This is a genomic window from Catellatospora paridis (genome assembly GCF_009720365.1).
Classification (GTDB): Bacteria; Actinomycetota; Actinomycetes; order Mycobacteriales; family Micromonosporaceae; genus Catellatospora; species Catellatospora paridis.
In genome coordinates, this window is record NZ_ML769323.1 from 170,252 (window position 1) to 220,389 (window position 50,138).

Here is a 50,138-nt window from a genome sequence, read left to right on the forward strand (position 1 = left end):
ACTCTTTTTTTTTTTTGTTGTTCATGTGGTGGGGGCCGCGCGGTGGGGGGGGCCCCCCTCGCTGTGTGAGCCGTTCAGTTCTTCTTCTTTTTCTTCATCTTCGGCAGGTTCGCCGGCTTCTTGCCGAGGATGTTGTCGGACGGCGGCGTGAACTGCTGGACGTTCTTGCCCTTCAGTGAATCCTTCAGGGTGTACGCCACGGTCTCGATCGGCTTCCAGGCGTTGTAGTCGCCGGTGGCGTGGAACGGGTTGTCCGGGTCGGCCATGAACGCCGCCGCGGCCAGCTCCTTGGTGAACCCGACGAACCAGGCGGCCCGGGTGTCGTCGGTGGTGCCGGTCTTGCCCGCGACCGGGCGGTCGACCATGCCGTAGACGCCGGGGGCGGTGGACCAGCCGCCGCAGCCGCCCTTGGCCGCGCCGTACCCGGTGACGCAGCGCATCGCGTCGGTGGCGGCGCGGGCCACGTCCTTGCTGACCTCCTGCCGGCAGCGGGGCGTGGCGACCGGCACCTGCTTGCCCTTGACGTCCATCATCGCCGGGGTGCCGTCGGGCTTGATGATCCCGGTGACCGGCAGCGCCTCGCAGAACTTGCCGTCGGCCGCCATGGTGGCGTACGCGTTGGCCATCTCCAGCGGCGTGGTGTCCGCGACGCCGAGGGTGAACGAACCCCAGGTCTTGGACTTGCCCGCCGAGGCCTGCAGCTGGTCGATGTCGGTGCGCCACTTCAGGCCGAGCCGCTCGGCCATGCGGACCGCCTTGTCCGCGCCGACCTTCTGCTCCAGCTGCACGAAGTACGTGTTGACCGACTTGCCGAAGCCCGACCACATGGCGTGGTTGCCGGTCATCGAGCCGCTGGCGTTGGACGGGCACCAGTGCCCGCCGCCGCAGGAGCCGCGCTCGCCCCAGCCGGCGAAGTACTGCGACTTGTACCGGTGCGGCGCGTAGAACCAGGTGTTCATCTTCATGCCGGCGTCGAGCGCGGCGACCATCGTGAAGATCTTGAACGTCGAGCCGGCCTGGTAGCCGGGCAGGTTGCCGCCGCCGAGCAGCGGGTTCACCGTGTTCGGGTAGTTGCCCTTGACCTTGCCGTAGCGCTTGGGGTCGGTGTGCGCCCCGTTGCCGGCCTGGTCGAGCGAGTAGGTCCGGTTCACCGCCATCGCCTTGACCAGCCCGGTGCCGGGCTGCACGACGACCTCGCCCAGGGCGTACGCGCTGCCGATGGGCTGGCGCTTGGTGACGTGGTCCATCGCGATGTCCTGGACCTTCGGGTCCAGCGAAGTGGTGATCTTGTAGCCGCCGCGGCGCAGGTTGTCCTCGCGCTCGCCCGGGTTGGCCCCGAACGCCGGCTGCGACAGCCACCAGTTCTTGAACATGTCGCAGAAGAAGCCCCAGCTGTTGTTCTGCTTGGCGACCGCGATGCAGTCGTTCGGCGGCTCGGTGATCTTCAGCTTGATGGGTTCCTTCTTCGTCGTCGCCGCGACCTCGGGCGTGATGTAGCCGAGTTCGGCCATCCGGTCGATGACGTAGTTGCGCCGCTGGGTGGCCGCCGTCTGGTCGCTGCCTGCCGGGTCGTACGCGGTGGGCGCCTTGACGAGGCCGGCCAGGGTGGCCGACTCGGCCAGCGTCAGGTCCTTCGGCAGCTTGGAGAAGAAGATCTGCGCCGCGGCGAAGACGCCGTACGCGCGGTGCCCGAAGTAGGCCACGTTCAGGTAGCGCTCGAGGATGTCGGTCTTCGACATCTCCTTCTCCACCTTGATGGCCAGCCGGGCCTCACGGATCTTGCGCAGTGGGGTCTGCTCGGTCGCCGCCATGACCTCGCTGGGGGTCTGCGCGCCGTCGCGCAGCGCCATGCGCACGTACTGCATGGTCAGCGTCGACGCGCCCTGGGACACCTCACCCGCGGTGTGGTTGGCCACGAAGGCGCGCGCGATGCCCTTGGCGTCGACGCCGTTGTGCTCGTAGAAGCGCCCGTCCTCGCTGGCCACGATCGCCTTGCGGATGTTCTCCGAGACGTCGGCGATCGGCGAGTACTTTCGGTGTTCCTCGTAGAAGTTCGTGAGCAGCGTCTTGCCGTCCGACGCGTACACGTAACTGGTCTGCGCCGGCGGCAGGCTCTTGAGCTCGGCCGGCAGCGAGTCGTAGAAATCGGCGCCGGCCTTGAGCCCCAGGCCGCCCACCGCGGCGAGGGGGTAGGTGACCGCGGCGACGACGACGCCCGCGATCAGGCCCGAGCGCAGGATCGGCGCGAGACGTCCGGTGGCGGAAATTGCACCTTTTAGGCGGCTAAGCGGCTTCACCCTACAAAGGTAGGACAAACTACTCAGGAGATGGATTCAAAGCAGTAAAAGACGCGACGTTTTCTACCCCCGAGTCGGCATCGCGACAGCCGACGTGGTGAGCTGAGGTCGTGACGAGTGAGCTGTTGGGCTTAACGATCGAGGCGGTCCGTCCGCTCGACGCCGACGCGATGAACCTGGCCCGAGAACTGCAGGCCCGGCTGACCAAGCCCGCCGGCTCGCTGGGCGAGCTGGAGGAGCTGTCGGTGCGGCTGGCCGGGCTGGCCGCGGCCTGCCCGCCCCCGCTGCTGGAGCCCGCCCAGCTCGCCGTCTTCGCCGGAGACCACGGCGTGCACGCGCAGGGCGTGACCCCGTGGCCGCAGGAGGTCACCGCGCAGATGGTCGGCAACTTCCTGGCCGGCGGCGCCGCCGTGAACGCGCTGGCCCGGCAGACCGGCGTCACGGTGACCGTGGTCGACGTCGGCGTGGCCGCGGACCTGCCCCCGGCCGACGGACTGATCTCGGCCAAGGTGCGGGCCGGCACGCGGGACATGACCGTCGAGCCCGCGATGACCCGCGCCGAGGCGCAGGCCGCACTGGAAGTCGGCATCCAGACCGCGAACGCCATGATCGACGGCGGGGCTCGCGTGCTGCTCACCGGCGACATGGGCATCGGCAACACCACCGCGTCGGCGGCGCTGATCTCCGCGTTCACCGGCCGCGACCCCGGCGTGGTGACCGGCTACGGCACCGGCATCGACGCGCCCACCCACCTGCGCAAGGTCGAGGTGATCCGGCAGGCGCTGGCCCTGCACGGCCCGTCCTGGGGCGGCGAGGCGGCCACCGACCCGGTCGCGGTGCTGGCCGCGCTCGGCGGCCTGGAGCACGCCGGGCTGGTCGGCTTCATCCTCGGCGCGGCGTCGCGCCGGGTGCCGGTCATCCTCGACGGCGTGATCGCCACGGCCGCCGCACTGACCGCGTTCGCCATCGCGCCCAGCAGCCGGGACGCCATGATCGCGGGACACCGGTCGGTGGAGCCGGGCGCTAGCGTGGCACTGTCGCAGCTCGAGCTGAACCCGCTGCTCGACCTCGGCCTCAGGCTGGGCGAGGGCACCGGCGCGGTGCTGGCCTACCCGATCGTCGCCGGCTCGGTGCGGGTCCTGCACGAGATGGCGACATTCGACAGCGCCGGCGTCGCTTCTAAGGACGAACACCAACAGTGAGTGATCTGTACCCCTTGGCGCTGCGGCTGGACGGGCGGCCGGTGCTGGTCGTCGGCGGCGGCGCGGTGGCGACCCGGCGGGTTCCGGCGCTGCTGGCGGCCGGGGCCGACGTGCGCCTGGTCGCGCCGGAGCTGACCCCCGCGTTGCGCGGGCTGGCCGACGCGGGCCGGCTCACCTGGCTGGAACGGCCGTTCGCCGAGCAGGACCTGGACGGCGTGTGGCTGGTGCAGGTCGCGGTCGACGACCACGACGCCGCGGCGTCGGTCTCGGCCGCTGCGGAGCAGCGCCGCATCTTCTGCGTACGCGCCGACGACCGGCACGCCGCGAGCGCCTGGACCCCGGCCGTGGCGCGGCACGGCGCGGTGACCGTGGCCGTGCTCGCGGGTGGCTCGCCGCGGCGGGCGGTGGCGGTGCGCGACCGCATCGCGAACCTGCTGGCCACCGACGAGGCGACCGTGCCGGAGACGGTCAAGGGCACCGTGGCGCTGGTCGGCGGCGGCCCGGGCGACCCCGAGCTGATCACGGTCAAGGGCCGCCGTCTGCTGGCCGCCGCGGACGTGGTGGTCGCCGACCGGCTGGGGCCCGGCCTGCTGCTGGACGAGCTGCGCGCCGACGTGGAACTGGTCGACGTGGCGAAGCTGCCGTACGGGCCCGCCGCGCACCAGGAGGAGATCAACCGCATCCTGGTGGAACGGGCCAGGGCCGGGCTGTTCGTGGTACGCCTCAAGGGCGGCGACCCGTACGTCTTCGGCCGCGGCGGCGAAGAGGTGCTGGCCTGCGCCGAAGCGGGCGTGCCGGTGACCGTCGTGCCCGGCGTGACGAGCGCGATCTCGGTGCCCGCGGCGGCCGGGATCCCGGTGACGCACCGCCGGGTCGCGCACGAGTTCACCGTGGTCAGCGGCCACCTCGGCCCGGACCACCCGGACTCGCTGGTGGACTGGCAGGCGCTGGCCCGGCTGCGCGGCACCCTGGTCATCCTGATGGGCCTGAAGAACCTGCCCGCCATCGTGGCGACCCTGCTGGCCCACGGCCGCGACCCCGCGACCCCCGCCGCCGTGATCCAGGAGGGCACCACCGACCAGCAGAAATCCCTCCACGGCACCCTCGCCGACCTCCCCGACCTGGCCGGGCAGCTGAACCCGCCCGCCATCGTCGTGATCGGCCACGTCGCCGCCGTCCTGCCCCGCGGCGCGGCGGCTTGATCGCTGTTTCGTGTCGAAAGCTCTGGTCAAACCCCAGAACTTGACACGAAACGGCGATCTTCGCCGTGAGCGAGCGACGGCGAACGACAAAGGGCTCCACCGGAACGGTGGAGCCCTCCGTCTACTACGTCACCTGCCGAGCAGTTGCGCGCACCTGATCAGGCCGAGGTGGCTGTAGGCCTGCGGGTGGTTGCCGAGGCCGCGCTCCAGGTCCGGGTCGTACTGCTCGGGGAGCAGGCCGGTCGGGCCGGCCGTGGCCAGCATCTGGTCGAAGAGTTCCTCGGCGTCGGCCCGGCGGCCCGTGCGCAGGTAGGCCTCGATCAGCCACGCCGTGCAGATGTGGAAGCCGCCCTCCTTGCCGGGCATGCCGTCGTCCCACTTGTACCGGTAGACCACCGGCCCCGAGCGCAGCTCGGCCTCGACCGCGAGCACCGTGTCCAGGAAGCGCGGGTCGTCGTCGGCCAGCAGGCCGGACAGGCCGATCCACAGGCTGGAGGCGTCCATCTCGGGGAAGCCGTAGGCCACCGTGTACGCCTTGGTGCCCTCGTGCCAGCCCTGGTGCAGGACGTTCTCGGCGATCCGGTCCCGCAGCTCGACCCACTCGGGCCGCTCCTCGGTGGTGTGCCGCTCCAGCACCTGCAGCGCCCGGTCCACCGTCATCCAGGACATGACCTTGGAGTACACGTGGTGGCGTGGAGGCAGCCGGGCCTCCCAGATGCCGTGGTCGGGCTCGTGCCAGCGCTGCGCGCAGGCCTGCACCATGGCCTCCATGACCCGCCACTCCTCGTGGCGGATCTTGCCGCGCCGGTCCGCGACCGCCATCAGCACGTCCGCGACCGGGCCGAACACGTCCAGCTGCAGCTGCTTGTTGGCGGCGTTGCCGACGCGCACCGGCCGGGAGCCGGCGTAGCCGGGCAGGCTCTCGATCACGGCCTCCGGGCCGAGCTCGTAGCCGTCCACGGTGTAGAGCGGGTGCAGCCGCTCCGGGTGCCCGCCGGTGCGGTCGACGACCCCGTCGACCCAGCGCAGGAACGCCTCGGCCTCGGTCAGCGAGCCGAGTTCGACCAGTGCTTTGACGGTCATCGCGCCGTCGCGCAGCCAGACGAAGCGGTAGTCCCAGTTGCGGATGCCGCCCAGCGTCTCCGGCAGCGAGGTGGTCGCCGCGGCGATGACGCCGCCGCCCTCGAAGTGGCACAGGCCGCGCAGCGTGAGCGCGCTGCGCATGACCACCTCCTTCTCGACCGAGGGCAGTTCCAGGGAGTTGGCCCACTCCCGCCACGGCTGCTCGACCAGCTCCAGCCGCTCGCCCGCGCTCAGCGGGTGCGCGGTCAGGTTGTGGCTGCGCATGCGCATCTCGAGCAGCGCCTCGCCGTTCATCTTCGACAGGTCGATGACCGCGCGGGCGGTGTCGTGCCCGCCGTCGTCGACCACGTCCCACTCCACGCCGGGGGAGTACAGGCACAGGTGCTCGCTGGTGCCCAGCACGAGCAGCCCGTCGGTGAGCGGCTGCAGCTGCACCGGCACCTGCCCGAACTCGGGCCGGGGGGCGTACTCGACGCGGACCACGGTGTTGCCGGTGAGGCGGCGCATCAGGCTGTCGCCTTCGAGCCAGTCCGTCACGGTCAGCCCGGACCAGCGGGTCTCCACGGTCATCGTGCCGGGGCGGTAGCGCTGGCCGAGCGGGTGTCCGCCGCGCTGCGGGGCGACCGTGAAGTGGCCGGCGGGTGCGCCGCCGAGCAGGTCGGCGAAGATCGCCGCGCTGTCCGGGCGCGGGTGGCACAGCCAGCTCACCCGGGCGTCCGGGCTGATCAGCGCGACGGTGCGGCCGTCGGCCAGCATCGAGTGGCGCTCGATCGGCACCGCCCGCTCGCCGAACAGCCAGTGCCGCCGGGTGTCCAGCAGCAGCGCCAGGATGCGCACCGCCTGCAGCGGGTCGTGCACCCGGAAGGACGCGGCGGTCTCGCCCGGGCCCACCTTGACGCCGATGTCCTTGCCCGACAGCTGCCGGAAGGCGTTCTCGTCGGTGACGTCGTCGCCCATGAACAGCACCGCGCCCGCGGACACCTGCCGGCGCAGCTCGTCGATCGCGGTGCCCTTGTGCGAGGCCAGCACCGACAGCTCGACGACCTCCTTGCCCTCGGTGGTGTGCACGCCGGGCCAGGAGGCCGGGCCGCACCGGACGGCGTCGGTCACCGCGCTGGCCACCGCCCGGGAGGCGGTGCGCAGGTGCACGGCGACGCTGGCGGGCTTGTTCTCCAGGCGTACGCCCGGGTGCTCGGCGGCGATGCGCTCCAGCTCGGTCTGCAGCCGGCTGCGCAGCTCGACCAGGTCGGAGGCGAGCCGCTGGACGAAGCCGATGTCGAACTCGGAGCCGTGGCTGCCGACGAGGTGCACCTCGCTGGGCAGCCGGGACAGGGCCGCCAGATCACGCAGCGCCCGTCCGGAGACCACCGCGACGGTGGTCTGCGGGAGCGTGGCCAGCGATCGCAACGCTGCGACCGCCTCCGGGATCGGGGCGGCCGCGGACGGGTCCTCCACGATCGGGGCCAGGGTGCCGTCGTAGTCGCACGCGACGAGCAGGTGCGGCACGCGGGCCAGCTGCGCCAGTGCGGAGCGCAGTTCGGGGTCGAAGCCGTCGCGGTCGAGATCGACGGTCATGCCCAGGGTCATGGTATTGCTCCCAGTTCGGTCAGGAAGTCTGACGCCCAGCGCGCCACGTCGTGGCGGCGCAGGTGCCGCTGCATCACGCTCATCCGGCGCCGGGCCTCGTGCTCGTCGACGGTGACCGCGCGCATGAGTGCGTCCTTGACCGCGTCCAGATCGTGGGGGTTGCACAGGAACGCCTGCCGCAGCTCTCCGGCCGCGCCCGCGAACTCGCTCAACACGAGTGCGCCACCATGCTCCAAGCGTGCCGCCACGTACTCCTTGGCCACCAGGTTCATACCGTCCCGCAACGGGGTCACCATCATGACGTCGGCCGCGCAGTAGAGCGCGGCCAACTCACTGCGACTGTACGACTGGTGCAGGTAATGCACCGCAGGCACGCCGACGCGGCCGAAATCCCCGTTGATCCGGCCCACCTCGCGCTCGACCTTGATGCGAAGTGCCTGGTAGTGCTCGACCCGTTCCCGGCTCGGCGTCGCGACCTGCACCATCACCGATTCCGGCACGGACAGCCGTCCCGCGGCCAGGAGCTCGCGATATGCCTTCAGGCGGTGCTCGATGCCCTTGGTGTAGTCGAGCCGGTCCACGCCCAGAATAACCGTTTTGGGGTCACCCAGCTCGGCCCGGATCTGCACCGCCCGCTCCCGGACAAGTGGGTTGTCCGCGAGACGCTGCATCTCGCCCACGTCGATCGAGATCGGGAAGGCGTCCGCCTTGACCTGTCGGCCCTCATATTCGATCACGTTGCCGTGGTACGGCGTGCCGAGCAGGTGCCGGGCCAGGCGGATGAAGTTCTGCGCGGCCAGCCGCTGCTGGAAGCCGACCAGGTCGGCCCCGAGCAGCCCGCGCAGCACCTCGGCGCGCTGCGGCAGCTGCATGAACAGCTCGATCGGCGGAAAAGGGATGTGCAGGAAGAAGCCGATCTTGAGGTCGGGGCGCAGCTCCCGGAGCATCGCTGGCACCAGCTGGAGCTGGTAGTCCTGCACCCAGACGGTGGCCCCCTGGGCGGCGACCTCCGCGGCCGCCTCCGCGTAGCGCCGGTTGACCACCCGGTAGGCCTCCCGCCAGCGGCGGCGGAACACGGGCGGCTCGACGTTGTCGTGGTAGAGCGGCCAGATGGTGGCGTTGGACTGGCCCTCGTAGTACCGCTCAAGATCTTCTTCGGAGAGCGGCACCGGCCGCAGGTTGATGCCGTCCAGCTCGAACGGGTCCGGGGCGTCGCCGGGTGAGCCCGACCAGCCGATCCACGTGCCGTGGCGCTCGACGAGCACCGGGTGCAGGGCGGTCACCAGACCGCCGGGGCTGCGCCGCCATCGGCGGCGCGAATCGCCGGAGCCGGTCACGCGGCCGCCCGGGGTGTCCGTGGTCACTTCGTCCACGGGCAGCCGGTTGGCGACGACGACGAACGGGCTGCGATCGACCATCGCTGCCTCTCCTCCGATCGGTGGATCGTGGGCCATCCTCTGAGACTACTGAAGTCCCCGGAAAGGTGGATCAACGGCGCGGCACGCGTAGGCGATACGTGTAGATCATCCCAGCGGGGCGCTTTGATCACAACCCGATGCGTGATGCCCGCGCCGTGCCCGGCCAAACCCCATGTCCGATGCCGTCCGATCGGCGCACCTCCCGGGCGGGCGAGCCACCTCACACGGCCCCATGTCCCAGGCCGCGGGGCCACCTGGGAGTATTGACACGAAGACTGTCTGAAGGGGGTTGGCCCGACCGTGGCCCAGTTCATATACACGCTCGAGAAGGCACGCAAGGCGCACGGCGACAAGGTTGTGCTCGACAACGTCACGCTCAACTTCCTGCCGGGTGCCAAGATCGGCGTGGTCGGCCCGAACGGCGCGGGTAAGTCGAGCCTTCTGCGGATCATGTCCGGCCAGGACATCCCCAGCAACGGCGAGGCCCGGCTCATGCCCGGCTACACCGTCGGCATGGTGGCTCAGGAGCCCCGGCTGGACGAGTCGCTGACCGTGCTGCAGAACATCGAGCTCGCCGTCGCCGACACCAAGGCCAAGCTCGCGCGCTTCAACGAGATCGCCGAGCTGATGGCGACCGACTACTCCGACGAGCTCATGGACGAGATGGGGCGCCTCCAGGAGGTGCTTGACCACAGTGACGCGTGGGACCTCGACTCCAAGCTCGAGCAGGCCATGGACGCGCTGCGCTGCCCGGAGCCCGACCTGCCGGTCGGCCCGCTGTCCGGTGGCGAGAAGCGCCGCGTGGCGCTGTGCAAGGTGCTGCTGGAGCAGCCCGACCTGCTGCTGCTCGACGAGCCCACCAACCACCTGGACGCCGAGAGCGTGCTCTGGCTGGAGCAGCACCTGGCGAAGTACCCCGGCACGGTGATCGCGATCACCCACGACCGGTACTTCCTGGACAACGTGGCCCAGTGGATCCTGGAGCTCGACCGCGGGCGCGCCTACCCCTACGAGGGCAACTACTCCACCTACCTGGAGAAGAAGGCCGCGCGTCTGTCGATCGAGGGCCGCAAGGACGCCAAGATGCGCAAGCGGCTGTCCGAGGAGCTGGAGTGGGTGCGCTCCAACGCCAAGGCGCGCCAGACCAAGTCCCGGGCCCGTCTGGACCGGTACGAGGAGATGGCGTCCGAGGCCGAGAAGACCCGCAAGCTGGACTTCGAGGAGATCCAGATCCCGCCGGGCCCGCGCCTGGGCAGCACGGTGATCGAGGCCAAGGACCTGGTCAAGGGCTTCGGCGAGCGGGTGCTCATCGAGAACCTGTCGTTCTCGCTGCCGCGCAACGGCATCGTCGGCATCATCGGCCCGAACGGCGTCGGCAAGACCACGCTGTTCAAGACCATCGTGGGGCTGGAGAAGCCGGACGACGGCGCGGTCAAGGTCGGCGAGACGGTGACCCTGTCCTACGTCGACCAGAACCGGGCCGGCCTGGACAGCTCGCAGACCGTGTGGGAGGTCGTCTCCGACGGCCTGGACTACCTGATGGTCGGCAAGGTCGAGATGCCGTCCCGGGCGTACGTGGCCGCGTTCGGCTTCAAGGGCCCGGACCAGCAGAAGCCGGTCAACGTGCTGTCCGGCGGTGAGCGCAACCGCCTCAACCTGGCGCTGACGCTCAAGATCGGCGGCAACGTGCTGCTGCTCGACGAGCCCACCAACGACCTGGACGTGGAGACGCTCTCCAGCCTGGAGAACGCGCTGCTGGAGTTCCCCGGCTGCGCCGTGGTCATCTCCCACGACCGGATGTTCCTCGACCGCGTGTCCACCCACATCCTGGCGTGGGAGGGCACCGACGAGAACGAGTCGAAGTGGTTCTGGTTCGAGGGCAACTTCGAGTCGTACGAGAAGAACAAGATCGAGCGCCTGGGTGTCGAGGCCGCCCGCCCGCACCGGGTCACCCACCGCAGGCTGACGCGCGACTGATCCGGATCTGACGATCCACCGGCCTGCCGGTCGTGCGAGCGACCGGCAGGCCGAACGATCAAGGCGAGTGGGAGAACCATGAGATTCACCTACCACTGCGCGCTGCGGTGGTCCGATCTTGACGCGTACGGCCACGTCAACAACGCGCGCTTCCTCACCCTGTACGAGGAGGCCCGGGTCGCGATGATGTTCGTCGGCGCGCGGGAGGCCGGGGTGACCTCCTTCGAGGAGGGCATCGTGGTGTCCCGGCACGAGGTGGACTACCTGCGCCCGGTCGACTACGGCGACCCGGTGCGCATCGAACTGTGGATCGAAGACCTCAAACCGTCCCGGTTCACCGTCTGCTACGAGCTGTTCGACGGCGACCTGCTGGCCAGCCGGGCCCGTTCCGTGCTGGTGCCGTACGACCTGGACAGGCAGCGGCCGCGCCGGATGAGCGAGGCCGAGCAGAGTTTCCTGAAGCCATGGCTGTCGACCTGACCGAGCGCGCCGACGCGGCGGTGTTCCTGCGCCGGCTGCTGCGGCTGGACCCGGCGACCCTGGTGCGGCTGTGCCCGGCGGGGCCGGGCCGGGTGGCGCTGTGGGCGTCGCTGCCCTGGGGCGTGCTGGTCACCCGCACCGTCGCCGGCAGCGTCGACCGCGACCGGGTGGCCGCGGCGTCGGCACTGCTGGAAGGCGCCGCGGACCCGCCGGTGCTGGACGACCGGTGGCGCGGCGCACTGCCCCCGGCGACCGCCCGGGCGGTCGAGCGGCTGCCCGCGGCGGTGGTCGGCGACGTGGCCGCGGCCGCCGCGCAGGCGCTGCGCGACGTCGGGACCACCGGCCTGAAGGGCCGTGCGGTCGGGCAGCGGGTGCTGCGCGACGCGCTCCTGGACCACGTCGTGGTGAGCGGAACGTCCGATGTGGACGGCGTGGCGTTCGCCGTGCCGCAGCGACTCGTGCAAGGCTTGGTGCGGATGGGCTTCCTCGGGGCCGAGGACGTGACCGTGGTCACCGCGGGCACGTGGACCGGACTCGCCGGTTCCTTTGGCACTGCTTGGTTCCGGACGCCCGTGCTGTCCGTACGGCCGATTGCCAGTCGGTCGATCGGCTGATCGGACATCGTCTGTTCAGCCCGGGACCGCCGGTAAGGGGATGACGAAAGACGGCTGTCCGGGTAGCCTCCTCGCCGGGGATGGAACTGAGGGTAGGCAAGCAATCTCCCTCAGCATTGATCTGTCGGCTTCAGGCTACGGTCGGACAGGAGCATGGGCATGGCGTGGTTTTCGTGGCAACGCTTGCGGGTGGGTCAGTCGACGGCGGGGACGGCGCGCTCGCGCACGGTCCCGCAACAGCGCAGCCTCTTCGAGGTGCCGGACGACCTGTCCATGATGGACAGCCTGCCACCGGCGCCGACGACCCTGGCGCCGGCCGAGACACCACAGGTCAACCTGCGCCGCATCGCCGCCACCCTCGACCTGCTCGACATCCGCTACCTCTCCGACGGCGAGGAGAGCCTGCTGGCCCTCTGGGAGCGGCACGCGCTGCTGTTCGCGGTCGAGGGGCCCGACGACGAGATCCTGGTGATCCGGGCCCGCCCGCACGCCACCGTGCCGCCGGAGCTGGCCGACCTCGCCTACCGCGCGGTCAACGAGTGGAACCACACCCGCCGCTTCGCCAAGGCATACGTGGGAGACCCCACCGAGCGCGGCCAGCTGCCGATCTACGCCGAGTGGCAGGTGCCCCTGCGCTCCGGCGTGCACGACGCGCTGCTGATGGAGCTGCTCGACTGCGCCGCCTCGGTCTCCACCACCTTCGTGGACTGGATGCACAGCGACGGCGGCCTGCTGCTCTGAAGACGTCTCTCCGCCGCCGCAGGGCATTCTGACGGCGACAGCCGCCTGTCCGGGTCTCGTACACCCGGGCAGGCGGCTGATCTGTCTGTGTCATGCGGAGCCCTCTCCGCATGACACAGACGGGCTCCGGTCGGAGCCGCGTCAGTCCGTGCGGGGGAACAGGCCTATCCGGCCGTGGTACTCCCGGCCGAGCTCGTCGGTGTCCGAGCCCACCAGCAGGCCCAGCGGCGTGGTGGCGAACGCGCGCACGCCGACGCCGCGGGTCCGGGTCGGGTTCCAGGCAAGGGCCATTCCGGTGACCGGGTTGATCGCGGCGACGCCGGGGCGCTCCACCGCACCCGGTCCGGCCGACTCCATGCCGTAGGGGTTGTCCAGCCAGCGCTGGTGCCCGCCGACGTAGACGGCGCCGCCGACGATCTCGACGGCGTACAGCGAGTCGCCCCCGGTGTGGTTGACCCAGGTGGGACGGACCCTGCCGGTGGCGTAGGTCTCGAACCGGGCGGCGGTGTCACAGTTGATCTCGTAGCCGCTGAGCCGGCCGGTCGTCACGATGACGAAGTACTCGCCGTCGGGGGAGAAGTCGGCCGCGCGCATGTAGGTGTCGAAGCCCTCCCGGCACAGCGGGACGTACGCGTCGGTCGACCAGTTGGCGGCCTTCGACGGGTTGCCGGTGAGGTCGAACATCGCCGCCTGCACCCGGCGGGCCGAGCCGACCCGGGTGAACGCGCCGATCGCCAGCAGCCGGTCGCCGGACGGCGAGATCGCGATGTCCTCGACCTTCACCCGGCCGATCTCCGGGGCGTCCAGCCGTGCGTCGAACGCCGGGTCCACCTCGCCGGTGAGCGTGTCGAGCCGGGCCAGGCCGCGCCGCTGCACGTCGTTGACCTCGGTGAACGAGCCGCCGAGATAGAGCCACCGGCCGGAGACGGACAGGCCGCGCACGTCGCCCCAGTTGATCGAGGCATCGAAGCCCTCGACCAGCTCGCCGGTGGCCAGGTCGAGCCGGGCGAGCCCGCGCTGGTCCTGCTCGTCGATCTCCTCGAACGAACCGCCGACGAACACCGAGTTGTCCGGGCCGGGGCTCAGCGAGTAGACCATGCCGTCCACGGCCGGCGCGAAGTCGAGCACGGCGCCGGTGTGCAGGTCGAAGGCGAACAGGTGCTCGCGCTCGTACTCCTGCGTGCCGAGGTTGTCGCTCACCATGGTGAAGTCCCCGCCGACCACCACGACCTCGCCGACCACCGCCAGCGCGTGCACCTCACCGTCGAGGATGTGCGGCGTCCAGTCGGCGGGATCCTCGGCCACGGTGCGTACGGCGCGCGGTTCCAGGTTCTCGGCCGGGGCCTGCGGTTGAGCAGCCCACACGGCGGCGGGCAGGGCCATCGCGGCCAGGGCGGCGAGCGATACCACGCGATGGCGCATCAGGACGTCTCCTCGTAAATCAGGGCATTACTCCCCTGGTTAACGAGGCGACCGAAAGGAAGGGCACCCGTCTCGACCGCTCAGTCGAGAAGGGTGCCCAAGGTCACTCGGGGACTGCTCAGTGGCCGGCGTTGACCATGCTGAGCTATTGCTTCATGGCCTAATGCTCCGCATTAACCATGAAGAAGGCCGCCCGCTCCAGGTAGTCCCACAGCATCTTGTCCAGCTCGGGGCTCAGTTCGAGGGTGTCGACGGCGTGGCGCATGTGGCGCAGCCAGGCGTCGCGCTCCACGGTGCCGATGACGAAGGGGGCGTGGCGCATCCGCAGCCGTGGGTGCCCGCGCTCCTGCGAGTAGGTGTTCGGGCCGCCCCAGTACTGGATCAGGAAGAGGCGCAGCCGCTCGTTGGCCGGACCGAGGTCTTCCTCCGGATACATCGGGCGCATCACCGGGTCGGTGGCGACCCCGGCGTAGAACTCGTCCACGAGCAGTCGGAAGGCGTCCTCACCGCCGAGCAGCTCGAAGTAGTTCGGAGTCGGCAGGGCGGTCGACGCGGGGGCGGCGGGCTGGTCACTCACCAGCCCTAGGCTACCCGGCGACCGGAGCCTCATTGAGCCGCCGGGCGCGCTCGATGGCCGCGGTGAACCGCTCGTGCGGCGGCCACGCGCTGAGCGCCACCAGCACCAGCACCACACCGGCCACGCTCCACAGGCCGATGACCTGGTGCAGCGGCCAGTGGTTGGCCAGCAAGCCGGTGATCAGCACCGCGCCGCCCTGCATGATCTGCACGCCGCCCTGCATCACGCCGAAGGCGCGGGCCCGGTAGACGTTCGGCAGTGCCTGCACGAACAGCGCGTTGATGGTGGGCAGCATGCCCGCCAGGCAGAAGCCGCAGGCCGCCGCCATCAGGCATACCGCGGCCAGCGACGGGTTGAGCAGCGCCGGCACCAGCATGATCGGGGTGAGCAGGGCCAGCGGCCGGATCAGCGACCGGCGCACGTGCGGCGCCATGAACCGGCCGACCACGATGCCGCCCAGCACGTAACCGGCCGGGTTGGCGAGCATGATCATGCCCTGCGCGAAGCCGCGCCCGGGGTCTTCGCCCGGCGCCAGGTGGTGTGCCCAGACGGCGGCGAGGCCCTCCGGCACGATCGCGAACAGGGTCACGCTGAACACGAGCACGGCGATGGCACGCAGCGCGGGGATCCCGAAGACCACCCGGAAGCCCTCGGCGGTCTCCCGGACCAGGTTGCGCCGTGCGCTCGAGCTCGCCACCGCAGGCCGGTGCCGCACCACCAGGGTGAGCAGCAGCGCCGAGACGGCGAAGGTGCCGGCGTCGAGCAGCAGGGACATGCGCGGGTTCAGGGCGGCCAGCACGCCGCCGGCGAGGTAGCCGCCGATCTGGGCGGCCTGGCCGGCGCTGATGTTCAGTGATATCCCCACCACGAGGCGGTCGCCGGTGAGGATGGCCGGATACAGCGCCGAGCGGGCGGCCTCGTAGGGCGGGTTGCCCAGGGCGGTGAGGAAGAGCAGGCCGATCAGGACCGGGACCGGCAGCCCGGGCACCGCGACCAGCGCGATGAGCACCATCCGGGCCAGATCACTGACGATCATGACCGAGCGGTACGGGTACCGCTCGGCGACCGCGGCCAGCATCGGCCCGAGCAGCACCCACGGCGCGAAGCTGATCGCGAAGGTGGCCGCGGCCATGCCGGCCGACTGCGTCTGCTCGTAGACCAGCGTGGTGACCGCGGCCTTGGCCAGGTAGTCGCCGATCCAGGACAGCACGCTGGCACCGAGCATGCCCCGGTACTCGCGGATGGCGAGCACCTCACCGAAGGTCGCGCGGTGCTCGGGTTGCGAGCCGGGCGGTTCGTTCGGTGGGGGTGTGTTGGTGCGAGCGGGGTGGTGCACCACCGGATGGTCCTCCATCGATCACGACATTGGTGTCGAGGACCGCCATCCTGTCGCAGAGTCACGTCGAATGACCGTCCCAGAAGGGATGTCGTCGGTTGATTCTGCCCGATCGGTGGATAAAGCGCTAGCCTCTACGGCTGATGCCACGCCGTCCGGTCAGACGGCGGGCGACCCCTCGGGGGGCACCGACGCCCGCAGCGCGCGGGACGCCTGCATCTGCGCCGCGATCCCCGAGGCCTCGAGCGCCTCGGTGAGCCGGCGGCGCATCTCCCGCTGCAGGTCCCACTGCCGGTCGGCGGAGGTCTTGCATACGGTGCGGATCACCGCGCCGTCCACGCTGATGTTCTCGACACCCAGCACCTGCGGCGGATCCACGAAATCGGCGGACCACTCGGGATCGTGCGCGAAGGCGTCGACCGCCTCGCGCAGCACCGAGGTCGCCTCCTCCACGCCGACGAAGCCGATCGGCACGTCGATCATGACGGTGGCCCAGCCCTGGCTCTTGTTGCCGATGCGGATGATCTCACCGTTGCGCACGTACCAGATGACGCCACGGGCGTCGCGGATGGTGACGGTGCGCAGACCGACCGACTCGACCACGCCGACCGCCTCGCCGGTGTCGATCACGTCGCCCACCCCGTACTGATCCTCCAGCAGCATGAACAGGCCCGCTATCAGGTCCTTGACCAGCGACTGCGCGCCGAAGCCCAGGGCCACGCCGGCGATGCCGAGGCTCGCGATGAGCGGCGCGACGTCGATGGAGAACTCGCTGAGCACGATCAGGAAGGCGACCGAGAACACCGCCACGGTGACCATGCTCTTGAGCACCGAGCCGATGGCCTCGGCGCGCTGGCGGCGGCGCTCGGGGAAGGCCGTCCCGGCATTGAGCACCGAGACGGGCACCTTTTCCCGGATCGGCCGCAGCATCGTCGGCACCTTGCCCTGCGCGGTGCGGGCCACGATTTTGTTGATCGTGTGGTTCAGCAGCGCGCGGGCGATCATCGCCACGAGAATGATGACGACGATGCGCAGCGGCTTGATGAGGATGTAGTAGCCGCCGTCGGCCAGCCACTGCGAGTCGGAGAAGTTGTAGACGCCCTTGCAGATGGGATCCGCCAGGCACGCGGTGGAGGGCGTCTCCGAGGGGCTGGGGGCGAGAAGGCTCAACGGCATGGCTTACTGGTTACCTCATCGGTCGGTCCGGCGTGCGGGCGGCCTGCAGGGGATTTTCCTCGCATATGCCAATGAGCAGGGCATAGCGCGGCTGAGAATTCATGAGACCGCCGCAAATTGTAGGTGCATTCACCAGATCAATCGGGGACGATGGTCACAATGACGCGATGACGTGACTGGCCGCCGGAGGGTGAGACCGATGCCTGACATACGACGTACAGCCGCTTCCGCCGCGTTGCTCCTCAACGCGACCTATGAACCGCTGTGTGTCGTGTCCGTGCGCCGGGCCGCCATTCTCATTCTCTCGGGCAAGGCCGTCTGCGTCGCCGACGGCGACGGGGTGCTGCACAGTTCCCGCCACCGGGTGCCCGTCCCGCTGGTCGCCAAGCTCACCCGATACGTGCGGGTGCCGTACCGCTCCCAGGTCGGCCTGTCCCGACGCGCGATATTCGCGCGCGACGGCGGGCGCTGCGTCTACTGCCAGGGGCCGGCCGAGACGATCGACCACGTGCACCCGCGATCCAAGGGCGGGCAGCACGCCTGGGACAACGTGGTCGCCGCCTGCGCGCGCTGCAACCACCACAAGGGCGACAAGACGCTGGCCGATCTCGGCTGGCGTCTTCCCATGAAGCCGACGGTGCCGCACGGCGCGATCTGGCGGGTGCTCGGCCACCGCACTCCGGACCCGCGCTGGGCGCAGTGGCTGGAGACGGCGGCCTGAGGCTCACGCCTTGTGCGCGCTGACCAGGCTCGCGAACACCACGATGTTGTCGGCGTAGCCCAGCTCGCCGCCCACCCAGCGCCCCCCGCAGGTGATCAGCCGTAGCCCGGGCCGGGTGTAGTCGTGGTAGATCCGGTCAACGGGCAGGCTCTGCTTGCTGAACCGCTCGACCGTGTTGACCTCGAACACGGTGACCTTGTTGTCCCGGCGCGTGATCTCGATCTTCGCGCCGGGCTTCAGCTCGTCGAGGCGGTGGAAGACGCCCGGCTTGTCCTTGGTGTCCACGTGCCCGACGATGATGGCCGGTCCGTACTGGCCGGGGGAGGGCCCGTCGTCGAACCAGCCGGCCTCGTTGCGCAGCAGCAGCGACGGTGTGTCGATCGCGCCGCGCTCGTCCAGGCCCACGCCGTGGATGTACGCCTTGACCTTGATCGTGGGGATCTGGATCCGCAGCGGGCGGCTCGGACCGAGCACCGGGAACTCGCCTGGCGGAGCCTTACCCGGCCCGCGGAACAGCTCGGCGAACGAGTAGCCGTTGGCCTTGCCCAGCCCGATGCCGACACTGAACATCCCGAACAGGAGCAGCACCGCGGCCAGCGGGCCGCGCAGACGGCGCAGCACGGCGTCAGGCGGGGGTCAGCGGGCTGCGCCCGCGCCGTCGCGACAGCAGCAGCACGCCCAGGCCCAGACCCATCGCCGTGGCGCCCGCGCCGATCAGTGTCGCGCCGCCGTCCCCGGCCAGGCCGCCGCCGCCCGTGTTCGGGCCGTGCTGCGGGCTGTCGTGGTTGACCACCCACAGTGTGGTGGTGGCGGTCTGCCGGCTCGGACAGGTCAGCTTCACGTTGTAGCCGCCGGCCTTCTTGTGCTCGGGCACCGTGGCCGCAGCGATCAGATACACGTTGACCGGCTCCACGGTGACCGTGCCGAACGCCTCGGAGTGCACCTTCGCGTTGTTCAGCGCGTCGCCGCAGCTGGCGCGGATGGCCACCTGGAAGCCGGCCTGGATGGTGCTCGGGTTGACCTCGACGAAGACACCCTCGGCGTGCGCGGGCGCCGGCGCGGTGAGCGCCGCGACGACCAGCGCCACGGCACCGGCCGCCACCCGGAGAGCAGACCGCATGTTTCCCCCAAATCACTCATCACCACCGGATCGCCCCGGGCTATAGCAAATCCTCTCACCTCGTGATAACCCACCACGCCGAGAAACATGAAAAAAGGCCCGAACCGGACGTCACCTCCGGTGCAACTCTTAAAGACTCGCTGCCTCCAGGGCCTTCCGATAGCGCGTCTCTTAAGAGTTGCGGCAGGTGGGGTGGGGTCAGGGGGTCGGGGGTGGGGTGAGGGGGCGCCAGGCGAGGGGGGTGGAGAGGATGAGGGTGCTGGACGGGCGGCCGTGGGGCGCGAGGCGGTCGATGAGGGCCTCGAAGGCGTCCATGGAGGTCGCGGCGACCTTGAGGACGCTGCACGCGTCGCCGGTGATGCGGTGGATCTCCAGGATCTCCGGCCACTCCGGCACGGCCGGATCACGCAGCACACAACCCGCGCCGTAGCAGGACATCTGGATCAGCGCGACGACCGGCCGACCGGCCGCGGTCAGGTCCACGTGGGCCCGGTAACCGACGATCACGCCGGATTCCTCCAGCCGCCGCACCCGCTCGGCGACCGCCGGCGGGGACAGGTGCACCCGCCGGGACAGCTCGCTGAAAGACAGCCGGGCGTCCTCCTGCAGCTCGCGCAGCAGCGCCCAATCCATGTCGTCCACGACCCGCTTTCCCTTCGTAAACGAAACGCCCCGACCCCAGTATGAACGTTAAGCGAATCGCCCCGAGCGCCGTTGATTCGGCATTCCGTCGGGAGGCCTCACGGAGACATCATGACGTTGACCAGAGCACCCGGAGGAACGCGTGACCGCTCCATCGACGACGACCGCCGCCGTACGCCCCGCGACCGCGGCCGAGCGCGCCGAGCGCGCCGAAGCCAACGGCGGTGAGCCGACCCTGGAGTTCGCCCAGCGCACGCCGTACGACGCGTACGTGCACGCGAGCACTCTGCACACGCTGCAGCAGACGCTGAGCAAGGACCCGGGCGAGATGTCCTTCCTCATGATCAGCCAGGTGATGGAGCTGTACTTCGGGCTGGTCCGCTTCGAGCTGCGCGAGACCCAGCGCCTGCTGGCCGAGGACGACGTGTACGGCGCGCTCGCCCCGCTGCGGCGTACCGCGCTGCACCTGGACGGGCTCAACGCCGCCTGGAACGCGCTGCACTGGATGACGCCCGCCGACTTCAACCGCTTCCGCAACCTGCTCGGCGAGGGCTCGGGCTTCCAGTCGGCGATGTACCGTCACCTGGAGTTCCTGCTCGGGCTGAAGACCGCGTCGCTGGTCCGCCCGTTCCAGCGCCAGGACGAGGTCTACCACGACCTGCTCGCCACGCTGCACGGCACGAGCGTGTGGGACGACGTGATCGCGCTGCTCGCCCGCCAGGGCTTCGACCTGCCCGCCGATCTGCTTACCCGCGACTTCGCGACCGAGCACGAGGCCCACCCGGCCGTCGAGGCGGCCTGGGTCCGGATCTACGGTGACGAGAGTCCCGACAACCACCTGCGCCTGCTCGGCGAGGCGCTGACCGACGTCGCCGAGCGCTTCGACGACTGGCGCTACAAGCACCTCAAGGCCGTGGCCCGCACCATGGGCGCGAAGGTCGGCAGCGGCGGCTCCAACGGCTATGCCTGGCTCCAGCGCAGCATGTCCCGCACCGTCTTCCCCGAACTCTGGACCGCCCGCACCGCCATGTAAGCGCTGATCATGAACTTATGGCACGGGTCGACGGCGTGTTCGTGCCATAACCTCATGATCAGGACATCTATCGAGACACAGCGAGAGCGGTATGACGTTCACTGAGGAAGACGCCCGGCGTCGGGATCTGGCCGATCCCGGCCACCGTGACCTGTTCCGGGTTCCGCCGGCCGAAGGCGGGGGGTACGAGGAGACCGCCTACATGGCGGGGAACTCGCTCGGGTTGCAGCCCCGGGCCACCCGGGACGAGCTGCTGGGCGATCTCGACGCCTGGGCGCAGCTCGGGGTGGAGGGCCACCTGGAGGCCGCCCGGCCGTGGCTGCCCTACCACGAGCTGCTGACCGAGCAGGCCGCGCGCCTGGTCGGGGCGCTGCCCGCGGAGACCGTCGTGATGAACTCGCTGACGGTCAACCTGCACCTGCTGATGGTGTCGTTCTACCGCCCGGCGGGCGCCCGCACCCGCATCGTGATCGAGGACGCGGCGTTCCCGTCCGACAGCTACGCGGTGCGCAGCCAGGCCCGCTTCCACGGCCTGGACCCCGACACCACCGTGGTACGCCTGCGCCCGCGCGCCGGGGAGGACACCCTGCGCACCGAGGACGTGCTGGCGTTCCTGCGCGACGAGGGCGACACGGTCGCCCTCGTCATGCTCGGCGGGGTCAACTTCCTCACCGGTGAGCTGATGGACCTCCCGGCGATCACCGCGGCGGGCCGGGCCGCGGGCGCGGTCGTCGGCTGGGACCTCGCGCACGCGGCGGGCAACGTGCCGCTGCGCCTGCACGAGTGGGACGTCGACTTCGCGGCCTGGTGCTCCTACAAGTACCTCAACTCCGGCCCCGGCGCGCTCGGTGGCGTATTCGTGCACGAGCGCCACCTCGGCGACCCGGACCTGCCCCGCTTCGAGGGCTGGTGGAGCACCGAGGCGTCGACCCGGTTCGAGATGACGCCGACCTCGCGGCCGCCGGCCACGGTCGAGGCGTGGCAGATCTCCAACCCGCCGATCTTCGCGATGGGTCCGGTGCGCACCTCGCTCGACCTGTTCGACAAGGTCGGCATGGACACGCTGCGCGAGCGCAGCCTGCGGCTGACCGGATACCTGGAGGGCCTGCTCGACGAGGTGCTGCCGGGACGGCCGTTGCAGCAGGTCACGCCGCGTGACCCGGAGCGGCGTGGCTGCCAGCTGTCCGTGCGTACCACCGGCATGGGCGCGAACGAGCTGGCCCGGCGGCTGCGCCACGAGTACGGCGTGATCGCCGACGCGCGCCAGCCCGACATCGTGCGCTTCGCGCCGGTGCCGCTGTACTCGACCTATCACGACTGCTGGCGGGTCGCTCAGGCGCTCGCCGCGATCTTCCCGACCGGCGCGCAGCGCGCGGCGGCGACGCCGGAGGAGGGGCGATGACCACCGAGCCGAGGACCGGCGAGTCCGGGACCGCCGCGAAGAACGTCGCCGTGGTCGGCGCGGGCCTGGCGGGCAGCCTGCTGGCCTGCTACCTGGCCCGCCGGGGCTACACCGTCACGATGTACGAGCGCCGCCCCGACCCGCGTACCGGCAAGGTCGAGCGCGGCCGTTCGATCAACCTGGCGCTGTCCGAGCGCGGCCTGGACGCGCTGCGCCGCATCGACCTGGACCGCTCGGTCATGGCCGACGCGCTGCCGATGCGCGGCCGGATGATCCACCCCGTCGAGGGCGAGCCGGGCTTCCAGCCCTACAGCAGCGACGGCGAGCGAGCGATCAACTCGATCAGCCGCGGCGCGCTGAACAACGCCCTGCTGGAGGCGGCCACCGTGCGGCCGAACGTGGCCGCGCACTTCGACCACCGCCTGGTCGGGCTGGACCCGAAGACCGGCGAGATGCGCTTCGACACCCCGCACGGCGTGGTCGAGGCGCAGGCCGACGTGGTCATCGGCACCGACGGCTTCAGCTCGGCGGTGCGCGGCCAGCTGCTCGCGCACACCGGTCTGACCGAGAGCCTGGACTTCCTGGAGCACGGCTACAAGGAGCTGACCATCCCGGCCCGCGACGGCGAGTTCGCGATGGACCCGGGCGCGCTGCACATCTGGCCGCGCGGCGCGTCGATGATGATCGCGCTGCCGAACCCGGACCGCTCCTTCACCTGCACCCTGTTCTGGCCGACCGGGGGCACCAACGCGTTCGCGTCGCTGAGCAGCCCGGCCGCGATCGAGCAGCACTTCGCGCAGGTGTACCCGGACGTCATCGAGCTGGCCCCGAACCTGGTCGACGACTACCTGCACAACCCGGTGGGCGTGCTGGGCACGGTGCGGTGCAGCCCGTGGCACGCGTACGGCCGGGTGGGCCTGCTCGGCGACGCCGCGCACGCCATCGTGCCGTTCTACGGCCAGGGCGCGAACTGCGCCTTCGAGGACGTGGTCGAGCTCGACCGCATCCTCGACGAGACCGGCGACGACTGGGACCGGGCGCTGCCCGAGTTCGAGGCGCGCCGCCGGGAGAACACCGAGGCGATCGCGCAGATGGCCCTGGAGAACTTCGTGGAGATGCGGGACAAGGTCGCCTCCCCGGTGTTCCAGGCGCAGAAGAAGGTCGAGCACGCGCTGGAGCGGGCGCTGCCCGGCCGGTACGTGTCACGCTACGAGCTGGTGTCGTTCTCGACCACGCCGTACGCCCAGGTGCAGCAGCGGGTGCGCCGCCAGCAGCGGCTGCTCGCCGCGGCGGCGGGCGCGGCGGTGCTGGCCGTGGGCGCGCTGGCCGCGTTCGCCTTCCGGAAGGGCACGGGAGCATGAACTGGGACCCCATCCTGATGACCGGCCGCCCGGCGGGTGAGCCGGGACTGCTGCGCAACTTCGTCGGCGGGGAGTTCGTCGCGACGGGCAAGACGTTCGCGAAGGTGTCCCCGGTGACCGGCGAGAAGGTCTTCGACGTGGCCGAGGCGGACGCGTCGACCGTGGACGCGGCGGTCAGTGCCGCCCGCAAGGCCCTGCACGGGCCGTGGGGGCGGATGAGCGAGGGCGAGCGCGCGGCGGTGCTGCGCCGGGTCGCCGACGAGCTGGAGCGACGCTTCGACGACCTGGTCACGGCCGAGGTCGCAGACACCGGCAAGAGCATCTCGCAGGCGCGTACCCTCGACATCCCGCGCGGCGCGGCCAACTTCCGGGCCTTCGCCGACATCGTGGCGACCGCGCCCACCGAGTCGTTCATGACCACGACGGCGGCCGGCGGCCGCGCGCTGAACTACGCGGTGCGCAAGCCGGTCGGCGTGGTCGCGATCATCGTGCCCTGGAACCTGCCGCTGCTGCTGCTCACCTGGAAGCTCGCCCCGGCTCTGGCCTGCGGCAACGCGGTGATCGTGAAGCCGTCGGAGGAGACCCCGTCCTCGGCGACGCTGCTGGCCGAGGTGATGGCCGCCGCCGGTGTGCCCGAGGGCGTGTTCAACCTGGTCCACGGCTTCGGCCCGGACTCGGCGGGGGAGTTCCTGACGAAGCACCCCGGCGTCGACGCGATCACGTTCACCGGCGAGTCGGCGACCGGCAGCGCGATCATGCGCGCGGCGGCCGACGGGGTGAAGGCGGTCTCGTTCGAGCTGGGCGGCAAGAACGCCGGGCTGGTCTTCCCGGACGCCGACCTCGACGCGGCGGTGGCCGGCTCGGTGCGGTCCAGCTTCACCAACGGCGGCCAGGTCTGCCTGTGCACCGAGCGGCTGTACGTGCACCGCTCGATCTTCGACGAGTTCGCCGACCGGCTCGCCAAGCAGGCCTCCGAGCTGGCCTTCGGCTGGCCGCACGAGGCCGCGACGGTGAACATGCCGCTGATCTCCCGGCAGCACCGGGACAAAGTGCTCGGCTACTACGACCTGGCCCGCGCCGAGGGCGCGACCGTGCTGGCCGGCGGCGGCGTGCCGAGCTTCGGCGACGCCCGCGACGGCGGCGCGTACGTGCAGCCGACCGTGCTGACCGGGCTGGCCCAGGACGCGCGGGTCAACCGCGAGGAGATCTTCGGACCGGTGTGCAGCCTCCTGCCGTTCGACGACGAGGACGAGGCGTACGCGCTGGCCAACGACAGCGTCTACGGCCTGGCGAGCACGGTGTGGACGCGGGACGTGGGCCGGGCGCACCGGGCCGGGTCGCGCCTGGACGCCGGGCTGGTCTGGGTGAACACCTGGTTCCTGCGCGACCTGCGCACCCCGTTCGGCGGGGTGAAGGCCTCCGGGGTGGGCCGCGAGGGCGGCGTGCACTCGCTGGCCTTCTACTCGGAACTGACCAACGTCTGCGTGGACCTGTCGTGAGCGACGTCGCCACGACACGAGAGGTGAGCATGACCAAGGAGATCGTCGACGAGGCCGTGCGGCTGCTGCGCGAGGCGCAGGAGACCCGCACCCCGATCGCGCCGCTGCGCGAGCGGCTGCTGCCGGTCGGGGACGTGGCCTCGGCGTACGCGGTGCAGCGGGCGATGACCGAGCAGGCCGTCGCGGCCGGGCGGCGCATCGTCGGCGCGAAGATCGGCCTGACCAACCCGGCGGTGCAGCGGCAGCTCGGCGTCGACCAGCCCGACTTCGGGGTGCTGTTCGCCGACATGGCCGCCTTCGACGGGGCCGAGGTCGACGTGACCCGCATCCTGCAGCCCAAGGTCGAGGCGGAGGTCGCCTTCGTGCTGGGCCGGGACCTGCCGTACGACCAGGTCACCGTGGCCGATGTGGTCCGCGCGACCGACCACCTGCTGCCCGCCATCGAGATCGTCGGCTCGCGCATCGCGAACTGGGACATCTCCATCGTGGACACGGTCGCCGACAACGCCTCCAGCGCCATGTTCGTCCTCGGCAACCGCCCAGTGCCGCTGCAGGACGTGGACCTGCGCCTGTGCGGCATGGTCCTGGAGCACGAGGGCGAGCCGGTCTCCGTCGGCGCGGGCGCGGCCTGCCTCGGCAACCCCCTGCACGCCGTCGCCTGGCTCGCCCAGACCATGGCCGCCGCCGGCACCCCGCTGCGCGCCGGCGACGTGATCCTCTCGGGCGCCCTCGGGCCCATGGTCCCGGTGACACCGGGCGCCGCCTACGAGGCGCGCATCTCGGGCCTCGGCTCGGTGCGCACCCGTTTCTCCGGCACGGCAGGCTGACCGACATGGCTCCTTCAGCTCCCCTCCGGGCGGCGCACGCGGCGCGGCTCGGCGTGGCAGACCAGTCGATCATGAAGTTGTGGTCACGACACGCCGCCGACCCGTGCCATAAGTTCATGATCAACCAGGAAGAGCGGTGGGTGCGGTGAAGGCCGGAGTGGCGGTGATCGGGTCGGGGAACATCGGGACCGACCTGATGATCAAGGTGTTGCGGTTGTCGGAGTCGCTGCGGATGGTGGCGATGGTGGGGATCGATCCGGAGTCGGACGGGCTGGCGCGGGCAGCGCGGCTCGGGGTGGCGACCACCGCCGAAGGTGTGGACGGGCTGGTGGCGATGGCGGAGTTCGCCGAGGTGGAGGTCGTGTTCGACGCCACGTCGGCGGGGGCGCACCGGCGCAACGACGAGGTGCTGCGTAAGCACGGCAAGATCGTGATCGATCTGACCCCGGCCGCGATCGGGCCGTACGTCGTGCCGACGGTCAACCTGGACGAGCACCTGGACCAGTCCAACGTCAACATGGTGACCTGCGGCGGGCAGGCGACGGTGCCGATCGTCGCGGCCGTGCACGCGGTGACGCCGGTGGCGTACGGCGAGATCGTCGCGTCCATCGCGTCGCGCTCGGCGGGTCCCGGCACCCGGGCCAACATCGACGAGTTCACCGAGACCACGGCCCGCGCCATCGAGGTCGTCGGCGGTGCGGCGCGTGGCAAGGCGATCATCGTGCTGAACCCGGCCGAGCCGCCGCTGCTCATGCGCGACACCGTGTACTGCCTGTGCGCGGACGCCGACGCCGACCGCGCCGCGATCGAGGCGTCGATCGAGGACATGGTCAAGCAGGTGCAGGGCTACGTGCCCGGCTACCGGCTCAAGCAGAAGGTGCAGTTCGACCGGGTGAGCGTGCCGATGCTGGCCGAACCGGCGCTGCAGGTGTCGGTGTTCCTGGAGGTCTCCGGGGCGGGGCACTACCTGCCCGAGTACGCCGGGAACCTGGACATCATGACCTCGGCGGCGCTGCGTACGGCCGAGCGCCTGGTCGAGATGCGCAAGACGGAGGTGGCGGCATGACGGAGATCTACGTACAGGACGTGACCCTGCGCGACGGCATGCACGCCATCGGGCACCGGTACACCGTCGACCAGGTGCGGCAGATCGCGGCGGCCCTGGACGCGGCCGGGGTGGCCGCGATCGAGGTGGCGCACGGCGACGGCCTGGCCGGTTCCAGCGTCAACTACGGCCACGGCGCGGCCACCGACGCCGAGTGGATCGCCGCGGCGGCCGAGGTGATGACCCGGTCGAAGCTGACCACGCTGCTGCTGCCCGGCATCGGCACCATCGCCGACCTGAAGGCCGCCCGCGACCTCGGGGTGACCAGCGTGCGCATCGCCACGCACTGCACCGAGGCCGACATCTCCGCCCAGCACATCGGCTGGGCGCGGGACAACGGCATGGACGTCGCCGGCTTCCTGATGATGTCCCACATGAACGACCCGGCGGGCCTGGCCGAGCAGGCCAAACTCATGGAGTCGTACGGCGCGCACTGCGTCTACGTCACCGACTCCGGCGGCCGCCTGCTCATGCGCGACGTCGCCGAGCGGGTCGACGCCTACCGGCAGGTGCTGGACGAGACCACCCAGGTCGGCATCCACGCCCACCACAATCTGTCGCTCGGCGTCGCCAACAGCGTGATCGCCGTCGAGCACGGTGACCGTCCCGGCGTGCCGGTGCGCGTCGACGCGAGCCTGGCCGGCATGGGCGCGGGCGCGGGCAACGCGCCGCTGGAGGTCTTCGTGGCCACCGCGGAACTGATGGGCTGGCAGCACGGCTGCGACGTGTTCGCGCTGATGGACGCCGCCGACGACATCGTGCGGCCGCTGCAGGACCGGCCGGTGCAGGTCGACCGGGAGACCCTGTCGCTGGGCTACGCGGGCGTCTACTCCAGCTTCCTGCGCCACGCCGAGCGCGCCTCGGCGAAGTACGGCGTGGACGTGCGCTCGATCCTGGTCGAGCTGGGACGCCGCCGCATGGTCGGCGGCCAGGAGGACATGATCGTCGACGTGGCCCTGGACCTGGTCCAGGCGGCGGAGGGAATCACGGGCGCCGCAGTCCTGTCGGCGACGAGCGAAGCGAGGAGCGGACAGTGAGCATCTCCGAGATGGCCGTGCTGCTGGACGACGCGGCGGTCGACGCCACCGCGATCCCGCAGCTCACGCTGGGCCACGAGCTGGACGTCGACGGGGCGTACGCGGTCCAGGAGGCGCTGATCGCGCGCCGCCTCGACCGGGGCGAGCGGCTGGTGGGCATCAAGATGGGGCTGACCAGCCGGGCCAAGATGGCGCAGGTCGGCGTACACGAGGTGATCTGGGGACGGCTCACCGACGCGATGGCCGTGCCCGACGGCGGGCAGTTGAGCCTCGACGGCTTCATCCATCCGCGGATCGAGCCGGAGATCGCGTTCCTGCTCGGCGAGCACGGCATCGCCGCGGTCGCCCCGGCCCTGGAGATCATCGACTCCCGCTACGCCGACTTCCAGTTCACGCACGCCGACGTCGTCGCCGACAACACCTCCGGCGCGGCGTTCGTGGTCGGCGCGTGGCAGCCCGTCCCGGCGGGTGTGGACAACCTCGGCGTGCTGCTGGAGGTCGACGGCAAGGTGGTCCAGGCGGGCTCGACCGCGGCCATTCTCGGCGACCCGCGCCGTGCGCTGACCGAGGGCCGCACCCTGACCGCCCGCTACGGCCTCACCCTGGAACCCGGCTGGGTCTTCCTGGCCGGCGCGGCCACCGCCGCCGTGCCGCTGACGCCCGGCGGGCACGTGCGCGCCGTCGTCGAGGGCATCGGCGCCGCCTCCCTGCGGGTGTCGCGATGAGCTCCGCCGGGGGCCGGTGCAGTTTCGGGGAAAGTGGCGGAATCGAGCCCGTGATTCGTGCGGTTTCCCCGAAACTGCCGCGTGAGGGTAGCGAGGGGCGGGCATGAGCGGGGCGAAGGTGGTGGCGGGCAAGGCGACGCCGCGCGGGCGGTTTCCGCATGTGAAGGTCGCGGGCGGGTTCGCGTTCGTCAGTGGCACGTCGAGCCGGCGTCCGGACAACACCATCGCGGGTGCGTCGGTGGATGAAATGGGCACGACCAGCCTCGACATCCGCGAGCAGACTCGCGCGGTGATCGAGAACATCGGCGACATCCTGCGCTCGGTCGGTGCCGACCTGACCGACCTGGTGCAGGTCACCACGTATCTGGTCAACATGAACGACTTCGGCGGGTACAACGAGGTGTACGGCGAGTTCTTCGACGCCACCGGACCCACCCGCACCACGGTCGCGGTGCACCAGTTGCCGCACCCGCACCTGCTGATCGAGATCCAGGCCGTCGCACTGCTGCCTGAAGGAGGACCGAAGTGACGGAGATTTCCGAGCCGGTGAGCTTCCCCGGCTGGATCGAGGACAACCAGCACCTGCTCAAGCCGCCGGTCGGCAACAAGCAGATGTTCCCCACGGGCGACGATTTCATCGTGATGGTCGTCGGCGGCCCGAACCAGCGCACGGACTTCCACGTGGACCCCTACGAGGAGTTCTTCTACCAGATCAAGGGCACCCTGCGGATCAACCTGATGACGCCGGACGGCCCGCAGACCATCACCGTGCCCGAGGGGCACATGTGGATGCTGCCCCGGCTCACCCCGCACTCGCCGCAGCGCGAGGCCGGCTCGATCGGCCTGGTCATGGAGCGGGTCCGCGAGGAGGGCACGCTGGAGAAGTTCCGGTGGTACTGCCCGAACTGCGCGAACATCGTGCACGAGGTGGAGCTGCGGGTGCGCGACATCGTCGCCGACCTGCCGCCCGTGTTCACCGCGTTCTACGACAGCGAGCAGGCCCGGACCTGCGGCAAGTGCGGCACCCTGCACCCGGGCAAGGGCTGATGTCGCCCGTAGTCGACGTGCACACCCACGTCGTGCCGATGGGCTGGCCGGAGCTGTCGGGCGAGTGCGGCGGCGACGGCTGGCCCTGGCTGCGGGTGGACTCCGAGCGCGCCGCGATGATCATGATCGGGGACACCGAGTTCCGGCCGATCGGCGCGCAGTGCTGGGACGCGCCGACCCGGCTCGGGGACATGGCCGACGACGGGGTGGACATCCAGGTCGTCTCGCCCACCCCGGTGTTCTTCTCGTACGAACGCCCGGCCGAGCAGGCCATGAAAGTGGCCCGGATCTTCAACGACCTGGCCCTGCAGGTCTGCGCGGACGGGGGAGACCGGCTGGTGCCGTTCTGCCAGGTGCCGCTGCAGGACCCGGACCTGGCCTGTGCCGAACTCGACCGCAGCCTGGCCAACGGGCACGTCGGCGTCGAGATCGGCAACCACGTCGGCGACCGCGACCTCGACGACGCCGGCATCGTCCAGTTCCTGCAGCACTGCGCGCAGGTCGGGGCGCCGGTGTTCGTACACCCGTGGGACATGCCGACCGGGCCGCGCCTCGACCGGTGGATGGCCCGCTGGCTCACCGGCATGCCCGCCGAGACCCACCTTTCGGTGCTGTCGATGATCCTCGGCGGGGTGTTCGACCAGGTCCCGGAGACGCTGCGGCTGTGCTTCGCGCACGGCGGCGGCAGCTTCCCGTTCTGGCTGGGCCGGGCCGACAACGCCTGGCACCGGCGCGGCGACGTGGTACGCGGGCAGTCCGCGCTGCCGCCGAGCGAGTACACGCACCGCTTCTCGGTGGACACCGTGGTGTTCGACCCGGCCGCGCTGCGGCTGCTGGTGGACACGATGGGGGAGGACCGGGTGCTGCTCGGCAGCGACTACCCGTACCCGCTGGGCGAGCGCCCGGTCGGCGCGGTGGTGCGCAAGTCCGACTTCCTCACCGACGGCCAGCGCGCCAAGCTGCTCGGCGGCAACGCCCTGACGTTCCTGGGCAGGGCGGCATGACCGAGCGCGGCAAGGAGCAGGCATGACCGAGGACCGTTCGGTGCTCACCCGGCAGGCGACCGCGCCGGATCTCGCCCTGCGCTACGGTCCGCGGCCCGAGCAGGTCGCCGACGCCTGGCGTGGCGACGCCCGCGCCGCGGTCCGGCCGCTGGTCGTGATCGTGCACGGCGGATTCTGGCGGCCGGAGTATGACCGTGCCCACACCCGTCCGATGGCCGCCGCCATCCGCGACGCGGGCTGGACGGTGGCGTCGATCGAGTACCGCCGCGTGCCCGGCGATCCGGACGCCACCGTGCGCGACGTCGCCGAGGCGCTCGCCGTCATGCCGGGTGAGCTGGGCGGACACGACGGACGGGTGATCACGGTCGGGCACTCGGCCGGCGGGCACCTGGTGCTGTGGGCGGCGATCGCCGCGCCGGCCCCCCAGCAGGTCGGCACGCTGGCCCTGGGGCCGGTGGCGGACCTCCGGCTGGCCCAGCGACTCGGCCTCGACGGCGGGGCGGTCGTCGATTTCCTGGGCGCGGACGCATCGACCCGCGGGGATCTCGACCCGGTCCGGCTGCCAGCCCCGACCAGCCCGACGGTGCTGGTCCACGGCGTGCAGGACGCGATCGTGCCGATCACGCTGGCCGAGGCGTACGCCGTAGCGCAGCCGGGCAGCCGGCTCGTCGCGGTGCCCGGCGCGGCCCACTACGCGGTCATCGACCCGCTGTCGGCGGCCTGGCGCACGGTGCTCGCCGAGCTGTCGCGGCTGGGTGACTGAGACGGCACGCGACCACCCCTGAGCAGGTGGCCGCGTCCTCTCCGCTAGCGTTGAGACGTTAATCAGGACTCGAGCCGGGGGGCTTCACGGTGTCCACGCCAGATCTATCTGATCTACTGATCTACGCAGGCATCCCGCTCGCGGTGATCGGGATCATCTTTGCACTGGTCTATGCGGCCGGTGGCCGCAACGCCAAGCGGTACCGGCCCGGTCGGCCGTACGATTTCGCGCCGGTGTGGTTCCTCGCCCGGCCCGAATCGGACGGCCCGGAGGCGCAGCACGCGGCGCTCGATGCGGCCGCGCGCGCGGAGCTGACCGCGGCCGGCGACATCACGCCGGTCGTGGACGTGACAGGGGGCGCAAGTGACCGCTGGTGACCACTACGCCGTGTCCAGCACGGCGGTGCTCGACGGGCCGTTCACGACCCGTCAGCTGCTGCGGCTCGACGACGCGCTGCGCAAGGCCGACGAGAACAGCGGCCTGACCTTCAGCGTCTACGTCGGCGAGGTCGGCGAGCCGGTGCGCGAGGGCGCCGAGCTGCTGCACGCCCGGCTGGCCAACCCGGCGCAGTCGGTGCTCATCGCCGTCGCCCCGGGCCAGCGCCAGCTGGAGATCGTGACCGGGTCACAGGCCCGCAAGCGCCTGTCGGACCGCGACTGCAAGCTGGCCGCGCTGTCCATGGCGGCCTCGTTCGGCGGGGGCGACCTGGCCGGCGGCCTCGTCAGCGGCCTCGCCCAGCTCACCGGCCTGGCCGGCAAGCACTCCCTGTGACCTGACGGCCGGATACGCGAAGGGCCGGACGCATCGCGTCCGGCCCTTGCGCATACCTGCTCAGGACTAGGCGGCGTCCTTGGCGCGGGCCTTGAGGGCGCGCACCACCCGGTCGTTGCCCTCGGCCATGAGGCGGCGCAGCGGGGCCGGGTGGCCCTCCTCCGCCAGCCAGGCCTCGGCCGCCGACACGGTCTGCGGCGACACGTCGAGCACCGGGTAGGCCAGCACCACGAACTCCTGGGCCGGCTCGCTGTCGCGGGCCGCCCACACGCCCGCCACGTCGGCGAAGAAGCGCGGCGTGTACGGCGCGGTCAGCTCCGCCTGGGCGGGGTGCTGGAAGCCCTGGATCAGCGCCCGGTTGCGCCAGTTGGGCAGCGCCGTCGGGCCGGTCAGCTCGGCCCACACCGCGGCCTTGTTGTCCGGCGTCGGGATCAGCGCGTACGCGAGAGCGGCGCCGATGTCGCCGGACGCGGTGCGGTCGGCGTCGTGCTCGGCCTGGATGACCGCCGGGTCGACGCCGCCGTTGGCGACCAGGCACTGCACCAGCTGCCAGCGCAGCTCACCGGCGATGGTGATGCCCTGCGGCACCCCGGTGCCGGTCAGCCAGCCCTGCAGCGTGGCCAGGTCGGCGCTGCCGCGGGCGGCGCTGATGAAGGCACGCGTCCAGGCGAGCTGGAAGCCGCTGCCGGGCTCGGCGACGGCCAGCGCGGCCTTGGCGGTGTCGGCCAGCTTCGCCCAGCCCGCCGGCGCCCAGGCCGGGTCGGCGTACTGGGTGAGCACCAGCTGGACCTGGCGCAGCGTGGGGGTGACCAGGTTGATGTCGCGCTCACCGGGCAGCGCGTTGGTGACCAGGGCGACGTAGTCGCGGGCGGGCAGCTCCGCGTCGCGGACCATGTCCCACGCGGCGGCCCAGCACAGCGCGCGGGCCAGCGAGGAGTCGAAGCCGCTCAGGTTGGCGACCACGGTCGCCAGCGAGCGCTCGTCCAGGCGCAGCTTGGTGTAGGTGAGGTCGTCGTCATTGAGCAGCAGCACGTCGGCGGCCTTCTTGCCGGCCAGCTCCGCGAGCACCGTCTCCGCGCCCGCGACGTCGGTCTCGATGCGCTCGCGGCGCACCAGGCTGCCGTCGACGAGGTCGTACAGGCCGACGGCGAGGTGGTGCGGGCGCAGCGTCGGGTGGCTCTCCGGCGCGGTCTGCAGCACCGTCACCTGCCGGTAGGTGCCGTCCTTGGCGATCTCCACGAGCGGGCGCAGCGTGTTGACCTGAGCGGTCTCCAGCCAGGCCTTGGCGAACCCGCGCAGCTCGCGGCCGGAGGCCGCCTCCAGCGCCGCGAGCAGGTCGCCGAAGGTGGCGTTGCCCCAGGCGTGCTGCTTGAAGTAGGAGCGCAGGCCGGTGACGAACGCGTCGATGCCGACGTACGCCACGAGCTGCTTGATCACGCTGGCGCCCTTGGCGTACGTGATGCCGTCGAAGTTGACCTCGACCGCGTCCACGTCGGGCATCTCGCAGTAGACCGGGTGCGTGCTGGACAGCTGGTCCTGGCCGTAGCCCCAGTTCTTGCGCACCGACAGGAACGTGGTCCAGGCGTCGGAGAAGCGGGTCGCCTCGGCGTTGCACCAGTGCGAGGCCCACTCGGCGAACGACTCGTTCAGCCACAGGTCGTCCCACCAGCGCATGGTGACCAGGTCGCCGAACCACATGTGGGCCAGCTCGTGCAGGATCGTGTTGGCGCGCTGCTCGCGCTCGTAGTCGGTGACCTCGCTGCGGAAGACGTAGGAGGCGTCGGCGTGGGTGACGCAGCCGAAGTTCTCCATCGCGCCCGCGTTGAACTCGGGCACCCACAGCTGGTCGTACTTGGGCAGCGGGTAGCGCACGCCGAACTTGGCCTGGAAGAAGTCGAAGCCCTGCTTGGTGATCTCGAACAGCTCGTCGGCCTCGAGGTGCTCGGCCATCGACGCGCGGCAGAACACGCCCAGGTCGACGCCGTCGTGCGTGGTCCGCACCTCGTGGTACGGCCCGGCGCACAGCGCGGTGATGTAGGTCGACATCCGGGCCGACTGCTCGAAGTGGACGGTCTTGCCGAAGCCCTCGGTGGTGACCGACGCGACCGGCGCGTTGGAGACGACCTTCCAGTGCTTGGGCACCACGGCGTGCCAGGTGTAGACCGACTTCAGGTCGGGCTGGTCGAAGCAGGCGAAGACCTTCTGGGCGTCCGCGGTCTCGAACTGGCTGTAGAGGTAGACCTCTTTGTCCGCGGGGTCGACCGCGCGGTGCAGGCCCTGACCCTGCTGCGAGAACGGGAAGTCCGCCTCGACCACGAGCGTGTTCTGCTCGGCCAGCTGCGGCAGCACCAGTCCGGTCTCGGCCGTCCAGGCGCTGGTGTCCAGCGCCACGCCGTTCAGCTCGGCCCGACCGATCTTGCTGGCGGCGACCTCGATGAAGGTGCCCGCGCCGGGCGTCGCGGCGGTGAACTTCACCGTCGTCACGCTGCGGAAGGTGCCGTCGCCGGGGTTGCCGGCCCCGTCGGTGAGGTCCAGCGAGACGTCGTACGAGTTGACGTCCAGCAGCCGGGCCCTGTCGGCGGCCTCGGCCTGGGAGAGATTGCGCGTACCGGTCACGGCGTGTTAACTCCTGTCGGCTGCGGTCGTGAGCAGCATGTAGGGCAGTGTCGCTGCCCAGAGCAGTCTTTCATCACGTCCCGGGTGAGGGCGCGAAGTAACTGTTTCACATTGTGTCCCAGGGGCGTGGCTAAGGTCACGCGCCGGAGTGAAACCGCCGCGTCATGATTCACCACATGACCCCTGTTAGTGAAACTCCCTCCTCGGTTGGCATGTGGTTCGACCCGCTCTGCCCCTGGGCCTGGATGACCTCGCGCTGGCTGCTGGAGGTCGAGAAGGTCCGCCCGGTGACGGTGGACTTCCATGTGATGAGCCTGTCCGTGCTCAACCAGGGCCGCGACCTGCCCGAGCAGTACCAGGAACTGATGGCGAAGGGCTGGGGCCCGGTGCGGGTGTGCATCGCCGCCGCCCGCAAGTACGGCGACCACGTGCTGCGCGACCTCTACACCGCGCTGGGCACCCGCATCCACCTGGGCAAGCAGGAGCTTGGCCCGGAGCTGTACGCGGCCGCCCTCACCGACGCCGGGCTCGACCCCGCGCTGGCCGCGGCCGCCGCCGAGACCGTGCACGACGACCTGCTGGTGGAGAGCCACAACGCGGGCATGAAGCCGGTTGGCACCGACGTGGGCACCCCGGTGATCCACGCGCCCGGCCCGGACGGGGAGCGCATCGCGTTCTTCGGCCCCGTGGTGACGCCCGCGCCCAAGGGCGAGGCCGCCGGACGGCTCTGGGACGGCGTGCTGCTGGTGGCCGGGACCCCCGGCTTCTACGAGCTCAAGCGCAGCCGCGACCTCGGTCCGATCTTCGACTGAACCCGGCCGACCGGCCGACCACGCAGGGCTGTCCTTTCCGCCCGCCCGCTCGTTGGTGAGATGGACCACTTCACCGTTTCACCGACGAGTCGGGAGAACAGACATGGCGGACGTCGCCGCGGACCCCTGGCGCCTGGACGCACCGGCCCAGGCCGTCGCGGACAGCCTGGGCGCCTCGTACCTCAGCGTCGAGGAGAGCAGGTGGGCGACCTGGCAGCCGAATCTGCCCGCCGAGATCGCCGCGTTCCTCGCCGAGCCGGTCCTGGTCGGTGCGTCGCCCGCCGGCTTCCTGGTCAGCCCGCGCCGCTGAGCGCGACCCTTTGACGACCGCCCGCACGGCCCGGCGCCGTGCGGGCGTCGCGCTGTCCGGACTCCCGGTGCCGGCCACGCCACGCCGCCCGCCGCCGCGCGGGGCCACACCGTCCCAGCCGGTGGACGGCGGTAGCGTGAGCAGCCGTGACAGTCGTACACCCGATCCACACGGCCTGGCTCACCACGGGAGCCACCGGCGCGCAGAACTACGACGAGTTCGCCGACGACGCCGAGATCACCGAGATCATCACCGCCAACCCGCGTAGCGCGCTCGCCGTCGAGATGCCGCACCGGGCGCCGGACAGCCTGGGCAAGTCCTTCGCGGACGCGCTGCCCGACGCGGTGGCGCGGCTGGCGCAGGCCAAGGACGCCGGGGCCTATGCCGCCGCGCAGGACGTGGTCGTGCTCTACGCGATCACCGCCCCGGACGGCTCGGCCGCGTACGGGCTCTGGTGCATGGTCGACACCGACCAGATCTCGACCAGCGCCGACGAGCCGGGCCTGGTCATCCGCAACGAGGACGTCTTCCTGGAGAAGGTGCGCGAGCGGGTGGCGCTCGCCCAGGCGCTGGGCCACCTGCTGTCGCCGGTGCTGCTGCTGCAGACCGGCCGCGGCGCGGAGCTGCACGCGGCGCTGGCCGAGGCGGTCGCCCACGCGGGCGAGCCGGCCGCGACCGACGTGGACCCGTCGGGGCGTACCCACGCGATCTGGCCGCTGCCCCCGGGCCCGCAGGCGGACGCGCTGCGCGCCCTGGCCGGCGGCGGCGACCTGGTCGTCGCCGACGGAAACCACCGCAGCCTGGCCGCCCAGACCGGCGGCTTCGCGCGCTTCCTGGCCGTGGTGACCACGCCGGACTCGGTGGCGATCCAGCCCTACAACCGCCTGGTGCACAAGCTCGACATCACCGTCGAGGAGCTGCTGACCCGGCTGGAGAAGGCCGGCGCGCAGGTCGGCGAGGGCACCCCGACGGTGCCGGCCGCCGGCGGTGTCGTGCACCTGTACGCGGCCGGCCGGTCCTACGCGGTGACCCTGCCGCGCGACGCCGCCGGCACCGTGGTGGACAACCTCGACCACGCCCTGGTGGAGCGGGTGCTGTTCGGTGAGGCGCTGGACACCGAGCCCGGCGACAAGCGGATCACCTACGTCGGCGGCGACTACCCGGCCTCCTGGCTGGCCGGTGAGGTCGACGCCGGCCGGGCCGCGCTCGCGGTGCTCATCGCGCCGGTGACCGTGGACGACTTCGTCAAGGTGAACCTCGCCCGCCAGAAGATGCCGCGCAAGAGCACCTGGTTCACCCCCAAGGCCCGCGCCGGCCTGGTCGTCGCCCAGCTTCCGTGACACACCCGGCCGGGTGCCCGGGTCGCGCAAGCGTCCGGGCGCCCGGCTGGCAGACTTTGACCATGCGCGTTTATCTTGCGGCGGACCACGCCGGTTTCGAACTGAAGGCCCACCTGGTCAGCGAGCTGCAGGCCAAGGGATACGACGTGGTCGACGTCGGCGCGCACGCCTATGACGCCGAGGACGACTACCCCACGTTCTGCCTGCACGCCGGGCACCGGGTGGTCGCGGATCCGGGCAGCCTGGGCGTGGTGATCGGCGGTTCCGGCAACGGCGAGCAGATCGCCGCCAACAAGATCGCGGGCGTACGCGCCGCGCTGGCCTGGAACATCGACACGGCCACCCTGTCCCGGCAGCACAACGACGCCAACGTCGTCGGCATCGGCGCCCGCCAGCACTCGCTGGAGGAGGCGACCGCGATCGTGGAGGCGTTCCTCAGCACCCCGTTCTCGCAGGCCGAGCGGCACGCGCGGCGCATCGATGAGGTCGCCGTCTACGAGAAGACCGGCGAGCTGCCGCCCCTGCCGAACTGACGGATCTCCGACTGTTCTCGGCTGATTCCGGCGGCGTCAGCGCAGCGGATCCCGCGGCACCCAACCACGGCGGACGATCTCCAGCTCGGCCTCGGCGCGGGCCAGGTCTTCGGCCGTGGGCCGGGCGGCGTCGCGCGCCCGCAGCGCCGCGGACAGGCTGATCTGCGACGCCCCGGGCCCGATCAGGCCCCGCAGGCCACGCTCGAGGTCGTGGTCGTCATCGTCGTCGGAGCGGCCACGATGCCTACGACGCTCGTATTCCTGCATCCCGCCAGGCTAGTCGGTCGGCCCGGGCGGCCGCGATACTCGACTGGCGGTGTCGTGCGCGGCGGCTAGCATGTGCGGCGTGACTGAGGGGACCGATCCGACGCAGGAACTGCGCTTCGACCGTACGCAGGAGATCCCGACCGAGGCGTTGCAGACCCAGCAGCCCACGCCGGGCCAGAAGGACTTCAAGACGGGTGTGGCAGCGGTGCCCGCCCAGCGCCAGGTGGAGCACACGGTCTCCTTCGAGCCGACGCTCGCCCCGGGGCAGATCGTCACGTCGGGCCACCTCAAGCGCCCCGACGTGCCGTTCGGCGTGCGGATGCGGCAGCTGAAGGCGGGCGGCCGCTGGAGCGTGGCCGGCGCGATCTTCCTGCTGGTGTCCTGGGGGCTGTGGGCCGCCTCGGCGGGCGCGGACAGCGATCGCGCCGGGCTCACCCTGGCGCTGTTCCTCATCATCCTGGTCGGGGTCGGCCTGTTCGCGCTGTGCCGCCTCGTCGGCGGAGTCGTGCTGGAGAAGGTCATGGGCCGGACCCGGCGCAGCGCCTGGCTGTCCCACGCCGTGATCGGCCTCTACCTGGTCGTCGCCGGCGGCTCCTACCTGAGCTCGATCGGCTGGGTCGTGGACGCCTGGAACTTCCTGCGCGGCGTCCGCTGACCCGACCCCGTTCCACTCCGCTCCGCGCTGTTTGAAGATCGCCGTTTCCGGTCAAGATCTGTGGCCCGACCGCAGATTCCGACCGGAAACGGCGATCTTCGCGTTTGTGGGATGTCGCGAATCGGGATGAACTAGGGTGAACCAGCTCGACCGAACGCGGGGGAGGGTGGCGTGAGGCTCCGGTATCCGTTGGCCGCCGCGCTGGGGGTCGTCCTGGTGGGCGGTGGCATCGCGCTCGGCCACGGTCTGCTCGCCGACCCTGTCGCCACCGCGACCGCGGGCACGGCCGCCACTCCGCCGCAGGTGGCCGCCCCGGTGACGCCCAGTGGCACGCCCGCCTCCACGCCCGCGGCCATCCCCGGCCTCGCGCCGTTCGTCGGCACCTGGCGGGTGCACGGCGCCGAGCTGACCATCAAGCCGGACGGCACGGCCACCGAACGCATCCAGCTCGGCCCGTGCCGCGGCATCTCCGTCCCGGTCCGATGCACGGCCGAAGCGACCTTCAAGGTGGACCTGAGCCCGGGCGCGCCGCACCTGCTCTACACCGGGTTCCGCTACACCGATGACGACGGCGCCACGGTCGTGCCGGACAGCCTCGAAGGCCTGCCCCGCGTCGGCGACGGCTACCGGGTGCGGGTCTTCGCCCCCGGCGTCCTCGAACTGATCCCGCTCACCGAGCACCTGCGCCAGATCCTCGGCTCGCCCTACCGCTGCAACACGACTGCCGACGAGTACTCCCACCGGCGCCTCTGCAACGCCTGACGAGGTCCGCGCTCAGACGATGGCGCGCAGGTAGGGGATCCGGGCCAGCACCAGCGAGATGCCGAACGAGGCCGGCAGGACGATCGCGAAGGTGAGGGCCACCGTCGACAGCGAGGCCGTCGCGTTCGGGACGAGCCGCACGGTGAAGGCCAGCACCAGCAGGTGGACCAGGAACACGCCGAAGGAGGCGTCGGACAGCCGGACGATCCAGCGCCGGACCCGCTCCGGCAGCGTGATGCGGCGGAACACCGCGATGCCGACCAGGAAGACCAGGATCGAGGCGACCGCGCAGACCGTGCCGAGGTTGTGCGCCGGCAGGAGCACGTGCAGCAGGCGGTACTGCGTGTGGCCGAACTGCCAGGCGATCTCCGCCAGCAGCGCCAGCGCGCCGACGGCGGCCAGCACCGTGGCCCGCCGGCTCAGCACGGTGTTGCGCAGCGCCCAGCCCGCCGCGAAGTAGCCGACGAAGGGCCACCAGTAGGTCAGCATGCCCAGCGAGATCGGCCGTGAGTTGCCGAGCAGCGCCGACATCCTCGGCATGGTGTAGACCGCCATGGTCCAGGCGAGCGCCACTGCCGCGAAGATCTTGGCGCGCCGCTCGTCGTCCCCCAGGAACGCCGCCAGCACCGGCGCGATCAGGTACAGGCCGGCGATCAGCCACAGGAAGTAGAACGCCACCACGATGTTGGCGTCGATGACCAGCTGGCCCAGCTTGGGGCCGGTGAGGTTCACGCCGTTCTGCAGCAGGCCCAGGACCACGACGAGGTAGATCACGTGCCAGGCCACGATCGCCGGGACGATGCGCAGGAACCGGCGGCGGTAGAAGGCCGCCGGACCGGCCGCGTGGACCTTGGGGTTCAGCAGCAGCGCGCCGCTGATCATGACGAACACCGGAACCGCCCAGCTCGAGCCCAGATCGATGGCCACGGCGAGCCACCACTCGGTCGAGCGCTTCGGCTCGTTGCGGATCGACGAGCCGAACACGTGGATGGCGACGACGGAACAGATCGCCAGGATCCGAAGAACATCGAGTCCGTGGTCGCGGCCGGCGCGGTCGGCGGTGGTCGGACCGGGCGCGGGGTGCTCGGCCGCGGGTTCGGTCCGGGTGGGGGTGGTGGTCACGGCCAGGGACGATACGCGATGCGCGGCTGTCCGGCACGACGACGACGGCCCAGGTTCGGCAAGGGTGCCGATTACCTGGGCCGTCATCAGTGGAGCGGGCGACGAGAATCGAACTCGCGTAGTCAGTTTGGAAGACTGAAGCTCTACCATTGAGCTACGCCCGCGCGGCCCCTAGTTTAGCGGCCCGTCAGCGCGGCCCGTCGGCGAGGTCGACGTGCCGGACCGTGGCTGGTCGGGGTGGCCGGATTCGAACCGACGGCCCCTCGCTCCCAAAGCGAGTGCGCTACCAAGCTGCGCTACACCCCGTTGCGCCGGTGACCGGCGCCCCCGGAAGTGTATGCGGTCTTCGCACCTGGTCGCACACCCATATAACCGTGTCCCGTTATGAATGATTTTCGGCATTTGCCCCCTGGCGACCCCTCTGCCATCTATGGTGGAGCCAGGGACGGGGAGACGATTCGCCCCCTCGCTCGCCGGTCCAGGAGTGCGCCGGGGTTCGTTCGTCCGAGCCGGTGTGACGCTCCTGGATCGGCGCCCACGGTGAGGCGGGGGAGGCGCCGGCGGTGGCCCGGGACCCCCGGTGGGGCTTTGTTCGATCAGGCGGATGGGGCTCCACCGGGCTGCGAGGGCCCGTCGGTGTGGATCAGATGCGCGTTGGCGGGGGTGAGCCGTTCCGGCCTGATCTTCTTGTGCAGCCATACCGTCAGCGCCACGGTGAGCACCGCGAAGAACGCCGCGCCCGCGAGCGCCAGTTCCTTGCCGGCGGCCGGCGCGGCCCAGACCGGCAGCGGCCCGGCGAGCGGAGTCGCGTACGCGGCGGAGGCCAAGCCCATCAGCGGCCCGCCGACGTCGGCGAGCAAGGTGGCCAGCAGGGCTGACGCATCGAACGGTGGCACGGCGGTCTCCTCCCCGGACAACCCGCCCAGTTTGTCTGCTTTGCTGGATATTATGGTGGTGCCGCGCCCGGGATGTGTGACATCCGCCGAGAACCACGGCCCGATGCCAGGGGGTAGCCAGGTATTCGCCTACACTCGACCGGGCTTCGCTGTCCGCGTGTCGGACCGGCCTCATGACGCGGCGTGGCCGAGCAGTACAGTGCGAAGGCCCGTCAAAACGACCGAAAGATCCCAAGGAGTACGCCAGTGAAGAGCACCGTCGAGACTCTGAGCCCGACGCGAGTGCGGCTCGCCATCGAGGTGCCGTTCGCAGAGCTCGAGCCGAGCCTGAAGAAGGCGTACCGGGAGATCGCGGCGCAGGTGAACATCCCCGGCTTCCGCAAGGGCAAGATCCCGGCCCAGGTCATCGACGCGCGAGTGGGCCGCGGCGCGGTGCTGCAGGAGGCGATCGAGGAGGCCATCCCGCAGCAGATCTTCGCCGCCGTGCGCGAGCACGAGGTCAAGCTGCTGGGCCGTCCGGCCGTGGACAACCTCGAGTTCTCCGACGGCCAGCCGCTGAAGTTCACCGCCGAGGTCGACGTGCGCCCCGAGCTGACCATGCCCGAGCTGAGCGCCATCAAGGTCGAGGTCGAGCCGCTGGCCATCGCCGACGCCGAGATCGACGAGCAGGTCGACGGCCTGCGCCAGCGCTTCGCGACCCTGAAGACGGTCGAGCGCGCCGCCGCCACCGGTGACTACGTGCAGCTCGACCTGATCGCCACGGTCGACGGCGCGGAGGTCGAGGGCGGCACCGCCAGCAACATCTCCCACGAGCTCGGCTCCGGCCAGCTCCTCAAGGGCCTCGACGAGGCCATCGTCGGCCTGTCCGCCGGCGAGGAGGCGACCTTCACCAGCCAGCTCGTGGGCGGCGAGTTCGCCGGCCGCGACGCCGACGTGAAGGTGACCGTGCGCACGGTCAAGGAGAAGGAGCTCCCCGAGCTCGACGACGACTTCGCCGGCCTGGCCAGCGAGTTCGACACCCTGGAGGAGCTGCGCGGCGACCTGCGCGAGCGGATCACCCGGGTGAAGAAGGTCGAGCAGCTGTACGCCGCCCGTGACAAGGCGCTCTCCGAGCTGGTGAAGCAGGCCAACGTGCCGGCGCCGGAGGGTGTCGTCTCCGACGAGGTCGAGCAGCGCAAGGCGGCCATGGTCGAGCAGCTCGAGCGGATGGGCGCGAGCCTCGAGGAGTACCTCGCCGCCGAGGAGAAGACCGAGGAGCAGATCGACACCGAGCTCGCCGAGGCGGCCGCCGAGGGCGTGAAGATCCAGCTGGTGCTGGACACCATCGCCGAGTCGGAGAACGTCGAGGTCTCCGACGACGAGTACGGTCACGAGATCGTGCACCGCGCCCAGCGTGCCGGTGTCGCGCCGCAGGTGTACTACGACCGCCTGGTCCAGCAGGGCGCCGCGGCCGCCGTCTACGGCGACGTGCGCCGGGGCAAGGCGCTGGCGCTGGTCATGGAGCGGGTCGTTATGACCGACACCGACGGCGAGGTGCTGAGCCTGGACTCGCTGCGCGAGGACAACGGCCACGAGGGCCACGACCACGGTGACCACGAGGGTCACAACCACTGACATGTTGATCGCGAAGGACCCGTTCACCACCGTGGGCGGGTCCTTCGCCGTTCATGCCGGGGCGGGGTGCGCTGACAGCGAACACGCCGATCTCGGGGAAGCTGCGGTCAGTGGCAGCGGTTAGGGTCGCTGTAGGACAACGAGAAAGGCTGCCGATATGAGCGAGCTGCACGTTCCATCTGCGCGGGGTTCCGATCCGATCGCCGGCGGCCTCGACGATTCTGTGTACAACCGCCTGCTCAAGGAGCGCATCGTCTTCCTGGGCAGTGACGTGAACACCCAGGTCGCCAACCGGATCTGCGCGCAGCTGCTGCTGCTGTCCGCCGAGGACCCGGACCGCGACATCTACCTGTACATCAACTCGCCCGGCGGCTCGGTGTACGACGGCATGGCGATCTACGACACCATGCAGTACATCAAGAACGACGTGGCGACGATCGCGCTGGGCATGGCGGCCTCGATGGGGCAGATGCTGCTGTGCGCGGGCGCCAAGGGCAAGCGGTCCGCGCTGCCGCACGCGCGGATCATGATGCACCAGGCCTCCGGTGGCATCGGCGGCACCGCGGCCGACATCGCCATCCAGGCCGAGCAGATGATCTACACCAAGAAGCTGATGATCGACTTGATCGCCCAGCACACCGGCCAGCCGGTGGCGCAGATCGAGGCGGACAGCGACCGCGACCGCTGGTTCAACGCGGAGGCGGCCAAGGAGTACGGCTTCATCGACCACGTCATCACCTCGGCGCAGGCCGTGCCGGTCGGGAACTGAAGGAGCTAAACGATGTTTCCAAACCTGAAGCCGAGCTTCGCCGAGGTCAGCAACCGTTACATCATCCCGTCGTTCATCGAGCGCACGTCGTACGGGACGAAGGAGACCAACCCGTACAACAAGATGTTCGAGGACCGCATCATCTTCCTGGGTGTGCAGGTCGACGACGCGTCCGCCAACGACGTGATGGCGCAGCTGCTGGTGCTGGAGGCAGCCGACCCGGACCGTGACATCACCATGTACATCAACTCGCCCGGTGGCTCGTTCACGGCGATGACCGCGATCTACGACACCATGCAGTTCGTGCGTCCCGACATCCAGACGGTGTGCCTGGGCCAGGCGGCCAGTGCGGCGGCAGTGCTGCTGGCGGCGGGCACGCCGGGCAAGCGCCTGGCGCTGCCGAACTCGCGCATCATCATCCACCAGCCGGCCACCGAGGGCGGCTACGGGCAGGGCTCGGACATCGAGATCCAGGCTCGGGAGATCATGCGGATGCGCACCCAGCTGGAGGAGATGCTGTCGCGTCACTCCGGCAAGGACCTGGCGCAGGTCAAGAAGGACATCGACCGTGACAAGATCCTCACGGCCGCCGAGGCGCTGGACTACGGCCTGGTCGACTCCGTGATGACGAGCCGCAAGAAGAGCCTCATGGCGGGCGCTCGCTGAGCATCGCTCGGTGCCGTTCACCCCAACAGGTGGACGGCACCACCGCGGTGTCGGAGTCGCGTGTCAGAATCTGGTTCATCGGTTGGCGGGGTGGGGACGCCGCAAACCGCCTCACAACAGGTAACGTCAAGGCAGAACCGATGTCGGGCCGTCTCGTGCGGCACGACGTTCGTCCGCTTCAGGGGCAGGGGGAGTCGTAGGTGGCACGGATCGACGGCGGCGACCTGCTGAAATGCTCCTTCTGTGGCAAGTCGCAGCGACAGGTGAAGAAACTCATCGCCGGACCCGGCGTCTACATCTGCGATGAGTGCATCGATCTCTGCAACGAGATCATCGAAGAGGAGCTCGCCGGCGAGGAGCAGGTCCGCTGGGAAGAGCTGCCCAAGCCGATGGAGATCTGCCAGTTCCTCGACTCATACGTGGTGGGCCAGGACGGCGCCAAGAAGGCCATCGCGGTCGCGGTCTACAACCACTACAAGCGGCTGCAGGCCGACGCGGCGCAGACCCGTGGCGGTGAGGCTGTCGAGTTGGCGAAGAGCAACATCCTGCTCATCGGCCCGACCGGCACCGGCAAGACGCACCTCGCGCAGACCCTGGCCCGCATGCTCAACGTCCCGTTCGCGATAGCCGACGCGACCGCGCTGACCGAGGCCGGCTACGTGGGTGAGGATGTCGAGAACATCCTCCTCAAGCTCATTCAGGCCGCCGACTGGGACATCAAGCGCGCCGAGACCGGCATCGTCTACATCGACGAGATCGACAAGATCGCCCGCAAGTCCGACAGCCCCTCGATCACCCGTGACGTCTCCGGTGAGGGCGTGCAGCAGGCGCTGCTGAAGATCCTGGAAGGCACCCGGGCCAACGTGCCGCCGCAGGGCGGCCGCAAGCACCCGCAACAGGACTTCGTCGAGATCGACACCACGAACATCCTGTTCATCTGCGGTGGCGCGTTCGCCGGCCTGGAGCAGATCATCGAGCAGCGCACCGCGCGCTCGGGCCTGGGCTTCGGCGCGCACCTGCGGGCGGTCTCCGACCGCACCAACGACGAGGTGCTGGCCAAGGTCATGCCGGAGGACATGCTGAAGTTCGGCATCATCCCGGAGTTCATCGGCCGCCTGCCCGTCATCACCACGGTGCGCAGCCTCGACCGCGAGGCGCTTGTCAAGATCCTGACCGAGCCCCGCAACGCCCTGGTGAAGCAGTATCAGCGCCTGTTCGAGCTCGACAACGTGGTGCTGGACTTCGACGAGGAGGCCCTGGGGGCGATCGCCGACCAGGCCATGCTGCGCAACACCGGCGCCCGCGGCCTGCGGGCGATCATGGAAGAGGTCCTGCTCTCCGTGATGTACGAGGTGCCCAGCGACCCGAACGCCGAGCGCGTGCTGATCACCCGCGACACCGTGCTGGAGAAGGTCTACCCGACCATCGTGCCGCGGCGCGACCTCAGCACCGGCCGCCGGGCGCGTCACCACCGCGAGGAGAAGACCGCCTGACCACGCGAAGAAGCGCCGTCCCGCAGCTCGGGGCGGCGCTTTCGTCGTAGCCGGTCAGCGCTGGGCGATGAGCGAACCGCGGCGGCGGTCGAAGTCGCCGGGCGGCATCGCCACGATCATGACGAGCCGGGCGGGCGAGTCCAGCGCGTTGCGGACCGTGTGCGCCCGGTCGGCGCGGAAGTCCAGGGTCTGCCCGACGTGCACCAGGTGCTCGACGCCGTCGACGGTGACCACGATCTGCCCGACCAGCACGTGCACCATGCACCGGGTGCCGGGCAGCAGTTCCTCGGCCTCGTAGCGTTCCTGCGGGGCGAAGCGCCAGTCCCACAGCTCCACGAAGTCCGGATCGCTCAGGCCGCGCAGCAGCCGTCCCGTGCCGCCGCGTCCGCCGCGCCAGAGCACGGGAGCGTCGTCCATCTCGCTGAGATGCACGGTCCGGTCGGCGGCGGGCTGGAGCAGGCGGGCCACGGTGACACCGAAGGCGTCCGCGATGCGGGCCAGGGTGCCGACGCTGGGATTGGTGCGGCTGCCCTCGATCTGGACCAGCATGCCCTTGCTGACCCCGGACCGGCCGGACAGTTCGTCCAGGGACCAGCCGCGGCCGGCCCGCAGCGCGCGCACGTGCAGCGCGACCGCGGCGTTGATCTCCTCGAGGGGCAGATGCCGGGGCCGGGGAGCGTGCGAACCGTCGCCGCGCTCGGTGGATCGGGCCCGTTCGATCGTCGTATCGGTCAACACGCTGTCCTTTGCGGTCAATACTGTGATACGAACTCGTCGTGATCTCTATCCTGCTTGCGGGCACGTCCGCCCTGGTCTGGGGCACCGCCGACTTCTGCGGTGGCAAGGCCGTACAGGGTGCCGCGAGCGTGCGTGGCCATTCGTACTCGGTGACCGTGGTATCGCAGTTGTGCGCGATACCGATGATCGCAGCTTTCCTCCTGTTGGTCCCGGGTCGGCTCGGCGTGTCGGCGCTGGGATGGGGAGCGGCTGCCGGGATTGCCGGACTTTTCGGGATTGTCCTGCTGTACCAAGGGCTGGCGAGCGGCGCGATGGCCGTCGTGGCCCCCGTCACGGCCGTCACCTCCGCCCTCGTGCCGATGACCGGCGGGCTCCTGCTCGGCGAGCGGCCGGCCGCCGCCTCGCTGATCGGGGCGGTCTGCGCCATCGGGGCGATCGCGCTGGTCAGCCTCGGCCCCACCGCAGGAGCGAACGCGACCGGGCCCCGGGTGATCGGGCTCGCCCTGTCCGCCGGGGCCATGTTCGGGATCTTCTTCCTGCTGCTGGCGCAGGCGGGGGAGAGCGCCGGCATGTGGCCGCTGGCCGCCGCCCGGTTCGCATCCATCCCGGTGGGCCTGCTCCTGCTGCGTCCGATGGGCGGCACCCTGCGGCTGCGCGGAACGGTGCTGGCGCTCACCGCGGTGGCGGGCGCCCTCGACATCGCGGCCAACGGCCTCTACCTGCTGGCCGCCCACCAGGGGCAGCTGAGCATCGTCGCGCCGATCGCCTCGCTCTACCCGGCGAGCACCGTGCTGCTGGCGCTCGCCGTGAACAAGGAGCGGCTCAGGCCCGTGCAGTTCGCGGGTCTAGGCATGGCCGCGACCGCGCTGGTCCTCGCGGCGCTCTGAACCGATGCCGGGGGGCCCGCGCCGGCTACGTCCTGAGCCTGGCAGCGCCCCTCCGCAGCGTCCGCGCCGTGCCCCGCGCCGTGAGCCCCCGCGCCGTGAGCCCCCGCACCGTGGCGTCTTCGCCGGGACAGTCCGACATGCGGGACAGATGCCGAAGCCAGTGGAATCACTCATGGTTCCGCGCGAGCGCGACACGTAAGGTCCAGCTGTGACTTCGGTGGTGACGCGGGCGCGCTGGGCGGTGGCGACGGTATTCGCGGTGCACGGTGCGGCCAGCGGCAGCTTCGCCGCCCGCATCCCGTGGATCGCCGAGCACCTGCACCTCAACGAGGGCTCGCTCGGCCTGGCGCTGATCATGCCCGCGGTTGGTTCGCTGAGCACCATGCCGTTCACCGGGCGCCTGGTACAGCGCTGGGGCGGGCGCACCGCCACCAGGGTCCTCATCGCGGCCTGGAGCCTCGCCATCGGCGTGCTCGCGCTCGCGCCCAGCCAGTGGGCGCTGATGGGCATGCTGCTGCTCGCCGGGATGACCGCCGGCACCTCCGACATCGCCATGAACGCCGAAGGCGTCGAGGTCGAGCAGCGGCTCGGCCGCTCGATCATGTCCAGCCTGCACGGCATGTGGTCGGTCGGCGGCCTGATCGGCTCCGGCATCGGGGCCGGGGCGGCATATCTGCACATCAGCGCTCCGGTGAACCTCGGGGTGATGGGCGTGGTGCTCGCCGTGGTGGGCGTCACCGCCGGGCACTGGCTGCTGCCGAACGCGCCGATGCCGGCAGCCGAGGACGGGCCGCGGTTCTCGCTGCCGCGAGGGCCCGTGCTGATCATCGGGCTGGTCGGCTTCTGCGCCGTCTTCGCCGAGGGGGCCACCGCCGACTGGTGCGCCGTCTACCTGCGTCAGATCCTGGAGGCCAGCGAGGGGCAGGCCGCGGTGGCGTACAGCTGCTTCGCGCTCGCCATGGCCGGCGGCCGGCTCGTGGGCGACGCGGTGGTCCGCCGCTTCGGGGTGGTCGGCACGGTGCGGGTGGCCGGGGTGGTGGGCATCTTCGGGGGTCTGCTGGTCGTCACCGCGTGGACGCCGCTGGTCGGCGTGCTCGGTTTCGGCATGATCGGTCTGGGCTGCGCGGTGGTGGTGCCGCTGGCGTTCAGCGCCGCCGGGCACACCGGCGACCATCCCGCGCACGCCATCGCCGGAGTGGCGACGGTCTCCTATGGCGCAGGGCTGGCCGCGCCGGGGCTGATGGGCGGGATCGCCCACGCCACCTCACTGCCGTTCTCGTTCGGCCTGGTGACGGGCCTCATCGCGATCGTCGCGCTGGCCGCGGGCCGGCTGCGAGCGGCCGAGATCGCCCACCGCGAGCCGGTCCCGGCCGGCGCGTCGGCCTAGCCGGCCTCCCACATCGCGGTGTCCTGCACCGGCCGGTACCCGATCGCTTGGTAGATCTTGTTGCTGGTCGGGTTGGCGAGGTCGGTGAACAGGGTCGGGCGCAGTCCCGCGGTCAACACGGCCCCGCTGACCGCGGCGACGAGGGCGCCGGCATAGCCGTTCCGGCGCCGGCGCGGCGGGGTGTAGACCAGATTGAGGCGTACGACGCCCGCGGCGGGCGCGGTCATCGCGGCCATGCTGACCGGCTCGCCCCCGGCCTCCCATACCCAGAGCAGCCCGCCCAGGGCGAGCCGACCGTCGATCGGGCCGGCCGGGTTCGAGTGCGGGTGATCCGCCAGCGCCTCCCGCTGGAACGCCGCGGACCAGGCCACCAGCAGATCGCGGTCCGAGGCCGCGGCCTCGCGGGGCCGTCCGGCCACCCGGGACGGCGGAACCACCCGCACGACGTCGAACATGCGGTACGACGCCAGCAGCGCGGGTGTGCCGCCGGTGCGCTCGGCGACCTCGGCCGCGAGCCGCTGCGCCTGGTCCGGCAGGCCGGTGAACCGCCGCACCTGAGGCGCGTGCGCGACGAGATGATCGGCCAGCGCCGGCTCGGCTCCCTCGACCAGCTCGCTCAGCAGCATGGCGAAGGGCGGCGGGCACACCGCGACGCCCGCCAGGGTGCCTGCGTCGGTGAGCACCCGCAGCATGAGCAGGTCCGATTCGGGCACGACGATGCCGTCCATCCGGGACTGCAGCAGCGTCAGCAGCTGGTTGTTGCGGACCGGTGCGCGCCGCAGCCAGGGCATCACCGCGGGGGCGTACTCGTCCAGCGCTGTGTCCGCGGTCACCCTCACGGGTCAGATTCTGCCTCCACGGTGCACGCCGGAACACTCCTTTCCCGACATCGATCCGGGGTGAACAGCTAAGATAGGCGGGCGGTGATGATGTGACCGGGGACAACCGACCCCGATTTGCATCCTGGTCGGGGGTCCGCGTAATGTTCTCTCTGCCAGCGAGGAACGGACAAAAACACCGGGGCTGAAGAGCTCGGGTGGAGGCCGGATCGCTTGGCCGCTCGGAGTGGTGTGGACCCCGGTTAGGGGGCCGCGAAACCGGT

The 50,138-nt window shown here is 70.8% G+C and carries 48 protein-coding genes, 2 tRNA genes and 1 pseudogene; 33 read left to right on the plus strand and 18 right to left on the minus strand.

The window, feature by feature from the left end:
• Positions 1 to 74: 74 nt before the first annotated feature.
• Positions 75 to 2,297 carry a transglycosylase domain-containing protein gene (locus F9C41_RS26835; RefSeq protein WP_230690042.1) on the minus strand — a complete coding sequence of 741 codons (2,223 nt, stop codon included), beginning with the start codon at positions 2,295 to 2,297 and terminating at the stop codon, positions 75 to 77.
• 122 nt (positions 2,298 to 2,419) lie between these two features.
• Here F9C41_RS26835 and cobT point away from each other — a divergent pair, with 122 nt between their 5' ends.
• Complete coding sequence (gene cobT, locus F9C41_RS26840) at positions 2,420 to 3,499, plus strand: nicotinate-nucleotide--dimethylbenzimidazole phosphoribosyltransferase (protein ID WP_155389677.1); 1,080 nt, start codon at positions 2,420 to 2,422, stop codon at positions 3,497 to 3,499.
• Positions 3,496 to 4,701 carry a uroporphyrinogen-III C-methyltransferase gene (gene cobA / locus F9C41_RS26845; protein WP_155389619.1) on the plus strand — a complete coding sequence of 402 codons (1,206 nt, stop codon included), beginning with the start codon at positions 3,496 to 3,498 and terminating at the stop codon, positions 4,699 to 4,701. The genes cobT and cobA overlap by 4 nt, the downstream gene beginning before the upstream one ends.
• Positions 4,702 to 4,830: 129 nt before the next feature.
• Here the strand turns inward: cobA and otsB are convergent, their stop codons facing one another.
• Together otsB and F9C41_RS26855 are read right to left on the minus strand one after the other, a co-directional pair.
• On the minus strand, positions 4,831 to 7,371 hold the full coding sequence (gene otsB / locus F9C41_RS26850) for a trehalose-phosphatase (RefSeq protein ID WP_230690043.1): 2,541 nt from the start codon (positions 7,369 to 7,371) through the stop codon (positions 4,831 to 4,833).
• Positions 7,368 to 8,789 carry an alpha,alpha-trehalose-phosphate synthase (UDP-forming) gene (locus tag F9C41_RS26855; protein WP_155389620.1) on the minus strand — a complete coding sequence of 474 codons (1,422 nt, stop codon included), beginning with the start codon at positions 8,787 to 8,789 and terminating at the stop codon, positions 7,368 to 7,370. The genes otsB and F9C41_RS26855 overlap by 4 nt, the downstream gene beginning before the upstream one ends.
• Before the next feature lie 300 nt (positions 8,790 to 9,089).
• Here F9C41_RS26855 and ettA point away from each other — a divergent pair, with 300 nt between their 5' ends.
• From ettA to F9C41_RS26875, 4 genes are all read left to right on the plus strand, one after another.
• Positions 9,090 to 10,766 carry an energy-dependent translational throttle protein EttA gene (gene ettA / locus F9C41_RS26860; RefSeq protein WP_155389621.1) on the plus strand — a complete coding sequence of 559 codons (1,677 nt, stop codon included), beginning with the start codon at positions 9,090 to 9,092 and terminating at the stop codon, positions 10,764 to 10,766.
• Between the two features lie 78 nt (positions 10,767 to 10,844).
• On the plus strand, positions 10,845 to 11,246 hold the full coding sequence (locus tag F9C41_RS26865) for an acyl-CoA thioesterase (RefSeq protein WP_155389622.1): 402 nt from the start codon (positions 10,845 to 10,847) through the stop codon (positions 11,244 to 11,246).
• Positions 11,231 to 11,860 (plus strand): hypothetical protein, encoded by a 630-nt coding sequence (locus tag F9C41_RS26870; protein ID WP_155389623.1) that lies wholly within the window; start codon positions 11,231 to 11,233, stop codon positions 11,858 to 11,860. The genes F9C41_RS26865 and F9C41_RS26870 overlap by 16 nt, the downstream gene beginning before the upstream one ends.
• 159 nt (positions 11,861 to 12,019) lie before the next feature.
• Entirely contained in the window at positions 12,020 to 12,601 is a 582-nt protein-coding gene (locus F9C41_RS26875) for a type III secretion system chaperone family protein (RefSeq protein ID WP_373311866.1), read from the plus strand.
• 141 nt (positions 12,602 to 12,742) lie between these two features.
• Here F9C41_RS26875 and F9C41_RS26880 read toward each other — a convergent pair whose 3' ends face one another.
• The 4 genes from F9C41_RS26880 to F9C41_RS26895 all read right to left on the minus strand — a co-directional run bounded on the left by F9C41_RS26880 (position 12,743) and on the right by F9C41_RS26895 (position 17,112).
• On the minus strand, positions 12,743 to 14,023 hold the full coding sequence (locus F9C41_RS26880) for a WD40 repeat domain-containing protein (protein ID WP_155389624.1): 1,281 nt from the start codon (positions 14,021 to 14,023) through the stop codon (positions 12,743 to 12,745).
• A gap of 160 nt (positions 14,024 to 14,183) precedes the next feature.
• On the minus strand, positions 14,184 to 14,633 hold the full coding sequence (locus F9C41_RS26885; RefSeq protein ID WP_155389625.1) for a globin: 450 nt from the start codon (positions 14,631 to 14,633) through the stop codon (positions 14,184 to 14,186).
• On the minus strand, positions 14,611 to 15,954 hold the full coding sequence (locus F9C41_RS26890; protein WP_155389626.1) for an MFS transporter: 1,344 nt from the start codon (positions 15,952 to 15,954) through the stop codon (positions 14,611 to 14,613). The genes F9C41_RS26885 and F9C41_RS26890 overlap by 23 nt, the downstream gene beginning before the upstream one ends.
• 141 nt (positions 15,955 to 16,095) lie before the next feature.
• Positions 16,096 to 17,112 (minus strand): mechanosensitive ion channel family protein, encoded by a 1,017-nt coding sequence (locus F9C41_RS26895; RefSeq protein ID WP_155389627.1) that lies wholly within the window; start codon positions 17,110 to 17,112, stop codon positions 16,096 to 16,098.
• 199 nt (positions 17,113 to 17,311) lie between these two features.
• On the opposite strand from F9C41_RS26895, the pseudogene F9C41_RS26900 reads away from it, so the two are divergent.
• Positions 17,312 to 17,891, plus strand: a pseudogene (locus tag F9C41_RS26900) (HNH endonuclease).
• Here F9C41_RS26900 and F9C41_RS26905 read toward each other — a convergent pair.
• The 3 genes from F9C41_RS26905 to F9C41_RS26915 all read right to left on the minus strand — a co-directional run bounded on the left by F9C41_RS26905 (position 17,837) and on the right by F9C41_RS26915 (position 19,595).
• Positions 17,837 to 18,454 carry a class F sortase gene (locus tag F9C41_RS26905; RefSeq protein ID WP_155389628.1) on the minus strand — a complete coding sequence of 206 codons (618 nt, stop codon included), beginning with the start codon at positions 18,452 to 18,454 and terminating at the stop codon, positions 17,837 to 17,839. The pseudogene F9C41_RS26900 and the gene F9C41_RS26905 sit on opposite strands and share 55 nt — an antisense overlap.
• Positions 18,455 to 18,458: 4 nt before the next feature.
• A complete protein-coding gene (locus tag F9C41_RS26910; protein ID WP_155389629.1) occupies positions 18,459 to 18,953 on the minus strand; it encodes a hypothetical protein in 495 nt (164 codons plus the stop codon).
• 198 nt (positions 18,954 to 19,151) lie between these two features.
• Positions 19,152 to 19,595 carry an Lrp/AsnC family transcriptional regulator gene (locus F9C41_RS26915; protein ID WP_155389630.1) on the minus strand — a complete coding sequence of 148 codons (444 nt, stop codon included), beginning with the start codon at positions 19,593 to 19,595 and terminating at the stop codon, positions 19,152 to 19,154.
• A 142-nt stretch (positions 19,596 to 19,737) separates the two neighbouring features.
• On the opposite strand from F9C41_RS26915, the gene F9C41_RS26920 reads away from it, so the two are divergent.
• The 14 genes from F9C41_RS26920 (at position 19,738) to F9C41_RS26985 (ending at position 32,169) form a co-directional block, all read left to right on the plus strand.
• On the plus strand, positions 19,738 to 20,628 hold the full coding sequence (locus F9C41_RS26920; protein WP_155389631.1) for a tryptophan 2,3-dioxygenase: 891 nt from the start codon (positions 19,738 to 19,740) through the stop codon (positions 20,626 to 20,628).
• A gap of 91 nt (positions 20,629 to 20,719) precedes the next feature.
• Positions 20,720 to 22,030 (plus strand): kynureninase, encoded by a 1,311-nt coding sequence (kynU, locus tag F9C41_RS26925; protein ID WP_155389632.1) that lies wholly within the window; start codon positions 20,720 to 20,722, stop codon positions 22,028 to 22,030.
• Positions 22,027 to 23,391, plus strand: coding sequence for an FAD-dependent oxidoreductase (locus F9C41_RS26930; RefSeq protein WP_155389633.1), 1,365 nt, complete (start codon positions 22,027 to 22,029; stop codon positions 23,389 to 23,391). Before kynU ends, F9C41_RS26930 begins: the two co-directional genes overlap by 4 nt.
• On the plus strand, positions 23,388 to 24,890 hold the full coding sequence (locus tag F9C41_RS26935) for a 2-hydroxymuconic semialdehyde dehydrogenase (RefSeq protein WP_230690044.1): 1,503 nt from the start codon (positions 23,388 to 23,390) through the stop codon (positions 24,888 to 24,890). The genes F9C41_RS26930 and F9C41_RS26935 overlap by 4 nt, the downstream gene beginning before the upstream one ends.
• Before the next feature lie 29 nt (positions 24,891 to 24,919).
• Positions 24,920 to 25,717 carry a 2-keto-4-pentenoate hydratase gene (locus F9C41_RS26940; RefSeq protein WP_155389680.1) on the plus strand — a complete coding sequence of 266 codons (798 nt, stop codon included), beginning with the start codon at positions 24,920 to 24,922 and terminating at the stop codon, positions 25,715 to 25,717.
• Between the two features lie 145 nt (positions 25,718 to 25,862).
• Positions 25,863 to 26,783, plus strand: a complete 921-nt coding sequence (locus F9C41_RS26945) for an acetaldehyde dehydrogenase (acetylating) (protein WP_155389681.1) — start codon at positions 25,863 to 25,865, stop codon at positions 26,781 to 26,783.
• Positions 26,780 to 27,859, plus strand: a complete 1,080-nt coding sequence (gene dmpG / locus F9C41_RS26950) for a 4-hydroxy-2-oxovalerate aldolase (RefSeq protein ID WP_155389634.1) — start codon at positions 26,780 to 26,782, stop codon at positions 27,857 to 27,859. The genes F9C41_RS26945 and dmpG overlap by 4 nt, the downstream gene beginning before the upstream one ends.
• 11 nt (positions 27,860 to 27,870) lie before the next feature.
• Positions 27,871 to 28,584 (plus strand): 2-keto-4-pentenoate hydratase, encoded by a 714-nt coding sequence (locus tag F9C41_RS26955; RefSeq protein WP_155389682.1) that lies wholly within the window; start codon positions 27,871 to 27,873, stop codon positions 28,582 to 28,584.
• Positions 28,585 to 28,687: 103 nt separating this feature from the next.
• Entirely contained in the window at positions 28,688 to 29,113 is a 426-nt protein-coding gene (locus F9C41_RS26960) for a RidA family protein (protein ID WP_155389635.1), read from the plus strand.
• Entirely contained in the window at positions 29,110 to 29,631 is a 522-nt protein-coding gene (locus F9C41_RS26965; RefSeq protein ID WP_155389636.1) for a 3-hydroxyanthranilate 3,4-dioxygenase, read from the plus strand. Before F9C41_RS26960 ends, F9C41_RS26965 begins: the two co-directional genes overlap by 4 nt.
• Positions 29,628 to 30,635 (plus strand): amidohydrolase family protein, encoded by a 1,008-nt coding sequence (locus F9C41_RS26970; RefSeq protein WP_196279975.1) that lies wholly within the window; start codon positions 29,628 to 29,630, stop codon positions 30,633 to 30,635. The genes F9C41_RS26965 and F9C41_RS26970 overlap by 4 nt, the downstream gene beginning before the upstream one ends.
• Before the next feature lie 22 nt (positions 30,636 to 30,657).
• Complete coding sequence (locus F9C41_RS26975) at positions 30,658 to 31,398, plus strand: alpha/beta hydrolase (protein WP_155389638.1); 741 nt, start codon at positions 30,658 to 30,660, stop codon at positions 31,396 to 31,398.
• 89 nt (positions 31,399 to 31,487) lie between these two features.
• Entirely contained in the window at positions 31,488 to 31,775 is a 288-nt protein-coding gene (gene ctaJ / locus F9C41_RS26980; RefSeq protein WP_155389639.1) for an aa3-type cytochrome oxidase subunit CtaJ, read from the plus strand.
• Complete coding sequence (locus F9C41_RS26985) at positions 31,762 to 32,169, plus strand: DUF5130 family protein (RefSeq protein ID WP_155389640.1); 408 nt, start codon at positions 31,762 to 31,764, stop codon at positions 32,167 to 32,169. Before ctaJ ends, F9C41_RS26985 begins: the two co-directional genes overlap by 14 nt.
• 66 nt (positions 32,170 to 32,235) lie before the next feature.
• On the opposite strand, the gene pepN is transcribed toward F9C41_RS26985, so the two are convergent.
• Complete coding sequence (gene pepN, locus F9C41_RS26990) at positions 32,236 to 34,785, minus strand: aminopeptidase N (RefSeq protein ID WP_155389641.1); 2,550 nt, start codon at positions 34,783 to 34,785, stop codon at positions 32,236 to 32,238.
• Positions 34,786 to 34,997: 212 nt separating this feature from the next.
• Here pepN and F9C41_RS26995 point away from each other — a divergent pair, with 212 nt between their 5' ends.
• From F9C41_RS26995 to F9C41_RS27010, 4 genes are all read left to right on the plus strand, one after another.
• On the plus strand, positions 34,998 to 35,597 hold the full coding sequence (locus tag F9C41_RS26995; RefSeq protein ID WP_230690045.1) for a mycothiol-dependent nitroreductase Rv2466c family protein: 600 nt from the start codon (positions 34,998 to 35,000) through the stop codon (positions 35,595 to 35,597).
• Between the two features lie 103 nt (positions 35,598 to 35,700).
• Positions 35,701 to 35,907, plus strand: a complete 207-nt coding sequence (locus F9C41_RS27000; RefSeq protein WP_155389643.1) for a hypothetical protein — start codon at positions 35,701 to 35,703, stop codon at positions 35,905 to 35,907.
• Between the two features lie 146 nt (positions 35,908 to 36,053).
• Positions 36,054 to 37,247, plus strand: a complete 1,194-nt coding sequence (locus F9C41_RS27005; RefSeq protein ID WP_155389644.1) for a DUF1015 family protein — start codon at positions 36,054 to 36,056, stop codon at positions 37,245 to 37,247.
• A 62-nt stretch (positions 37,248 to 37,309) separates the two neighbouring features.
• A complete protein-coding gene (locus tag F9C41_RS27010) occupies positions 37,310 to 37,780 on the plus strand; it encodes a ribose-5-phosphate isomerase (protein ID WP_155389645.1) in 471 nt (156 codons plus the stop codon).
• 36 nt (positions 37,781 to 37,816) lie between these two features.
• Here the strand turns inward: F9C41_RS27010 and F9C41_RS27015 are convergent, their stop codons facing one another.
• Positions 37,817 to 38,047 carry a hypothetical protein gene (locus F9C41_RS27015; protein WP_155389646.1) on the minus strand — a complete coding sequence of 77 codons (231 nt, stop codon included), beginning with the start codon at positions 38,045 to 38,047 and terminating at the stop codon, positions 37,817 to 37,819.
• Between the two features lie 79 nt (positions 38,048 to 38,126).
• On the opposite strand from F9C41_RS27015, the gene F9C41_RS27020 reads away from it, so the two are divergent.
• Together F9C41_RS27020 and F9C41_RS27025 are read left to right on the plus strand one after the other, a co-directional pair.
• On the plus strand, positions 38,127 to 38,702 hold the full coding sequence (locus F9C41_RS27020) for a hypothetical protein (RefSeq protein ID WP_155389647.1): 576 nt from the start codon (positions 38,127 to 38,129) through the stop codon (positions 38,700 to 38,702).
• Between the two features lie 171 nt (positions 38,703 to 38,873).
• On the plus strand, positions 38,874 to 39,464 hold the full coding sequence (locus F9C41_RS27025; RefSeq protein ID WP_155389648.1) for a hypothetical protein: 591 nt from the start codon (positions 38,874 to 38,876) through the stop codon (positions 39,462 to 39,464).
• 12 nt (positions 39,465 to 39,476) lie between these two features.
• On the opposite strand, the gene F9C41_RS27030 is transcribed toward F9C41_RS27025, so the two are convergent.
• The 4 genes from F9C41_RS27030 to F9C41_RS27045 all read right to left on the minus strand — a co-directional run bounded on the left by F9C41_RS27030 (position 39,477) and on the right by F9C41_RS27045 (position 41,482).
• Entirely contained in the window at positions 39,477 to 40,586 is a 1,110-nt protein-coding gene (locus F9C41_RS27030) for an acyltransferase (protein WP_196279968.1), read from the minus strand.
• A gap of 90 nt (positions 40,587 to 40,676) precedes the next feature.
• Positions 40,677 to 40,750: transfer RNA gene (locus F9C41_RS27035), tRNA-Gly, on the minus strand.
• A 65-nt stretch (positions 40,751 to 40,815) separates the two neighbouring features.
• Positions 40,816 to 40,892: transfer RNA gene (locus tag F9C41_RS27040), tRNA-Pro, on the minus strand.
• Between the two features lie 290 nt (positions 40,893 to 41,182).
• Positions 41,183 to 41,482, minus strand: a complete 300-nt coding sequence (locus F9C41_RS27045; RefSeq protein WP_155389650.1) for a hypothetical protein — start codon at positions 41,480 to 41,482, stop codon at positions 41,183 to 41,185.
• Between the two features lie 246 nt (positions 41,483 to 41,728).
• On the opposite strand from F9C41_RS27045, the gene tig reads away from it, so the two are divergent.
• The 4 genes from tig (at position 41,729) to clpX (ending at position 46,024) form a co-directional block, all read left to right on the plus strand.
• Complete coding sequence (tig, locus tag F9C41_RS27050) at positions 41,729 to 43,096, plus strand: trigger factor (protein WP_155389651.1); 1,368 nt, start codon at positions 41,729 to 41,731, stop codon at positions 43,094 to 43,096.
• 157 nt (positions 43,097 to 43,253) lie between these two features.
• On the plus strand, positions 43,254 to 43,865 hold the full coding sequence (locus F9C41_RS27055) for an ATP-dependent Clp protease proteolytic subunit (protein WP_120316546.1): 612 nt from the start codon (positions 43,254 to 43,256) through the stop codon (positions 43,863 to 43,865).
• A gap of 12 nt (positions 43,866 to 43,877) precedes the next feature.
• A complete protein-coding gene (locus F9C41_RS27060; protein WP_155369939.1) occupies positions 43,878 to 44,531 on the plus strand; it encodes an ATP-dependent Clp protease proteolytic subunit in 654 nt (217 codons plus the stop codon).
• Positions 44,532 to 44,731: 200 nt separating this feature from the next.
• Positions 44,732 to 46,024, plus strand: coding sequence for an ATP-dependent Clp protease ATP-binding subunit ClpX (gene clpX / locus F9C41_RS27065; protein WP_155389652.1), 1,293 nt, complete (start codon positions 44,732 to 44,734; stop codon positions 46,022 to 46,024).
• A 54-nt stretch (positions 46,025 to 46,078) separates the two neighbouring features.
• Here the strand turns inward: clpX and F9C41_RS27070 are convergent, their stop codons facing one another.
• The gene (locus F9C41_RS27070; protein WP_230690046.1) at positions 46,079 to 46,759 is read right to left on the minus strand and encodes a helix-turn-helix domain-containing protein; all 681 of its coding nucleotides are present in this window, start codon (positions 46,757 to 46,759) and stop codon (positions 46,079 to 46,081) included.
• Positions 46,760 to 46,800: 41 nt separating this feature from the next.
• On the opposite strand from F9C41_RS27070, the gene F9C41_RS27075 reads away from it, so the two are divergent.
• Positions 46,801 to 47,649 (plus strand): DMT family transporter, encoded by an 849-nt coding sequence (locus F9C41_RS27075; protein ID WP_155389653.1) that lies wholly within the window; start codon positions 46,801 to 46,803, stop codon positions 47,647 to 47,649.
• Between the two features lie 208 nt (positions 47,650 to 47,857).
• Positions 47,858 to 49,036, plus strand: a complete 1,179-nt coding sequence (locus F9C41_RS27080; RefSeq protein ID WP_155389654.1) for an MFS transporter — start codon at positions 47,858 to 47,860, stop codon at positions 49,034 to 49,036.
• Here F9C41_RS27080 and F9C41_RS27085 read toward each other — a convergent pair.
• The gene (locus F9C41_RS27085) at positions 49,033 to 49,875 is read right to left on the minus strand and encodes a GNAT family N-acetyltransferase (RefSeq protein WP_155389655.1); all 843 of its coding nucleotides are present in this window, start codon (positions 49,873 to 49,875) and stop codon (positions 49,033 to 49,035) included. The genes F9C41_RS27080 and F9C41_RS27085 overlap by 4 nt on opposite strands.
• Positions 49,876 to 50,138: the final 263 nt, after the last annotated feature.

What these genes read in the sequence shown, in the direction of transcription:
- otsB (WP_230690043.1), bottom strand. Translation starts at nt 7,371, where the DNA reads ATGACCCTGGGCATGACCGTCGATCTCGACCGCGACGGCTTCGACCCC.
- F9C41_RS26855 (WP_155389620.1), bottom strand. Translation starts at nt 8,789, where the DNA reads ATGGTCGATCGCAGCCCGTTCGTCGTCGTCGCCAACCGGCTGCCCGTG.
- F9C41_RS26865 (WP_155389622.1), top strand. Translation starts at nt 10,845, where the DNA reads ATGAGATTCACCTACCACTGCGCGCTGCGGTGGTCCGATCTTGACGCG.
- F9C41_RS26870 (WP_155389623.1), top strand. Translation starts at nt 11,231, where the DNA reads ATGGCTGTCGACCTGACCGAGCGCGCCGACGCGGCGGTGTTCCTGCGC.
- F9C41_RS26875 (WP_373311866.1), top strand. Translation starts at nt 12,020, where the DNA reads ATGGCGTGGTTTTCGTGGCAACGCTTGCGGGTGGGTCAGTCGACGGCG.
- F9C41_RS26880 (WP_155389624.1), bottom strand. Translation starts at nt 14,023, where the DNA reads ATGCGCCATCGCGTGGTATCGCTCGCCGCCCTGGCCGCGATGGCCCTG.
- F9C41_RS26885 (WP_155389625.1), bottom strand. Translation starts at nt 14,633, where the DNA reads ATGAGGCTCCGGTCGCCGGGTAGCCTAGGGCTGGTGAGTGACCAGCCC.
- F9C41_RS26890 (WP_155389626.1), bottom strand. Translation starts at nt 15,954, where the DNA reads ATGGAGGACCATCCGGTGGTGCACCACCCCGCTCGCACCAACACACCC.
- F9C41_RS26895 (WP_155389627.1), bottom strand. Translation starts at nt 17,112, where the DNA reads ATGCCGTTGAGCCTTCTCGCCCCCAGCCCCTCGGAGACGCCCTCCACC.
- F9C41_RS26910 (WP_155389629.1), bottom strand. Translation starts at nt 18,953, where the DNA reads ATGCGGTCTGCTCTCCGGGTGGCGGCCGGTGCCGTGGCGCTGGTCGTC.
- kynU (WP_155389632.1), top strand. Translation starts at nt 20,720, where the DNA reads ATGACGTTCACTGAGGAAGACGCCCGGCGTCGGGATCTGGCCGATCCC.
- F9C41_RS26930 (WP_155389633.1), top strand. Translation starts at nt 22,027, where the DNA reads ATGACCACCGAGCCGAGGACCGGCGAGTCCGGGACCGCCGCGAAGAAC.
- F9C41_RS26935 (WP_230690044.1), top strand. Translation starts at nt 23,388, where the DNA reads ATGAACTGGGACCCCATCCTGATGACCGGCCGCCCGGCGGGTGAGCCG.
- F9C41_RS26940 (WP_155389680.1), top strand. Translation starts at nt 24,920, where the DNA reads ATGACCAAGGAGATCGTCGACGAGGCCGTGCGGCTGCTGCGCGAGGCG.
- dmpG (WP_155389634.1), top strand. Translation starts at nt 26,780, where the DNA reads ATGACGGAGATCTACGTACAGGACGTGACCCTGCGCGACGGCATGCAC.
- F9C41_RS26955 (WP_155389682.1), top strand. Translation starts at nt 27,871, where the DNA reads ATGGCCGTGCTGCTGGACGACGCGGCGGTCGACGCCACCGCGATCCCG.
- F9C41_RS26960 (WP_155389635.1), top strand. Translation starts at nt 28,688, where the DNA reads ATGAGCGGGGCGAAGGTGGTGGCGGGCAAGGCGACGCCGCGCGGGCGG.
- F9C41_RS26975 (WP_155389638.1), top strand. Translation starts at nt 30,658, where the DNA reads ATGACCGAGGACCGTTCGGTGCTCACCCGGCAGGCGACCGCGCCGGAT.
- F9C41_RS26995 (WP_230690045.1), top strand. Translation starts at nt 34,998, where the DNA reads ATGTGGTTCGACCCGCTCTGCCCCTGGGCCTGGATGACCTCGCGCTGG.
- F9C41_RS27000 (WP_155389643.1), top strand. Translation starts at nt 35,701, where the DNA reads ATGGCGGACGTCGCCGCGGACCCCTGGCGCCTGGACGCACCGGCCCAG.
- F9C41_RS27010 (WP_155389645.1), top strand. Translation starts at nt 37,310, where the DNA reads ATGCGCGTTTATCTTGCGGCGGACCACGCCGGTTTCGAACTGAAGGCC.
- F9C41_RS27015 (WP_155389646.1), bottom strand. Translation starts at nt 38,047, where the DNA reads ATGCAGGAATACGAGCGTCGTAGGCATCGTGGCCGCTCCGACGACGAT.
- F9C41_RS27055 (WP_120316546.1), top strand. Translation starts at nt 43,254, where the DNA reads ATGAGCGAGCTGCACGTTCCATCTGCGCGGGGTTCCGATCCGATCGCC.
- F9C41_RS27060 (WP_155369939.1), top strand. Translation starts at nt 43,878, where the DNA reads ATGTTTCCAAACCTGAAGCCGAGCTTCGCCGAGGTCAGCAACCGTTAC.